General features: G+C 68.8%; 54 protein-coding genes and 3 tRNA genes (1 of these 57 only partly in view). 24 read left to right on the forward strand and 33 right to left on the reverse strand.

The features are described from left to right. A partial coding sequence (locus AC3ENX_RS12115; protein ID WP_434812134.1) for an AfsR/SARP family transcriptional regulator occupies positions 1-1,326 on the reverse strand: 1,326 nt, incomplete at its 3' end. Positions 1,327-1,485: 159 nt separating this feature from the next. Here AC3ENX_RS12115 and AC3ENX_RS12120 point away from each other — a divergent pair. The 9 genes from AC3ENX_RS12120 (at position 1,486) to AC3ENX_RS12160 (ending at position 8,754) form a co-directional block, all read left to right on the forward strand. Then, positions 1,486-2,994, forward strand: coding sequence for an ATP-binding SpoIIE family protein phosphatase (locus tag AC3ENX_RS12120; RefSeq protein ID WP_434812135.1), 1,509 nt, complete (start codon positions 1,486-1,488; stop codon positions 2,992-2,994). After that, on the forward strand, positions 2,991-3,299 hold the full coding sequence (locus AC3ENX_RS12125; RefSeq protein WP_434812136.1) for an STAS domain-containing protein: 309 nt from the start codon (positions 2,991-2,993) through the stop codon (positions 3,297-3,299). Before AC3ENX_RS12120 ends, AC3ENX_RS12125 begins: the two co-directional genes overlap by 4 nt. A gap of 9 nt (positions 3,300-3,308) precedes the next feature. Then, entirely contained in the window at positions 3,309-3,656 is a 348-nt protein-coding gene (locus tag AC3ENX_RS12130) for an STAS domain-containing protein (RefSeq protein WP_312677308.1), read from the forward strand. Between the two features lie 10 nt (positions 3,657-3,666). Next, the gene (locus tag AC3ENX_RS12135) at positions 3,667-4,362 is read left to right on the forward strand and encodes a hypothetical protein (RefSeq protein ID WP_312677310.1); all 696 of its coding nucleotides are present in this window, start codon (positions 3,667-3,669) and stop codon (positions 4,360-4,362) included. After that, positions 4,359-5,489 carry a hypothetical protein gene (locus AC3ENX_RS12140; protein WP_434812137.1) on the forward strand — a complete coding sequence of 377 codons (1,131 nt, stop codon included), beginning with the start codon at positions 4,359-4,361 and terminating at the stop codon, positions 5,487-5,489. Before AC3ENX_RS12135 ends, AC3ENX_RS12140 begins: the two co-directional genes overlap by 4 nt. After that, positions 5,477-6,745, forward strand: a complete 1,269-nt coding sequence (locus AC3ENX_RS12145) for a hypothetical protein (RefSeq protein WP_434812138.1) — start codon at positions 5,477-5,479, stop codon at positions 6,743-6,745. Before AC3ENX_RS12140 ends, AC3ENX_RS12145 begins: the two co-directional genes overlap by 13 nt. Then, entirely contained in the window at positions 6,742-6,927 is a 186-nt protein-coding gene (locus tag AC3ENX_RS12150; protein WP_434812139.1) for a hypothetical protein, read from the forward strand. The genes AC3ENX_RS12145 and AC3ENX_RS12150 overlap by 4 nt, the downstream gene beginning before the upstream one ends. Positions 6,928-7,091: 164 nt before the next feature. Beyond that, positions 7,092-7,337, forward strand: coding sequence for an alpha/beta fold hydrolase (locus tag AC3ENX_RS12155; protein WP_434812140.1), 246 nt, complete (start codon positions 7,092-7,094; stop codon positions 7,335-7,337). Next, on the forward strand, positions 7,330-8,754 hold the full coding sequence (locus AC3ENX_RS12160; RefSeq protein WP_434812141.1) for a phytoene desaturase family protein: 1,425 nt from the start codon (positions 7,330-7,332) through the stop codon (positions 8,752-8,754). The genes AC3ENX_RS12155 and AC3ENX_RS12160 overlap by 8 nt, the downstream gene beginning before the upstream one ends. 88 nt (positions 8,755-8,842) lie before the next feature. Here the strand turns inward: AC3ENX_RS12160 and AC3ENX_RS12165 are convergent. The 10 genes from AC3ENX_RS12165 to rplU all read right to left on the reverse strand — a co-directional run bounded on the left by AC3ENX_RS12165 (position 8,843) and on the right by rplU (position 15,564). Beyond that, positions 8,843-8,918 (reverse strand) — tRNA-Ala (locus AC3ENX_RS12165). 65 nt (positions 8,919-8,983) lie between these two features. Beyond that, positions 8,984-9,355: a ribosome silencing factor gene (rsfS, locus tag AC3ENX_RS12170; protein ID WP_434812142.1), complete on the reverse strand. Its 372-nt coding sequence runs from the start codon at positions 9,353-9,355 to the stop codon at positions 8,984-8,986. Beyond that, complete coding sequence (locus AC3ENX_RS12175; protein WP_434812143.1) at positions 9,355-10,404, reverse strand: hypothetical protein; 1,050 nt, start codon at positions 10,402-10,404, stop codon at positions 9,355-9,357. The genes rsfS and AC3ENX_RS12175 overlap by 1 nt, the downstream gene beginning before the upstream one ends. Next, the gene (gene nadD / locus AC3ENX_RS12180; RefSeq protein WP_434812144.1) at positions 10,401-10,997 is read right to left on the reverse strand and encodes a nicotinate-nucleotide adenylyltransferase; all 597 of its coding nucleotides are present in this window, start codon (positions 10,995-10,997) and stop codon (positions 10,401-10,403) included. Before nadD ends, AC3ENX_RS12175 begins: the two co-directional genes overlap by 4 nt. 10 nt (positions 10,998-11,007) lie before the next feature. After that, complete coding sequence (locus AC3ENX_RS12185) at positions 11,008-11,229, reverse strand: hypothetical protein (RefSeq protein ID WP_434812145.1); 222 nt, start codon at positions 11,227-11,229, stop codon at positions 11,008-11,010. Positions 11,230-11,275: 46 nt separating this feature from the next. After that, entirely contained in the window at positions 11,276-12,541 is a 1,266-nt protein-coding gene (locus AC3ENX_RS12190; protein ID WP_434812146.1) for a glutamate-5-semialdehyde dehydrogenase, read from the reverse strand. A 28-nt stretch (positions 12,542-12,569) separates the two neighbouring features. Next, a complete protein-coding gene (gene proB, locus AC3ENX_RS12195) occupies positions 12,570-13,394 on the reverse strand; it encodes a glutamate 5-kinase (RefSeq protein WP_434812147.1) in 825 nt (274 codons plus the stop codon). Beyond that, positions 13,391-14,899: a GTPase ObgE gene (obgE, locus tag AC3ENX_RS12200; protein WP_434812148.1), complete on the reverse strand. Its 1,509-nt coding sequence runs from the start codon at positions 14,897-14,899 to the stop codon at positions 13,391-13,393. Before obgE ends, proB begins: the two co-directional genes overlap by 4 nt. 81 nt (positions 14,900-14,980) lie before the next feature. Then, a complete protein-coding gene (gene rpmA, locus AC3ENX_RS12205; RefSeq protein WP_434812149.1) occupies positions 14,981-15,238 on the reverse strand; it encodes a 50S ribosomal protein L27 in 258 nt (85 codons plus the stop codon). Positions 15,239-15,255: 17 nt separating this feature from the next. After that, positions 15,256-15,564: a 50S ribosomal protein L21 gene (gene rplU / locus AC3ENX_RS12210; protein WP_434812150.1), complete on the reverse strand. Its 309-nt coding sequence runs from the start codon at positions 15,562-15,564 to the stop codon at positions 15,256-15,258. Between the two features lie 193 nt (positions 15,565-15,757). On the opposite strand from rplU, the gene AC3ENX_RS12215 reads away from it, so the two are divergent. After that, a complete protein-coding gene (locus AC3ENX_RS12215) occupies positions 15,758-16,030 on the forward strand; it encodes a DUF4031 domain-containing protein (protein ID WP_434812151.1) in 273 nt (90 codons plus the stop codon). Positions 16,031-16,035: 5 nt separating this feature from the next. Here AC3ENX_RS12215 and AC3ENX_RS12220 read toward each other — a convergent pair whose 3' ends face one another. After that, the gene (locus tag AC3ENX_RS12220; RefSeq protein WP_434812152.1) at positions 16,036-18,330 is read right to left on the reverse strand and encodes an Rne/Rng family ribonuclease; all 2,295 of its coding nucleotides are present in this window, start codon (positions 18,328-18,330) and stop codon (positions 16,036-16,038) included. A 282-nt stretch (positions 18,331-18,612) separates the two neighbouring features. On the opposite strand from AC3ENX_RS12220, the gene AC3ENX_RS12225 reads away from it, so the two are divergent. Beyond that, on the forward strand, positions 18,613-19,212 hold the full coding sequence (locus AC3ENX_RS12225; RefSeq protein ID WP_434812153.1) for a vitamin K epoxide reductase family protein: 600 nt from the start codon (positions 18,613-18,615) through the stop codon (positions 19,210-19,212). A 249-nt stretch (positions 19,213-19,461) separates the two neighbouring features. Here AC3ENX_RS12225 and AC3ENX_RS12230 read toward each other — a convergent pair whose 3' ends face one another. From AC3ENX_RS12230 to ileS, 5 genes are all read right to left on the reverse strand, one after another. Then, a complete protein-coding gene (locus AC3ENX_RS12230; protein ID WP_434812154.1) occupies positions 19,462-20,877 on the reverse strand; it encodes an HNH endonuclease signature motif containing protein in 1,416 nt (471 codons plus the stop codon). A gap of 227 nt (positions 20,878-21,104) precedes the next feature. Beyond that, positions 21,105-21,518, reverse strand: coding sequence for a nucleoside-diphosphate kinase (gene ndk / locus AC3ENX_RS12235; protein WP_434812155.1), 414 nt, complete (start codon positions 21,516-21,518; stop codon positions 21,105-21,107). A 1-nt stretch (position 21,519) separates the two neighbouring features. Further along, positions 21,520-21,924: a DUF4233 domain-containing protein gene (locus AC3ENX_RS12240; protein ID WP_434812156.1), complete on the reverse strand. Its 405-nt coding sequence runs from the start codon at positions 21,922-21,924 to the stop codon at positions 21,520-21,522. Then, positions 21,912-23,264, reverse strand: coding sequence for a bifunctional folylpolyglutamate synthase/dihydrofolate synthase (locus tag AC3ENX_RS12245; RefSeq protein ID WP_434812157.1), 1,353 nt, complete (start codon positions 23,262-23,264; stop codon positions 21,912-21,914). Before AC3ENX_RS12245 ends, AC3ENX_RS12240 begins: the two co-directional genes overlap by 13 nt. Next, positions 23,261-26,599, reverse strand: a complete 3,339-nt coding sequence (ileS, locus tag AC3ENX_RS12250) for an isoleucine--tRNA ligase (RefSeq protein ID WP_434812158.1) — start codon at positions 26,597-26,599, stop codon at positions 23,261-23,263. The genes AC3ENX_RS12245 and ileS overlap by 4 nt, the downstream gene beginning before the upstream one ends. A gap of 258 nt (positions 26,600-26,857) precedes the next feature. On the opposite strand from ileS, the gene AC3ENX_RS12255 reads away from it, so the two are divergent. The 3 genes from AC3ENX_RS12255 (at position 26,858) to AC3ENX_RS12265 (ending at position 30,394) form a co-directional block, all read left to right on the forward strand. Beyond that, on the forward strand, positions 26,858-27,511 hold the full coding sequence (locus AC3ENX_RS12255) for a hypothetical protein (RefSeq protein ID WP_434812159.1): 654 nt from the start codon (positions 26,858-26,860) through the stop codon (positions 27,509-27,511). Positions 27,512-27,590: 79 nt separating this feature from the next. Next, positions 27,591-30,167, forward strand: coding sequence for a valine--tRNA ligase (valS, locus tag AC3ENX_RS12260; RefSeq protein WP_434812160.1), 2,577 nt, complete (start codon positions 27,591-27,593; stop codon positions 30,165-30,167). After that, positions 30,167-30,394: a hypothetical protein gene (locus AC3ENX_RS12265; RefSeq protein WP_488184914.1), complete on the forward strand. Its 228-nt coding sequence runs from the start codon at positions 30,167-30,169 to the stop codon at positions 30,392-30,394. The genes valS and AC3ENX_RS12265 overlap by 1 nt, the downstream gene beginning before the upstream one ends. A gap of 126 nt (positions 30,395-30,520) precedes the next feature. Here AC3ENX_RS12265 and AC3ENX_RS12270 read toward each other — a convergent pair whose 3' ends face one another. Genes AC3ENX_RS12270 through AC3ENX_RS12280 form a run of 3 tightly spaced genes read right to left on the reverse strand, consistent with a single transcriptional unit; the run spans position 30,521 to position 32,657 of the window. Continuing rightward, positions 30,521-31,831, reverse strand: a complete 1,311-nt coding sequence (locus AC3ENX_RS12270; protein ID WP_434812162.1) for an MFS transporter — start codon at positions 31,829-31,831, stop codon at positions 30,521-30,523. Beyond that, complete coding sequence (locus AC3ENX_RS12275) at positions 31,828-32,028, reverse strand: hypothetical protein (protein ID WP_434812163.1); 201 nt, start codon at positions 32,026-32,028, stop codon at positions 31,828-31,830. The genes AC3ENX_RS12270 and AC3ENX_RS12275 overlap by 4 nt, the downstream gene beginning before the upstream one ends. Further along, positions 32,025-32,657, reverse strand: coding sequence for a helix-turn-helix domain-containing protein (locus AC3ENX_RS12280; protein WP_434812164.1), 633 nt, complete (start codon positions 32,655-32,657; stop codon positions 32,025-32,027). Before AC3ENX_RS12280 ends, AC3ENX_RS12275 begins: the two co-directional genes overlap by 4 nt. 79 nt (positions 32,658-32,736) lie before the next feature. Between AC3ENX_RS12280 and AC3ENX_RS12285 the strand changes: the two genes are divergently transcribed. Next, on the forward strand, positions 32,737-34,788 hold the full coding sequence (locus AC3ENX_RS12285; RefSeq protein WP_434812165.1) for a M3 family metallopeptidase: 2,052 nt from the start codon (positions 32,737-32,739) through the stop codon (positions 34,786-34,788). A 17-nt stretch (positions 34,789-34,805) separates the two neighbouring features. Then, positions 34,806-35,303, forward strand: a complete 498-nt coding sequence (locus tag AC3ENX_RS12290) for a GyrI-like domain-containing protein (protein WP_434812224.1) — start codon at positions 34,806-34,808, stop codon at positions 35,301-35,303. Here AC3ENX_RS12290 and AC3ENX_RS12295 read toward each other — a convergent pair. The 6 genes from AC3ENX_RS12295 to AC3ENX_RS12320 form a co-directional block, all read right to left on the reverse strand. Beyond that, entirely contained in the window at positions 35,284-35,847 is a 564-nt protein-coding gene (locus AC3ENX_RS12295) for a dihydrofolate reductase family protein (RefSeq protein WP_434812166.1), read from the reverse strand. The two genes, AC3ENX_RS12290 and AC3ENX_RS12295, sit on opposite strands and share 20 nt — an antisense overlap. A gap of 38 nt (positions 35,848-35,885) precedes the next feature. After that, positions 35,886-37,154, reverse strand: coding sequence for an ATP-dependent Clp protease ATP-binding subunit ClpX (clpX, locus tag AC3ENX_RS12300; RefSeq protein ID WP_434812167.1), 1,269 nt, complete (start codon positions 37,152-37,154; stop codon positions 35,886-35,888). Between the two features lie 154 nt (positions 37,155-37,308). After that, entirely contained in the window at positions 37,309-37,983 is a 675-nt protein-coding gene (locus AC3ENX_RS12305) for an ATP-dependent Clp protease proteolytic subunit (protein ID WP_434812168.1), read from the reverse strand. Between the two features lie 17 nt (positions 37,984-38,000). Beyond that, the gene (locus AC3ENX_RS12310; protein WP_434812169.1) at positions 38,001-38,585 is read right to left on the reverse strand and encodes an ATP-dependent Clp protease proteolytic subunit; all 585 of its coding nucleotides are present in this window, start codon (positions 38,583-38,585) and stop codon (positions 38,001-38,003) included. 159 nt (positions 38,586-38,744) lie between these two features. After that, complete coding sequence (tig, locus tag AC3ENX_RS12315) at positions 38,745-40,280, reverse strand: trigger factor (protein WP_434812170.1); 1,536 nt, start codon at positions 40,278-40,280, stop codon at positions 38,745-38,747. Between the two features lie 73 nt (positions 40,281-40,353). Further along, a tRNA-Pro gene (locus AC3ENX_RS12320) sits at positions 40,354-40,427 on the reverse strand. Between the two features lie 95 nt (positions 40,428-40,522). Between AC3ENX_RS12320 and AC3ENX_RS12325 the strand changes: the two genes are divergently transcribed. Further along, positions 40,523-40,596: transfer RNA gene (locus tag AC3ENX_RS12325), tRNA-Gly, on the forward strand. 311 nt (positions 40,597-40,907) lie between these two features. Here the strand turns inward: AC3ENX_RS12325 and nhaA are convergent. Beyond that, positions 40,908-42,755 carry a Na+/H+ antiporter NhaA gene (gene nhaA / locus AC3ENX_RS12330; protein ID WP_434812171.1) on the reverse strand — a complete coding sequence of 616 codons (1,848 nt, stop codon included), beginning with the start codon at positions 42,753-42,755 and terminating at the stop codon, positions 40,908-40,910. Further along, positions 42,752-43,288 (reverse strand): gamma carbonic anhydrase family protein, encoded by a 537-nt coding sequence (locus AC3ENX_RS12335; RefSeq protein ID WP_434812172.1) that lies wholly within the window; start codon positions 43,286-43,288, stop codon positions 42,752-42,754. The genes nhaA and AC3ENX_RS12335 overlap by 4 nt, the downstream gene beginning before the upstream one ends. A 132-nt stretch (positions 43,289-43,420) precedes the next feature. Here AC3ENX_RS12335 and AC3ENX_RS12340 point away from each other — a divergent pair, with 132 nt between their 5' ends. After that, on the forward strand, positions 43,421-43,906 hold the full coding sequence (locus AC3ENX_RS12340; RefSeq protein ID WP_434812173.1) for a Dps family protein: 486 nt from the start codon (positions 43,421-43,423) through the stop codon (positions 43,904-43,906). A gap of 54 nt (positions 43,907-43,960) precedes the next feature. Here the strand turns inward: AC3ENX_RS12340 and AC3ENX_RS12345 are convergent, their stop codons facing one another. The 5 genes from AC3ENX_RS12345 to AC3ENX_RS12365 are packed head-to-tail and all read right to left on the reverse strand — an operon-like array spanning position 43,961 to position 48,886. Further along, positions 43,961-45,460: an amidohydrolase gene (locus AC3ENX_RS12345; protein ID WP_434812174.1), complete on the reverse strand. Its 1,500-nt coding sequence runs from the start codon at positions 45,458-45,460 to the stop codon at positions 43,961-43,963. Further along, positions 45,457-46,110, reverse strand: coding sequence for an FMN-binding negative transcriptional regulator (locus AC3ENX_RS12350; RefSeq protein ID WP_434812175.1), 654 nt, complete (start codon positions 46,108-46,110; stop codon positions 45,457-45,459). The genes AC3ENX_RS12345 and AC3ENX_RS12350 overlap by 4 nt, the downstream gene beginning before the upstream one ends. Before the next feature lie 28 nt (positions 46,111-46,138). Continuing rightward, a complete protein-coding gene (locus AC3ENX_RS12355) occupies positions 46,139-47,134 on the reverse strand; it encodes an Fpg/Nei family DNA glycosylase (protein ID WP_434812176.1) in 996 nt (331 codons plus the stop codon). After that, the gene (locus AC3ENX_RS12360; protein ID WP_434812177.1) at positions 47,134-47,631 is read right to left on the reverse strand and encodes a ribose-5-phosphate isomerase; all 498 of its coding nucleotides are present in this window, start codon (positions 47,629-47,631) and stop codon (positions 47,134-47,136) included. The genes AC3ENX_RS12355 and AC3ENX_RS12360 overlap by 1 nt, the downstream gene beginning before the upstream one ends. A 43-nt stretch (positions 47,632-47,674) precedes the next feature. Then, the gene (locus tag AC3ENX_RS12365; RefSeq protein WP_434812178.1) at positions 47,675-48,886 is read right to left on the reverse strand and encodes a ferrochelatase; all 1,212 of its coding nucleotides are present in this window, start codon (positions 48,884-48,886) and stop codon (positions 47,675-47,677) included. A gap of 124 nt (positions 48,887-49,010) precedes the next feature. Between AC3ENX_RS12365 and pepN the strand changes: the two genes are divergently transcribed. The 6 genes from pepN to AC3ENX_RS12395 form a co-directional block, all read left to right on the forward strand. Next, positions 49,011-51,551, forward strand: a complete 2,541-nt coding sequence (gene pepN / locus AC3ENX_RS12370; RefSeq protein ID WP_434812179.1) for an aminopeptidase N — start codon at positions 49,011-49,013, stop codon at positions 51,549-51,551. A gap of 113 nt (positions 51,552-51,664) precedes the next feature. Continuing rightward, entirely contained in the window at positions 51,665-52,576 is a 912-nt protein-coding gene (locus AC3ENX_RS12375) for an ABC transporter ATP-binding protein (protein WP_434812180.1), read from the forward strand. Next, positions 52,573-53,367 (forward strand): ABC transporter permease subunit, encoded by a 795-nt coding sequence (locus tag AC3ENX_RS12380; RefSeq protein WP_434812181.1) that lies wholly within the window; start codon positions 52,573-52,575, stop codon positions 53,365-53,367. Before AC3ENX_RS12375 ends, AC3ENX_RS12380 begins: the two co-directional genes overlap by 4 nt. 64 nt (positions 53,368-53,431) lie before the next feature. Then, entirely contained in the window at positions 53,432-54,505 is a 1,074-nt protein-coding gene (locus AC3ENX_RS12385) for a mechanosensitive ion channel family protein (protein ID WP_434812182.1), read from the forward strand. Continuing rightward, positions 54,502-54,981 (forward strand): globin, encoded by a 480-nt coding sequence (locus tag AC3ENX_RS12390; protein WP_434812183.1) that lies wholly within the window; start codon positions 54,502-54,504, stop codon positions 54,979-54,981. Before AC3ENX_RS12385 ends, AC3ENX_RS12390 begins: the two co-directional genes overlap by 4 nt. Further along, a protein-coding gene (locus AC3ENX_RS12395) for an FAD-binding dehydrogenase (protein WP_434812184.1) crosses the window boundary here: on the forward strand, positions 54,978-55,983 show its 5' portion. The gene runs 668 nt beyond the window's last position; 1,006 of the gene's 1,674 nt are visible here — the first part of the coding sequence; the start codon lies at positions 54,978-54,980; its stop codon lies off the right edge, out of view. Before AC3ENX_RS12390 ends, AC3ENX_RS12395 begins: the two co-directional genes overlap by 4 nt.

Raw genomic sequence — 55,983 nt, forward strand, 5'->3', positions numbered from 1 at the left:
CCCCCCCCCCCCCCCCCCCCCCCCCCCCCCCCCCCCCCCCCCCAGCGCCGTGCCGAGGGCGACGTACACGCTGACGGTGTTGCGGCCGACTGTCTGCGCGCTGCGCAGCGCATCGACGGCTGCGACGTGGTCACCGGCCCGAGCATGCGCTTCTGCGGCGGTGACGAACCAGACTGCCGCGCTGCCATCGTCTCCCGCCGCGGCGAAATGACGGCCGACGCGGTCCGCGGCGGCCGGGCCGATCCCTGACCGACGGGCGAGTGCGTCAGCCGCACGCGCGTGGAGGAGTCTTTCACGGGCGAGCGGAAGGCCTTCTCGGCAGACGTCGGCGACGAGCCGGTGCGCGACCCGCACCTCCGAGGCATCCGTCGCCCCGGCCACAGTGATCAGCCCCACGCCCGTGCCCTCTGCAATCGCCGCGCCGGTCTCGTCGGCGGTGCGCCCAGCGACGTCACGCAGCAGATCGGTGTCCACAGGTGTCGCGAGCACGGCCAGCGCCTCGATGATCTGCCGTGTGGTGTCGCCGACGGCGAGCAGGCGATTGAGCACCCCCGCCGCCGCTCCCTCTACGGCGGCGAGTTCCTCATCCGGTCGCGCGGGCGCGGTCACCGCCGACCGTGCAATCGCGCGATCTGCGCTCTCCGGAGCCTGGAGCGTGCCGGTGCGCACGCGCTCCATGAGCGCCTGGGTGGTCGGCAGCGGTGCGATGCCGAGCTGGGTGTCCAGCACCTCGACGAGAGTCCTGTACGCGGCGAACGCTCCGGGGCGATCACCTTGGGCCGCGAGCAGGTGGATCAGGTCGACGTGCGCCGGTTCGGCGAGAGGATCCACGGCGATCCGCCGCCGGGCGTGGCCGAGCGCATCACCGGGGCGCCCTCCGCGCAGTGCGTGAGTGACGAGCATGCCCAGCACGAGGGACAGGTCATCGCGAAGGCTCGCAGCGATGGTCACCTGCCACTGGTCGAACTCGCGCGCGTCCCGAAGCGAGAATCCGTCGAGGAAGTCGCCGGTGAAGCGCTCTGCCGCTCGGCCCCAATCCGACGAGGCATCGGAAGCTACCAGGCGTCGAAACTCGACGGCATCGCAGCGAACGCGTCCGCCGTCCAGTGAGATCGCATCCCCGTCGACGATGATCTCCGGCACCGCGGCTGCAGCGACCGAGAGCGTGCGGCGCAGTGCGGCGCGCGCATGCGACCGGTCGAGATCGGTCCAGAGGATCTCGCACAGCGCGTCGCGGCCGATGGTCCGTTCTTCGACGCTGAGGTAGGCGAGGAGTGCGACGGCCTTTCGCGTGTCGAAGCGGACGTTCACCGCATCGCGGCGCACACGGGGTGGTCCGAGCCATCGGAAGTCCAGCATGCAGGCGACGGTAGCGCTCAACCGTAACGGCGGGCAATGCTCGAGTGTCCAGCCGTAACGCTCTCGGAACGCCCGCTGTGGCACCTTCGGGGCATGCCGAAGACCAGCCGTGCGGAGAGACGTGTTATGCGCGCCGAGCAGGTCCAGCCCGCCGAGCACATCGAGATCGAGATCGACGAGCAGGATCCGGTGCTGCGCTACCTCGCCACTACCTCGGGCCCCCTCGACATCGCCGCGCTGCCCCATTCCCCTGCGACTGAGCGGATGCGGGAGCAGGGCGTTCAGGTCATCGTGCCACTGGTCACCAGCGGCGAACTGGTCGCCCTCATCGCGCTCGGCCCGCGACGGTCGGAGCGCGGATACGCCCGCAGCGACAGGCGGCTGCTCGATGCGCTCGCGCGTTACGCCGCTCCTGCGCTCCGGCTCGGGCAGATGATGCGCGCTCAGGAGCGCGAGGCGCGCGACCGCGAGCGGATCGAGCAGGAGTTGCATGTCGCTCAGCTGATCCAGCAGCAGTTCCTCCCCACCGAGCTGCCCGAGCTCGGGGGCTGGCATCTCGACGCCTTCTACATGCCGGCGCGCACCGTCGGCGGCGACTTCTACGACGTGATCGATCTCGGCGGTGACCGTGTGCTGGTCGTCGCCGGAGACGTCACCGACAAGGGCGTGCCGGCCGCGCTCGTGATGGCGAGCACACATGCACTGCTGCGCTCGGCCGCTCAGAACTCGGCGCATCCCGGCGAAGTGCTGCAGCGCGTGAACGAACTGCTCGTGACGCAGATTCCCGCCAGCATGTTCGTGACGTGCCTGGCGCTGAGCATCGATCTGACCACCGGTGCGGCGACGTTCGCGAACGCGGGACACAATCTCCCCTACGTGCGCCGTCGAAGCGGCGAGGTCGAGCAACTCTCTGCCCGCGGCATGCCGCTGGGCTTGATGCCGGGCAGTCAGTACGACGAGACCCGCACCACGATCGGGCTCGGCGAACTCCTGCTGCTCTACAGCGACGGGATCACCGAGCAGCACGACGCGCACGGAGAGATGTTCGACTACTCGCGCACCGAGGCGGTCGTTCGGAATGCGACAGGCAGCGCCGACCTGGTCCACCGTGTCACGGCCGTCCTCGCGGAGTTTCAGGGCGACGTCGAGCAGGAGGACGACATCACGCTGGTGGCGCTCCATCGGGGCGCGGCGGGCGCGAGCACCGACACGGTGCGATTCGCGGTCCCCAGTGAGCTCGGCAACGAGCGCGAAGCCATGGATCGTGTCGCGGCCATCGTCGGCGATGCTCTCGCCGCGGAGCGCCTCGACGCGCTCAAGACCGCCGTGAGCGAGATGGCGATGAACGCGATCGAGCACGGCAACCGCGCCGATCCGCGACTGGACTGCGAAGTGACGGTGCGTCGCACGGCCGAGACCGTGGTCGTGGAGATCGCCGACTTCGGCCGTGGCCGCCACGAGATGCCTGACGTCCCCGACCTCGACCTCAAGCTCGCGGGGCTCCAGTCACCCCGTGGATGGGGCCTCTTCCTCGCCCGGAGCCTCGTCGATGACATCGAGGAGTTCAGCGACGGTGACCGACACCTCGTTCGTCTGACCATGCGCGTTCGCGCGGCCGAAGGAGTCAACCGATGAGCATCGACGTCTCCGTGAAGACCCTCGAGGACGAAGCGGTCCTGCTTCTCAGTGGCCGGATCGACCGCGAAGCCGCTGCCGAACTGGAATCGGCATGGATATCGGCACGCGCGACCTCGCCGTCCACTGTCCTGCTCGACTTCAGCAGGATCGACTACATCAACTCCACCGGCATCGCACTCATCGTGGGCTTCATCACGCAGGCGCGCGCCTCCGGCGTCAGCCTCCGAGCGGCCGGGCTCACTGAGCACTACCGCCACATCTTCGATATCACCCGACTCAGCGACTACATCGAGATCGCCTAGGAGCGCAGCATGCCCGCGAATCCAGCCACATTCATCACCACCGACCTCGGATCGGGCGCAGCATCCGTCGCGGTGCATGGCGAAGTCACGAACGCGTGCGAGCAGCCGCTGCTCACCGCGCACGAGCAGGCCACGGATGCCGGCGCCCGGCGCATCGTGCTCGACTTCACGGGCATGGACTACATGAACAGCGGAGGCATCGGCCTGATCGTCACGATGCTGGTGCGTGCTCAGCGCAGGAATCAGTCCGTCGCCGCGGTCGGTCTCACCGAGCACTACCGGCAGATTTTCCAGCTCACCCGTCTCGACGAGGCGATCGGCCTGTACGACGACATCGAGACCGCGACACGGAGTTGAGGTGGCGAAGATGACGAGTTCCGAGCCGGGCCCGCGCAACGAGGGCCACTGGGCGAAGCCGGTCGATCGCCTGCACGTCGAGGGTGCGGCGAGCGAGAAGGCTTTCAACGTCGAGGGCAAGCGGGTCGCCGGCCCGCAGCAGGCATTCGGCTCCCTCTGGGACCGCACCTTCACCATCGCCCTCGGCACCGCGATCGCCGCGGAGGCGCTGGTCGCCGACTGGAAGGCGCACTTCGGCGACTTCTGGCCGAAGAATGCGACCTTCCACGCCACAGGGACGATCAAGGCCGGCGACGTCACTCCGTTGACGACCGGCGGGCTCAGCACCGGAATCCTCGTGATGTACGAGGATGACACCTCGTTCTCGTACATCACGCCGGAAGGTCACATGTTCGGCGCCATGATTACTTTCTCGGCGCGCAGTGAGGATGCCGGAACGGTCGCCGAGATCCGGATGCTGGTGCGCCCCTACGACCCGGTCATCCAGCTCATGTTCCCCATGGTCGCGAAGGTCGAAGCGGACTTCTGGAAGCAGACGCTGCGCAATATCGCCGCCAAGCACGGTGTCGCGGGGGCAGAGCCGACGGAAGTCACCGTGTGCGTGGACCGGCTGTTCATCTGGCGCAACTGGACGAACGTCTTCCACGGCGTGTTGATGAGCAACGTTCGACACCGCCTGGCCGGGCGGCGGGGATCTTCGCAATGACCGTATCCGGGCCGACCGCTCCCATCCTGCGATACGCGCTGCTCTCGCTCGGTGTGGCCGCGTTCATCGTCGTCGGCGTCATCAGCACGGTGGCCGGCTCCCCGACGATGCTCATCTCCTTCACAGGGTTCTCCGTCGTCGGGGCGCTCATCCTGGCTCGGCAGCCCCGCAACGGCGTCGGCTGGCTGCTGTTCGGCCTGGGACTCATCGCGACGGCATCCGGCCTGCTCGAGATCTTCGCCAGACAGACGGGCTCGGTCCACGTGGAAGCCATCCATACAGGCATGGCGTGGCTCGTCTGGGGGACGATGCCACTGATCGGCCTGTTCTTTCCGACAGGCAGGGTGCAGACGCGATTCGGTCAGTGGGTGCTGCGGGCCGCGATCGCGGTGGTGGGTGTGGCAGCGATCGCAGCCCTCTTCGGCGATGAGTTGGAGTCAGGTCGGGCAAACCCGCTGGCGCGCACCGCGTTGGCGGCGCAGATCGATCTGTTCAACTCCGTTCTCATCTATCCGCTGTTCTTCGTGATCGTCATCTGCATCCTCGTCGACGTCGCGGTGCGCTGGGCGCGTGCCGGCAGCGTCGAGCGCCTGCAGTACCGGTGGCTGGTGTTCGGGCTGGCCGTCGTCATCGTCGACATCATCTCCGTAGGAATCCTGTCCGCGATCCTCCCCGACGATTCGCCGTGGTTCGCGGTCTTCGGCGTGCTCGGGGTTGTCGTCAACTTCATTCCTGTGGCGATCTACATCGCCGTCAGCCGCCATGGTCTCTACGACCTCGGCCGGGTCGTCTCCCGAACCATCAGCTACGGCCTCATCCTGATGGTCGTGGTCGGGATCTACGTCGGGGTGGTGATCGGGGTCGGCTCGCTCGTCCCCGCCGACAACCCGATCCCGGTCGCCGTGGCGACCCTCATCGTCGCGTCCGTGTTCCTCCCGCTGCTGCGCTGGCTGCAGCGCGGTCTGGACCGCCGGTTCGATCGCGCGCATTACAACGCCGAAGCCGTCGTCGAGACGTTCGGCAGCCGCCTCCGCTCCGAAGTCGATCCCGACACGATAGCTCCGGAACTGCTCGCGACCGTCGATCGCACGTTCCAGCCGACCACGATCGGCCTGTGGACGAGATGATCCGCCGGACCTGGATCGCCCATGCGCTCGCCCTCTACACCCTGACCGGGTTCGTCGCCTCCTTCTTCGCTCCGGAGGATCCGATCACCGCCGCGCGCCTGGCAGAGGCCGCGGGCAGCTCGAGCGGTGAGGCTCAGTCGTGGAATTCCGTCGTCGGGCTGCTGGCGATCAGCGTGTTCCTGCTCACCACACTTGCCACAGGCTGGCTGATCGCCTGGAAGCGCCCGGGCAACTCGCTCGGCTGGGTGATCCTCGCCATCCCGGTGCTGTTCGCGACCATGCCGATCCTGACCCTCGCCGGCTACTGGCTCATCCCCGTGGATGAGACCGCCGCAGGCTGGCTCCTGCTGATTGCGGGAGCCAACGGCGAGGCGAACATGAGCTGGCTGCCGCCCATCGGACTGCTCATGACCCAGGTGCCGTTGCGATTCCCCACCGGTCGTCTGCCGTCGGCCCGATGGCGCGCGTGGTCGTGGTTCACGATCGTCTGGATCGTGATCGCGACAGCGATCGGGAGCACCGCGCCCGAGGTCGCGGCACTCGGCGTCGGCTACGGAGTCGACAGTCCTCTCGCGTTCATTGCGTGGGGCGATGCGGCCGGCGTCGTCTCCGCGATCATCTTCAGCGTGCTCGGCATCGCCTTCTTCGGATCGCTCACCTCCCTGTTCGTGCGCTATCGCAGTGCGGATGCCCAGGAGCGCACGCAGCTGCGGTGGATGTTCTGGGGGTGCGCGGTCCCGATCACCCTGCTTGTGCTCTCGTGGGCGATCAGCGGTGCGCTGTCGGCAGAGCCGTGGGCCCGCGAGATGGACGTGACGGCGTTCGTTGCGCTGTCGTACTCGTTCATTCCGCTGTCGATCCTCTTCGCCGTCCTTCGCCTCGGGCTCTATGCGATCGACCGGATCATCTCGCGGACGATCTCCTACGCCCTCGTGCTGCTCACGATCGTCGGCATCTACGTCGGGATCGTGATCGGTGTCGGGTCGCTGTTCGACGGCGCCAACCAGGTGCTGGTCGCTCTTGCGACGCTGATCGCCGCGGCGGCGTTCCTCCCCTTGATGCGCTGGCTTCAGCGCGTGCTCGATCGGCGCTTCGATCGAGCACGGTACGACGCGGAGGCCGTCGTCGAGGAGTTCGGCAGCCGCATCCAGACTCAAGTCGACCCGGAGGCCACCGTCCCCGAACTCCGGCGCGCCGTCGAGCGCACACTGCAGCCCGCGACGGTGGGCGTATGGGTGCGCGGAGCCCCGCGATGACCAGGACCGCCGTGCTCTGGCATTCGATGCTGGTCGATGACCGCATGTGGGACAAGGTCGCGCCGGCGTTCGCTCAATCCCGCTACCTGTTGCGCATCAGCGGGCCGGGCCATCTCGGCGGCCCGCCGGCGCCGCGAGGATCATCACTCGACGACTGCGTGTCACTCGCTCGGAGCGGATGATGATGATCGCGCTCCAAAGCTCATTGCGCATCGTCGGCGCAACGCGCCCGATCCGACGAACAATCGCAGCGGGCATGCTCGCCGATCAGTCGAGGAAGCAGCGAACGGCAACCGCGTACCTGGATGACTGTCTGCTTCGCGCCGACAGATCGAGTCTGGCCCGCATGATCGGGGCAGTGTCGATCCGGCGGGCCGATCTCACCCCGCTGAGCGCCGACCTGACGATGCCCACGTTGTTCGTCTCGGGTGAGGAGGACCGCGTCTGGGGGCAGGAAGCCGCCCCCAGCCTGCGCCCCGCGCAACCGCCGCGCACCGTCGTCACCGTTCCGGGAGCGCGCCACCTCACCCCGTTCGAGGCGCCGACTGCCACGATGGATCTCGTGCACGCCTTCTGGAGTCGCGTTGACTGATCTCGATGCGGTCGTGGTCGGCGCGGGGGTCAACGGGCTCGTCGCGGCGGTCGTGCTGGCTGAGGCCGGGATGCGGGTCACGGTGATCGAGGCCGAGTCGCGCCCCGGCGGGGCGCTGCGATCCGAGGAGCTCACACTTCCCGGGTTCGTCCACGACATCGGGGCTACGGTCCTCTCGCTCGGCCTCGCCTCTCCCGCGATGCGCGCGCTGGGGATCACGCCCGCGGGGGTCGAGTTCCTGCACGCTGCGGCCCCACTCGGCCACGCGATCCGGCCGGGCGAGTCGGTGCTTCTCCGCCGGTCCCATCAGGAGACCGCAGCGGGTCTGGGACGAGACGGGCGACGTTGGTCGGCCGTGCTCGGCGGTCTCGCGGACCGATGGGAGGGACTCGCCGAGTCTGTGCTCGATCTCTCCCACCTCCCGCCCCGCGCCCCGCTCACGCTGGCCAAATTCGGTCTCCATGGCGGCTGGCCGGCGTCGACGCCGATCAGGCACGGCTTCCACCAGGAGCCTGCGCGAGCCCTGTTCGCCGGTCTCGCCGCCCACTCGTTCCTGCCGCTCACAGCCCTCGGGTCATCCGCGTTTGGGATCGTGCTCGGGTCCTTCGCGCACGCCGTCGGGTGGCCGGTCGCCGCCGGCGGGTCCGAGCGACTCGTCGACGCACTCGTCGCACGGTTGCGATCGCTCGGCGGCGACGTCGTCACCGGCACTCGGATCACCGACCTCGGCCAGCTGCCGAGCGCTCGGACCGTCGTCCTCGATGTGGATGCGCGGCAGTTTGCTCGCATCGCTGGAGACCGGCTGCCGGCACGCTACCGGCGTCGGCTCGAGCGCTGGCGCTACGGACCCGCGGCCTACAAGATCGACTGGGCGCTGGATGGGCGTATCCCCTGGACCGACGAGGAACTCGCCGCTGTCGGCACCGTTCACATTGGCGGCACCGCGGAAACAGTGATCGCGTCGGAGTCCGCAGTGGCCGCCGGTCGGGTCTCAGACGATCCGTATGTGCTGCTGGTACAGGCCAGCGTCGCCGATCCGTCGCGCGCGCCGATCGGCAAGCAGACGGGCTGGGCCTACATCCACGTGCCGAACGGCTGGCGCGGCGACGCGACCGTGCTTATCGAAGATCGCATCGAACGGTTCGCACCCGGGTTCCGCGAACGCATCCTCGCCCGCCACGTCTGGACGCCGTCCGCTCTCGAAGCGTGGGACGCGAACCTCGTCGGCGGCGACATCGGCGGCGGCGCGAACGATGTCGCGCAGCTGTTCGCCCGGCCGCGCCTGTCGCACGCGCCGTGGCGCACACCGCTCCGCGGCGTCTACCTGGCATCCACTTCGGTTCTGCCTGGCGGCGGTGCGCACGGGATGGCAGGTTGGAACGCCGCCCACGACGCACTGCGCCACCTCATCTCGTGAAGCACGCCGCAGTCCCCTCAAGTGCAGTGCCCGCAAAGGAGATGGAAGCCTGACCCGGAGTGAAGTTTTGGTGCTTTACCGGGAGTTTTGGTGGACCTGAGGGGACTCGAACCCCTGACCCCCTGCATGCCATGCAGGTGCGCTACCAGCTGCGCCACAGGCCCTCTGTCGCCGTCGAGGCAACTCGTCAAGCCTACTACATGCCGAACCGTGCTGAGGACCATGCCCGCTAATCGGCGCGGGCGGGGAGCTCCACAGGAATGACCGGACAGTCCTTCCACAGACGCTCCAGCCCGTAGAAGGTGCGCTCCTCTTCGTGGAAGACGTGGACGACGAGGTCACCGAAGTCCAGAAGCACCCAGCGCGCCTGGTCGCGGCCCTCGCGGCGCAGCCGCTTGAAGCCGTTCTCCAGCATCTTGTCTTCGATCTCGTCGGCGATCGCAGCGACGTTCCGCTCACTGCGTCCACTCACGAGCAGGAAGGCATCCACGAGCGGAAGAGGCTCCGACACGTCGAGCGCGACGAAGTCCTCTCCGCCCTTGCTGTCGGCGGCGGCCGCGGCGACCTGCACCAGTTCGCGGGTCTGTTCGGTGACGGCCATCAGAGCACTCCTGTCGCGATCGCCAGAATGAGCACGCCGGCGAGGGCCAGCGCGAGGACGCCCGCGGTGATCGCGAGGGCCATCATGAGTCGGCTGCCCTTTTCGGGTGCCGGCGGACGGATGATGTCTTCTGCACTCTTGATCGTGCTGATCGCCGAGCTCGCGGCGATCGGTGTCGGGGAGGATGCTGCCGGGATCTCGCCGTCGACGAGGACGGTGTCGACGTCCTTGCCATCGGCGGATCCTGGGACCGAACCGGTCGAGCCGTAGCTGTCGGGCAGTGAGAAGGTGCCGGTGATGATCACTTCGCCCGTGGCGGTGACGGGCGACGTCAGCGACGACGTCTCAGGCGTCTGAGAGAGGATCAGCGCGTTCGTCGACGACGAGGCGCCGTTGCCCTGGCGGGAAAGCAGGCGGTCGAACGACGGCGGCAATTCGACCTCGAGTGCGACGGGAGCCGGTTCTGCGGGTGCTTCCTCGGCAGCGGGCTGGTCCTCGGCCTGTTCAGCTTCGTCCTCGGCCTGTTCAGCCTCGTCCGCCGGTTCGGTCGATTGCTCGTTCGCGTCGGCGATGTCTTCCGAGACGGCGTCCTCGACGGCATCGGATGCCGACTCGTCCGCCTTCCCCGGGGCCTCGACAGCGGCAGTCGTGTCGGTGTCGTCATCGGATGCCGGTTCGACGACGTCCTCGACGACGTCCGCGTCCTCAGCGACATCCGGTTGCGCGGCGGCCCCATCGGCCGACTCCGGCGCGATGACCGGGATCGATGCGGTGCGCAGACGCTCCTGCTGGCGCGCCTGACGCCGCGTCAGCGCAGGGATCGTGAGGTCGACGGTGGCGTCAGCGACCGGTGGCTCTCCGATCATGGGCGGTACAGCGGGGCGAGGCAACGGCGCCTCGACGGGCGCCTCTGTCGCACGGGCCTCGGCCTCCGCATGGGCGGCCGCCTCGACGTCCGGGGTGATGATCGGGGTCGAAGCGGTGTTGCGCAGCTCGCGCAGCTGTCTGCGCGTGAGTGGAGGAGTCTCCGGCTGGTCGGGTTCAGTCATGCCTTGCTCCGGTAAAGGTGATGCTTCGCAATGTATTGGACGACACCGTCCGGAACCAGGTACCACACCGGGTGTCCGGAATGTACGCGCGCCCGGCAGTCGGTCGACGAGATCGCCAGGGCGGGGATCTCGAGCACGCTCACGTCGTCGCTGGGCAAGTCGGCCACGTTCAAGACGTGCCCCGGTCGCGACACGGCCACGAAATGGGCGAGGTCCCAGAGTCCATCATGATCGCGCCAGCTGAGGATCTGCGCAATGGCGTCCGCACCGGTGATGAAGAAGAGCTCGGCGTCGGGCCGCTGCGCCTTCAGATCGCGGAGGGTGTCGATCGTATAGGTCGGGCCGGAGCGGTCGATGTCGACCCGGCTCACCGTGAACTGCGGATTCGACGCGGTCGCGATGACCGTCATCAGATAGCGGTGCTCGCTCTCGGTGACATCGTCCTTCTGCCACGGCTCCCCCGTGGGCACGAACACGACCTCATCGAGACCGAACGACTGTGCGACCTCACTGGCCGCCACGAGGTGCCCATGATGGATGGGGTCGAACGTGCCACCCATGACCCCGATGCGGGGTCTGCGCGCGGAAGCCATCCGACCGGCCTCAGTGGTGGCCGTGCCCCGCCTGCAGTTCGGCGGCGTGCGACTTCGCGTAGGCCTCGGCCTTCTGCGAGTGGCGGTTCGCCACGTTGCGGAACGAGATGGTGACCAGCCCGAGCGCCAAGAAGATGACGAGGGCGATGATGCCGAAACCGACGTTGTCGAACAAGCCGACGTGGTGCTCCCCCTCGGCAGCGGCGAGGACGGCGGTTGTGGCGAAGGTCATTCCGGCTCCGATCGTGGTGGCGACGTGCGCTGTTCAGTCTATGCGTTCACGGGCGGATCTGCCCGTCGCCGCGCGCCAGCCACTTCGTGCTGGTGAGCTCTGGCAGGCCCATCGGGCCACGGGCGTGGAGCTTCTGCGTCGAGATGCCGACCTCTGCGCCGAATCCGAACTCGCCCCCATCGGTGAAGCGGGTCGACGCATTGGCCATCACCACGGCCGCGTCGACCTCTGCGAGGAATCGCTCGGCGCGTGCTGTGTCGTCCGTGATGATCGACTCGGTGTGCTGTGTGGAGTAAGTACGAATGTGCTCGAGCGCCGCATCCAGATCATCCACGACCCGCATCGAGAGGTCGAGGCTCATGTGCTCGGTGGCCCAATCGGCGTCTGTCGCGGGAACGGCAGACGGCACGAGCGCACGCACTGCCTCGTCTCCGTGGATCGTCACACCGGCGTCGATGAGTCCGGCGGCGACGGCGGGGACGAGGCGATCGGCCGCGTCGGCGAGCACGAGCACCGTCTCGACCGCGTTGCACACACTCGGGCGCTGGGCTTTCGCATTCACGACGATCTCACGCGCCCGCTCGGTCGGCGCCGTGCTGTCGAGCACGATGTGCACGACGCCCGCGCCGGTCTCGATGACCGGGACCGACGACTCGGTCACGACCGTCTCGATCAGTGCCGCGCTCCCCCGCGGAACCAGCACATCGACCAGCCCGCGCGCCTGCATGAGCGCCCGGGCGCCGTCGCGACCGAAGTCGTCGACGGTCTGGATGGCCTCGGGGTCGACACCGGCATCCGCCAGCGCGCTGCGCATCGTGGTGACGAGCGCCTGATTCGTGTGCAACGCGGCGGTGCCGCCGCGGAGGACGACCGCGTTGCCGGAGCGCAGCGCGAGTGCCGCGATGTCGACGGTGACGTTCGGTCGAGCCTCGTAGATCGAACCGACCACGCCGAACGGCACGGACACCTTTTGCAGGTGCAGCCCGTTGGGCAGCGTGCGCTCGTCGAGCACGCGCCCCACCGGGTCGGGCAGCGTGGCGACGGCGCGCACGGCGTCGGCGAGGGCCTGCACGCGGCCGGCATCCAGGGTCAGTCGGTCGAGCAGCCCCGTCGAGATGCCGTCCGTGCGACCGCGTTCCAGGTCGACGGCGTTGGCTGCGACGATCTCGCTGCTGTCGCGTTCGATGGCCGACGCGATGCCGTCGAGCAGTGCGGTCTTCGCCGCGTCGTCCAGCAGTGCGACGCGGCGGGAGGCGGCGCGCGCGAGCTCCATGCGCTCCTGGGCGGAGCGGGCGGCGATGGTCGTCGTCATGTCGCCAGTCTATCGGCGGCCCGCGTGCTCAGACGGTGCGCACCGAGCCCGTCCCAGACACCTGGGGCGCGTCGAGGGCCGGCGCGAACCAGGTGCCCACCGCGGCACCGTCCAGCGCTTCGGCGATGAGGTCGGCGCTCGTGACCAGCGTGCCCACACCCGCGTGCGCGGCCAGGCGAGCGGCCGTCGCCTTCGTCGCAGCACCGCCGGTGCCGACGCTGTTGACGACCACCGAGCCGAACTCGTACCCGGAGAGATCGTCGTCGGCATCCACCCGGTCGATCGGCCGCGCCCCCGGTTCACCGGGCGGGCGCGTGTACAGGCTCTCGATGTCGCTCAGCAGAATCAGCGCGTCCGCACCGATCAGCTGCGCGACGAGCGCCGCGAGCCGGTCGTTGTCGCCGAAGCGGATCTCGTGGGTCGCGACGGTGTCGTTCTCATTGACGATCGGCAGGATTCGAAGTCCCAGCAGACGGTCGAGCGCGCGACGCGCGTTGGAACGGTGTGTCGGGTTCTCGAGGTCGCCCGCCGTCAACAGGACCTGACCGGCGAGGATGCGAAACCGGTCCAGGGAGGTCTGATAGCGCCACATGAGCACGTTCTGCCCGACGGCGGCAGCGGCCTGCTGCGTCGCGAGATCGTTGGGGCGCCCGCCCAGATCGAGGAACGGGATCGCCGTGGCGATCGCACCGGACGAGACGAGCACCACCTCGGTGCCGCGACCGTGCACCGTCGAAATCGCCTCGACGAGAGGATCGATGCGAAAGGCCGCGTCGCCACTGATGGACGACGAGCCGACCTTGACGACGACACGACGAGCTGCGGGGATATCCGCGCGCTCGAGCACGGTCATTCGTCGTCCTCGTCGTCCCAGGTCGCGCCGGCGACGCGTTCGCGCTCGAGCTCCGCGCGTGCCTCGGCCTTCGCATCCATGCGGTCGTGGTACCGCTCGCGACGCTGCGACGTGGTGCGCCGCGGGTTGAGATCCAGACGCGGATCGGTGCCACGCGGCGCCGTCATGAGCTCCGCGGCAGAACTGAGCGACGGATGCCAGTCGAACACGATGCCGTCGCCGGGGCCGATGACGACCGTGGAACCGGCCTGTGCGCCTACGCGGAACAGCTCGTCCTCGACGCCGAGCTTCTCGAGCCGGTCCGCCAGGAAGCCGACAGCCTCCTCGTTCTGGAAGTCGGTCTGCTGCACCCAGCGCACCGGCTTTGCGCCGAGGATGCGATAGATGTTGCCGTACGTGCCGCCCTCGACGCGGATCTCGAACTCGCGTTCGGCGCCCTTGGGGCGGATCACGACACGCTCCGGCGGCACGTCCACGGCCTGCGCGGTGCGGTGCTGCGAGATGATGTCGCCGAGCGCGAACGAGAGCTGCCGCAAGCCTTCGTGGCTGACGGTCGAGATCTCGAACACCCGGTAGCCGCGCGCTTCGAGGTCGGGCCGGACGAGATCGGCAAGATCCTTCGCCTCGGGCACGTCGACCTTGTTGAGCGCGATGAGCTGCGGGCGTTCGAGCAGCGGCACCTGTCCTTCGGGCACGGGATAGTTCTCGAGTTCGCGCAGGATGACGTCGAGATCGCTCAGCGGGTCTCGCCCGGGTTCGAGGGTCGCGCAGTCGAGCACGTGGACGAGCGCGGTGCACCGCTCGACGTGCCGCAGGAACTCGAGCCCGAGGCCGCGGCCCTCGCTGGCTCCCTCGATGAGGCCGGGGACGTCGGCGACGGTGAAGCGGACGTCGCCGGCCTGGACGACACCGAGGTTCGGGTGCAGCGTCGTGAACGGGTAGTCGGCGATCTTCGGTCGCGCTGCTGAGACGGCCGCGATGAGACTGGACTTGCCCGCGGAGGGGAATCCGACGAGTGCAACGTCGGCGACGGTCTTCAGTTCGAGCTGGACATCGCCCTCCCAGCCCGGCGTGCCGAGCAGCGCGAAGCCGGGTGCCTTGCGCTTGGGTGAGGCCAGCGCCGCATTACCCAGCCCACCCTGCCCGCCGGGAGCGACGACGAAGCGCATCCCGGGGGTGACGAGGTCGGCGAGCACGTCGCCGTCTTCGGTCTTGACGACGGTGCCCACCGGCACCGACAGGTCGAGGTGCTCGCCCGCGGCGCCGGAGCGGTTGTCACCCATGCCGAACCCACCGTTGCCCGCCGAGCGGTGCGGCGAGTGGTGGTACGACAGCAACGTGGTGACCTGGGGGTCCGCGACGAGGACGACGTCACCGCCGTTGCCGCCGTTGCCGCCGTCGGGGCCGGCCAGCGGCTTGAACTTCTCGCGGCGCACCGAGACGCAGCCGTTTCCGCCCTTGCCTGCGCGCAAGTGCAGCGTGACGCGGTCGACGAAGGTCACCATGCCTGTCTCCCTCGGTCGATGTCAGGTGGATACAGGTGAGGGGCGAGCCGAAGCCCGCCCCTCACCGAGAAATCGTGTGGCTTACTCGGCCGCTGCGACGATGTTGACGACCTTGCGGCCGCCCTTCGCGCCGAACTCGACCGCACCTGCGGCCAGTGCGAACAGCGTGTCGTCGCCACCGCGGCCGACGTTGGCGCCGGGGTGGAAGTGGGTGCCGCGCTGACGGACGAGGATCTCGCCGGCGTTGACGGTCTGGCCGCCGAAACGCTTCACGCCGAGGCGCTGTGCGTTGGAGTCACGACCGTTGCGGGTGGAGCTTGCGCCCTTCTTGTGTGCCATGTCTGTGTCTCCCTGGCTTACTTGATGCCGGTGATCTTGACGCGCGTGAGGTCCTGACGGTGGCCCTGGCGCTTCTTGTAACCGGTCTTGTTCTTGAACTTCTGGATGATGATCTTCGGGCCGCGCTCCTCGCCGAGGACCTCAGCGGTGACCTTGACCTTCGCGAGCTTGTCGGCGTCGGTCGTCACGGCGTCGCCGTCGACGAAGAGGACGGCGGGAAGCTCGATCTTGTCGCCGACCTTCGCCTGCTGGCGGTCGAGCACGACGATGGTGCCGACTTCGACCTTCTCCTGACGGCCGCCGGCGCGCACAACTGCGTAAACCACTTCACACCTTGTTTCTTCTGTTGGAGCGCACGGCTCCGGTTTGTCCTGTGAGACTGGGAAGTCCTGGTGCGGAAGCTGAGCTCGGTCGCCATAGGCCTGCGACACGTGACGCACCAAGGGTCGAGTTTACCGGATGCGGAACGTGAGAGCAAAAGCGCGCCGCAGCGTGTTGCTCGCGGCTTACGATCACGGGATGACCATCCTCGTCGACGACCCACGCTGGCCCGCACACGGGCGGCTGTGGGCGCACCTGGTCAGCGACAGCGACCTCGACGAACTGCATGTTTTCGCGGCGGCGAACGGCATCCCGCGTCGCGCATTCGACCTCGACCACTACGACGTTCCGGACGACGCAGTCGGGCGGCTGGTCGCGGCCGGCGCCGTACCCGTGTCAGGGCACGAACTCGTGCGGCGGTTGATCGCCTCGGGTCTGCGCGTCACCGCCCGCGAACGTCGGGGGCGGTGACCCACTCACTCCACGTCGGGCGTCGCTGACACCGGCGTGCCGCTGAGTGCGGCAGTCGTGACCCGGCGACGACCGCGGCCCTGGCCCGGTGCTTTCGGCTCGGGGAGGGCGTTCAGCACCGAGTCGAGCAGCATGTCGGTCTCGGTCTTGGGAGCGCCGGCATCCGCCTTCTTGCGACGCGGCTTCTTCGGCCGTTCGACGGGGGCTTCTTCTTCGACGACGGGCGCGGCATCCGGCACCGGATGGATCGTGGATGCCGCGATCTGCGCGAGCGCCGACTTCGCACCCTCGGTGATCACGTGCGTCCCGCCGTTCGATGCGGGCGGCGTCGAGCCGCCACCGTTGGAGGCGTTCGAACCGTTCGAGCCGCGCGAGCGACGCTGGCCGCCGTTCTGCTGCGGTGAGCGGTGCTTGACGACGGGATCGTGGTGCACGATGACGCCGCGGCCGGCGCACACTTCGCAGGCCTCGCTGAAGGTCTCGAGCAGCCCGAGACCGAGCTTCTTGCGCGTCATCTGGACGAGGCCGAGCGAGGTCACCTCGGCGACCTGGTGCTTCGTGCGGTCACGGCTCAGGCATTCGACGAGTCGCCGCAGCACAAGGTCGCGGTTCGACTCGAGCACCATGTCGATGAAGTCGACGACGATGATGCCGCCGATGTCGCGCAGGCGCAGCTGGCGGACGATCTCCTCGGCCGCCTCGAGGTTGTTCTTGGTGACCGTCTCTTCGAGGTTGCCGCCCGATCCGACGAACTTGCCGGTGTTGACGTCGACGACGGTCATCGCCTCGGTGCGGTCGATCACGAGCGAACCGCCGGAGGGCAGCCAGACCTTGCGGTCGAGCGCCTTCTCGATCTGCTCGGTGACGCGGTGGGCGTCGAAGGGATCCTGTTCGTCTTCGTACTTCTCGACCCGCTCGAGCAGATCGGGCGCCACGCCCTTGAGGTACGAGGTGATGGTCGACATCGCCTCGTCGCCCTGGATGAGCATCTTCGAGAAGTCCTCGTTGAACACATCGCGCACGATCTTGACCAACAGGTCGGGCTCAGAGTGCAGCAGCGACGGCGCCTGCCCCGACTCGGACTGCGTGCTGATGTGCTCCCACTGGGACGTCAGGCGCTGCACGTCGCGGGTGAGCTGCTCCTCGGTGGCTCCCTCGGCTGCGGTGCGCACGATGACACCGGAGGACTCGGGCAGCACCTCCTTGAGGATCTTCTTCAAGCGCGCGCGCTCGGTGTCGGGGAGCTTCCGCGAGATGCCGTTCATGGCGCCGCCGGGCACATACACGAGGTAACGGCCGGGCAGTGAGATCTGGCTGGTCAGACGGGCGCCCTTGTGGCCGACCGGGTCCTTCGTGACCTGAACGAGCACCTTGTCGCCAGACTTCAGCGCCAGTTCGATGCGTCGCGGCTGGTTGCCGGTCTCGACGGCGTCCCAGTCCACCTCGCCTGAGTAGAGCACGGCGTTGCGGCCGCGCCCGATGTCGACGAAGGCGGCCTCCATGCTCGGCAGGACGTTCTGCACGCGACCGAGGTAGACGTTGCCGATGAGCGATGCGTCCTGGTTGCGGGCCACGTAGTGCTCGACGAGCACGTTGTCTTCGAGGACCGCGATCTGCACGCGACCGTTCTTGGAGCGGACGATCATGACGCGGTCGACCGCTTCGCGACGTGCGAGGAACTCGGCCTCGGTGACGACCGCGCGACGGCGACCGGCCTCACGGCCGTCACGACGGCGCTGCTTCTTCGCCTCGAGACGAGTCGATCCCTTGATGCGCTGCGGTTCGGTGACGACCTCGACGGCGCGACGGCGCGGTGATCCGCCGCCGCTGTCGGCGCTGGATCCGGAGTCGTCGCCGCCTCCCCCACCGCGACGCCGGCGTCGACGCGAAGATCCGCCAGATGCCGCCTGGTCGTCTCCGTCGGATTCGTCTTCGGGTCGGGCCGGGAGCGGCACGATCGCCGGTGCATAGAACATCAGCTGGGTCGAGACCGCCGAGACGAAGTTCTCGGGCAGGAGTCCGAGCGAGACCGCGGTCACGGGTGTCTCCGCCTCGGGCTCGGCTGCTTCCGCCTCGGGCTCGGCTGCTTCCGCCTCGGGCTCGGCTGCTTCCGCCTCGGGCTCGGCTGCTTCCGCCTCGGGCTCGGCCGCGTCAGGCTCGGCCGCGTCAGGCTCGGCCGCTGCGGGCGCTTCGTCGGTGGCCGGCGCCTCAGCGGTCGTGGCCTCCTCCGGGAAGGTCAGCGTCGGCGCCTCAACGTCGGTCGCATCGGAGTCGGGTGTCGTGTTGTTCTCGTCGGCCATCACTGGCGTACTCCTCGCGGGAGGCCGTGCCGTCCCGCTCATGTATCTGGCGGCGCCGCTGCGGTGAGCTGGTGCCGCGAATGCCATCGGTCTGCAGGCGGCGCGAGGCGCGTCCTGCGTGGGCGCTGTGGGCCCGAAGTCTTCTGCGACGCGGTCCGCGGGCGTTCCCGCGGGGGTGGTCGAGGACCATTATCGCACTAAGACGCGCGGCGCGTGGGATTGGCCTCGGCCGAACGCTTCGTCACGGCGGCCCGCCGCCGGCCCGATGGGATAATCGGGGCCATGCCGACGCGCCTCTCCCACACCCGCCCGCGAGTTCTCGCGATCTGGTTGATCGTCGCCGGTGTGGTCGGCTGGATCGCAGCCTTCGTGCTGACCATCGAGAAGCTGCACGCCGCCGAGAATCCCGGCACCGCGGCCTCCTGCGACTTCAGCATCGTCGTGCAGTGCACCGAGAATCTCGGCTCCTGGCAGGGGGCCGTCTTCGGATTCCCGAACCCCCTGATCGGCCTCACGGCGTGGATGGCGCCCGTCGTCGTCGGGGCGGCGATTCTCGCCGGGGCGCGCTTCGCCCGTTGGTTCTGGCTACTGTTCTGGGCGGGGATGACATTCGCCGTCGGATTCGTGATCTGGCTGATCGGGCAGTCGGTGTACGACCTGCACACGCTCTGCCCGTGGTGCATGGTCACCTGGGCGGTCACGTTCCCGTCGTTCTATGCCGTCACACTGCACGTGCTCCGCTCGGGCGTTGTCCCGCTCCCCGCGAAGGCGCGCGCAACCGCAGACACCCTCATGGGGTGGATGCCGCTGTTGACGGTCGTGACCTATGCGGTCATCGCGCTGATCGCCCAGCTCGAGCTCGACTGGATCTCGTACCTCTAGCCGAACGCCCCGGAGTCGTTCGCGACGGCACTCCCTTTCGCCTCGCTGCGCTCGCCCAACCACCGGGGTGCGCCGGTGTTGGCCGTTGCGCGAGGAGCGCAGCGACGAGACGAAACGCATGGGCGCGATGGCGGACGGCGTTCTGGGCTCGCCGCGCTCGCTCAATGACCGGGAGCACCGTGCGGGGCGGACCGTTTCGTTTCGCTGTGCTCGCTCAACGACCCGGGATGGCGGGTGGGGTGCGTGTCGTCAGAAGGGTGGTGGATCGTCGGGCGACCGTGGCCTGGGTGGGTGGTTGGTTTCGGGTGTGAAGTGGACGCCGAGGACGGGTGGCTTGTCGATGTAGACCCTGCCGAGGGGGCTGGTCCATTCCAGGATCCCGCCGCCGTGTTGTCGGACTTTCCAGGCGGTGAACTGCTTCATCGAATGATGCCGTTGACACAAGTGCTCGAGGTTGCAGACCTCAGTGGGCCCGTCGTGGGCGTGGTCGATGGTGTGGTCCTGTTCGCACCTGACGGCGGGCTGCCGGCACCCGGGGAACCGGCAGTGCCGGTCACGGGCGCGGAGGAACCGGTCGATCGCTGCGGTCCGGTGGTAGGTGTCACAGTGGAGCACGGCCCCGGTGACCGGGTGGGTGATGACCCGTTCCCACGGCCCTTCCATGACGGTGGCGAGTTCGCGGGCGGTGGCGGGGTCGATGGGTGCGTGTCCGACGAGGTCTGCCGGTGCCCGGTCGTCGCCGAGGAGGGTGAGCGCGGGGACCAGGATCTGCACTCTGCCTCGGAGCGCACCCAGCACCCCGGGGCCGTCGTCGGTGCGAGTCGGATCCGCGCCGGGTGCGCCGGTCAGCAGCAGGTCCGTGAACACGTCCGCCCGGAGCTGATCCATCGTCCTCGTATCAGGCCCCAGGCGCAGGTCAGCGTCGCCGGTGTCGGTGTCTGTGTCGGTGGTGCCGGCCCCGTCCGTGTGGGCGCGGGTGCGACCGAACGCGTCCACCAGTTGGGGGTGTTTCGCGGCGTCTTTCACCGCGCGGGCTTGCTGGGTGAGGCGGTCGTAGATCCCATCGGCCAGCACCGACGGGACGATCGAAGTGACTTCCGACATCCCATCCCCGATCGGGGTGACACACACCCGCCGGGCCTCCCTCGCGTCGACATGCCGTTCCTGCAGGGTGCGGGGATGGAGGCGTTCTGCGAGGAGCCGGAGCTCATCGCGGATCCGGCCGGGTGTGTCGTCGACAGCGCGTTGCACCGCGTGCGTTTCGAACGCTGCGCGTTCCCCGGGTGGGATGATCGCACCGGTCTCCGCGATCACCCGCACATGCCCCTGCGTGATCGTGCCCTGCTCCCACGCGATCATCGTGACCGGGAACTGCTCCACCAGGTCGAGGGCCTGCCCGATCCTGGCTTGCACGGTCCGGTCCGTGACCCGCAACACCCCGGCCACCTCCGCCGCGATTCCGCGGAGCGCCATGTCATGATCCCGCACCGCCTGCGGCGACCCCGCAGCCTGCTTCCGCGCCAGGTCACCGGCAGCGGCCAGCGCCCGGGTCTGCCGGGACAGCACCTCGGTCAGGATCGCCTGGGTCTTCTCGATCTCCGCGACGATCTCGGCCAGGACGGCGGTCTCCCCGTCGCTGAACCCGATCACCCCGTTCGAAGACATGTTCGAATCATGTCACGGACCTCCGACACTCACGCCACGCTATCCACAAGGGATCTCGATACACCGCGGCTGCGCCGCGGCACTCGATCACCGGGAGTGCCGGCTGCGCCACGGCACTCGATCACCGGGAGTTTCCGGATCCGCCGGGGCGGGCGATCACGGGGTCGGCGGGGCGTTTCGACTCGCTACGCTCGCGGGGCGACAGGGTCTACGGCATGGGCCGGACGTCAGAACCAGATCGCGAGTTCGCGCGCCGCCGACTCCGGGCTGTCGCTGCCGTGCACGAGGTTCTGCTGCACCTTCAGTCCCCAGTCGCGGCCGAAGTCACCGCGGATGGTGCCAGGGGCGGCGGTGGTCGGGTCGGTGGTCCCGGCAAGTGAGCGGAATCCTTCGATGACGCGGTTGCCGGCGAGGCGGATCGCGACGGACGGTCCCGACATCATGAACTCGAGCAGCGGCTCGTAGAACGGCTTGCCGGCGTGCTCGGCGTAGTGCTGCTCGAGCACGTCGCGGTCCGGTTCGACCAGGCGGATGTCGACGAGCGCATAGCCCTTCGCCTCGATGCGGGCGAGGATCGCGCCGGTCAGGCCCCGAGCCACGCCGTCCGGCTTGACGAGGACGAGGGTCTGTTCGAGGGTCATGTCAGTCTCCGTTCGTGTCGGTCGCCGCCCGCGTCGCATTCGCGCGATCGAGGGCTGCGCCCTTGATCGTCGCATACGCGTACATGGCACCGAAAATCAGGGCGACCACCGCGAGTGCGGGCACGAGGAACGCGCCGGCGCCGACGACCAGTTGCCAGAACCATCCGAGCGCGATCCCCCAGCGGTACCGCACGAAGCGGCCGCTGACGATCATCAGCACCGCCAACACGCTGCCTGCGACGATCCCCCACCAGTCGGGGATCGGGTCGGGCAGCGCTGAGGTGCCATAGATCACGAGGCCCGCGAGGAACGCGACGATCGCCTCGAAGCCGAGCACGATCGACGTGAGGGACTCCTCGGCGCCCCGGCGACGGCGTGGGCGTGGGACGCGAGTCAACGACCCCACCCGCTCTTCCATTCCTCCGACTCGGCAAGAGTGACCGCTTCGCCGGCGAGTACGACGCTGCCGGCGATGATGACGGCGCGACGCTCTGACGACGAGGCCCACTCCCGGGCGGCGTCGGCGGCGTCTGCGAGACCCGGGTGCACGGTGACCGGCAGGCCGGCGGCCTCGACGAGGTCGGCGAGCGTGTCGGGGTCGGCCGCCCGCTCTGAGTCGGGGCCGGTGGCGAACACGTGCGTCGCGACGGGGGCGAGTGCGGCGAGGATGCCGTCGGCATCCTTGTCGCCGAGCACGCCGAGCACGACGCCCCATTCGTCGAAGTCGAACGAGGTGCGCAGTGCCTCCGCGAGGGCCCGCGCGCCGTGCGGGTTGTGCGCGCTGTCGGCGAGCACGGTCGGGGCGACACCCACCAGCTGCAGGCGACCGGGCGAGGTCACCTCGGCGAGGCCCTCGGTGAGCACGTCAGCGGCGAGCGGCTGGGTGCCACCGCCGATGAGCGATTCGACCGCGGCGATCGCCAGGGCGGCATTCTGCCCCTGGTGCGCGCCGTACAGCGGCAGGTACAGGTCGTCGTAGGTGCCGGCCAGGCCGCGCACCGACAGCTGCTGTCCGCCGACGGCCAGGTGCTGGGCGGTCACGCCGAAGTCGGTCGGAGCGACGGCGAGGGTCGCCTCCTGTACCGTCGCGGCGGCACGCAGCACGGACTCGGCCTCGGGCACCTGCGGCGCTGAGACGGCGGCCGCGCCGCGCTTGATGATCCCCGACTTCACTGTCGCGATCTCACCGATCGTGTCGCCGAGCCGGTCGGCGTGGTCGATGTCGATCGGCGCGAACACGGAGACGTCGCCGTCGGCCGTGTTCGTCGAGTCCCATGCGCCGCCCATGCCGACCTCGATCACCGCGACATCGACGGGCGCGTCGGCGAACGCGACGAAGGCGAGTACGGTCAGCAGTTCGAAGAAGGTCAGCGGTGCATCACCGGTGGCCGACAGTTCCTTGTCGACGAGGTCGACGAGCGGGGCGATCTCGTCCCACGCGTCGGCGACCGCGGCGTCGGCGATCGGCTCACCGTCGATCATGATGCGCTCGGTGAACCGCGCCAGGTGCGGGCTGGTGAACAGGCCGGTGCGCAGGCCGTGCGCGCGCACGAGGCTCTCGACGATGCGACTGGTCGAGGTCTTGCCGTTGGTGCCCGTGACGTGCACGACGCGGTAGGTGCGCTGCGGGTCGTCGAGCAGTTCGAGCACACGGCGGGTGCGCTCGACGCGCGGCTGCACCCATTGCTCCCCCTGGCGGGTCAGCAGGGCCGCGTACACGGCGTCGGCGCGAGCTTCGTCTTTCATCGGTTCTCCTCCTGCAGACGGGTGACGGTGACCGTCACGGCGCCGCGGTTCGCGTAGGTGCCGGCATCGACGACCGCCTCGTGCTCGACGGTGTCGGGCAGCTCGCCGGCAGACGCGAGCGTGCCGGACTCGGCGCGAACCACGTACGCGAGCGCAAGCGTCTCCCCCGCCACGTCGGCCGCCTCGAACCCTGCGGTCACGGACTCGGCGTCGGTGGTGTCGGCGAACTGCAGCCCGAGGGCGATGCGGTCACTCACGTCGAAGCCGGCGGCCTTGCGGGTGTCCTGCACGGCGCGCACGATGTCGCGCGCGAGCCCCTCGGCTTCGAGGTCGGGCGTCGTCGCCGTGTCGAGCAGCACGAAGCCGCCGTCGCTCAGCAGCGCGATCGCGGTGCCTTCTGCGACACCGCCGGCCTCCAGGGCGAGCTCGTACTCGCTCGGCTCAAGGCGGATGCCGTCGACGACGACGCCGTCGGCATCCTCGGTCCATAGCCCCGCCTTCGCGCCGGCGATGACGTGCTGCACCTGTTTGCCGAGACGCGGACCAGCCGCGCGCGCGTTGACGGTGAGCCTGCGGGTGATGCCGTACGACTCGGCGACGGATTCGTCGAGTTCGACGAGGTCGACCGACTTCACGTTCAGCTCGTCGCGCAGGATCTCGTCGAACTGCCCGAGCGCCGCCGCATCGGCGACCGCGACCGTGAGACGCGGCAGCGGCAGGCGGACTCGCTTGCCCTCGCGCTTGCGGAGCGCGTTGGCGACGGAGGACACCTCACGCACGGCATCCATCGCCGCGCGGATGTCGCCCGCGTGGGCGAACTCGGCGGCATCCGGCCAGTCCTCCAGGTGCACGCTGCGGCCACCGGTGAGGCCCTGCCACACGCGCTCGGTGATCAGCGGCAGCAGCGGCGCGGCGACGCGGGTGAGCGTCTCGAGCACGGTGTAGAGCGTGTCGAACGCCTCGGTGGATGCCGGGTCGTCGGTCACGCCGACCCAGAACCGGTCGCGGGAGCGGCGGATGTACCAGTTGGTCAGCGCCTCGGTGAACTCGCGCAGCTTCGCGGCGGCCATCGTGGAGTCGAGGGCTTGGAGGTCGGCCGCGACGTCGCGCACCAGGTCGCCGGTGAGCGCCAGGATGTACCGGTCGAGCACGTTCGTCGAGTCGGTGCGCCGGCGCGCGCGGTAGCCGCCGGAGGCGTTCGCGTACGTCGCGAAGAAGTACCACGCGTTCCACAGCGGCAACTGGAACTCGCGGACGCCCGCCCGGATGCCCTCTTCGGTGACGACGAGGTTGCCGCCGCGCAGCACCGACGAGCTCATGAGGAACCAGCGCATCGCGTCGGAACCGTCGCGGTCGAACACCTCGGAGACGTCCGGGTAGTTGCGCAGAGACTTCGACATCTTCTGTCCGTCGCTGCCCAGCACGATGCCGTGGCAGGCGACGCCGCTGAACGCGGGCCGGTCGAACAGCGCGGTCGACAGCACGTGCATGACGTAGAACCAGCCGCGCGTCTGCCCGATGTACTCGACGATGAAGTCGGCCGGCGCATGCGTGTCGAACCATTCGCGGTTGTCGAACGGGTAGTGCACCTGCGCGAACGGCATTGAGCCCGAGTCGAACCAGACGTCGAACACGTCCTCGATGCGGCGCATCGTGGACTGACCGGTCGGGTCGTCGGGGTTCGGTCTGGTCAGCTCGTCGATGTAGGGACGGTGCAGGTCGACCTCGCCTTGCTCGTTGCGCGGCAGCGCGCCGAAGTCACGCTCGAGGTCAGCCAGTGAACCGTACACGTCGACGCGCGGGTGCTCGGGGTCATCGCTCTTCCACACCGGGATCGGCGAACCCCAGAAGCGGTTGCGGCTGATCGACCAGTCGCGCGCACCCTCGAGCCACTTGCCGAACTGGCCGTGCTTGACATTCTCGGGCGCCCAGGTGATCTGGTCATTGTGCGCCAGCATCCGGTCCTTGATCTCGGTCACGCGCACGAACCAGCTCGAGACGGCCTTGTAGATGAGGGGGTTGCGGCACCGCCAGCAGTGCGGGTACGAGTGCTCGTAGCTCGCCTCGCGCAGCAGGCGTCCCTCCGTTTTCAGCAGGCGGATGAGGGGCCGGTTGGCGTCGAGCCACAGTTCGCCGGCGACGTCGGTGACGGGCGAGAGGAACCGTCCGCCGTCGTCGAGGCTCATGATGAGCGGGATGCCGGCGGCTGCCGTGACCCGCTGGTCGTCCTCACCGTAGGCGGGTGCCTGGTGCACGATGCCGGTGCCGTCGCCGGTGGTGACGTAGTCGTCGACCAGGATGCGCCAGGCGCGCTCGGTGCCCCACGTCTCGGCGTCGGCGTAGTAGTCGAACAGCGCGTCGTAGTGGACGTCTTCGAGGTCGGCGCCGCGCACTGTCTGCTCGACGGCGGCGTGCGCTGCCTCGGCATCCGGGTAGCCCAGGTCCTTCGCGTATCCGCCCAGCAGCGGCTCTGCCAACAGGTACCGGTGCGACTCCCCCTCGGCGCGGTCTGCGTGCACATCGGCGGCACCGGACGGTCCGCCGGGGACGACGACGTAGTCGATATCGGGGCCGACGGCGAGCGCGAGGTTTGTCGGCAGCGTCCACGGCGTCGTCGTCCAGGCGAGGGCACGCACACCGGTCAGGCCCAGCGTCTCCGCCTTCGCGCCGACGAGCGGGAAGGTGACGGTGACGGACGGGTCCTGGCGCATCTTGTAGACGTCGTCGTCCATGCGCAGCTCGTGGTTGCTGAGCGGCGTCTCGTCGCGCCAGCAGTACGGCAGCACGCGGTGCCCCTCGTAGGCGAGGTCCTTGTCGTAGAGCTCCTTGAAGGCCCAGAGCACCGACTCCATGAAGTTGGTGTCGAGCGTTTTGTAGCCGCGCTCGAAGTCGACCCAACGCGCCTGGCGGGTGACGTAGTCCTCCCACTCGCGGGTGTACTCCAGTACCGAAGACTTCGCCTTCGCGTTGAACGCGCCGATGCCCATCGCCTCGATCTCGCTCTTCTCGGTGATGCCGAGCTGCTTCATCGCCTCGAGCTCCGCCGGCAGGCCGTGCGTGTCCCAACCGAAGACCCGGTCGACCTTCTTGCCGCACATCGTCTGGAAGCGCGGGAAGAGGTCCTTCGCGTAGCCGGTGAGCAGGTGCCCGTAGTGCGGCAGCCCGTTGGCGAACGGTGGGCCGTCGTAGAAGACCCACTCGTCTGCGCCTTCGCGCTGCTCGATGGAGGCGCGGAAGGTGTCGTCGCGCTGCCAGAAGGCGAGGATGTCGCGCTCGACGTCGGGGAAGCGGGGGCTCGGGACGACGGGCTCGTCGGCGTTCAGCGGGTAGGTCATCGTTCTCTCGCAGGTCTCGTGTGCTCCTGCGAGGACGATCCTTCGACCGCGGTACCACCTCGCTTGCGTCCGGGGACGCCCCTCTCCGACGGCTGTGACGGGCCTGCCCCGCGCGGTTCTAATAGCGCCGGTGGTCGAGTGCCGCTGGAGGCGGTGTATCGAGACAGGCGCGTTCTTCCGCGAGCTCCCCGGTGATGGCCGGATCGGTGCTGATCGCTCCATCATACGCGTCGTGGGGGTGCCGCGTAGGGTCGTGGCATGGCACGTCGAGACGAACCAGCACCGCCGCGCGATTGCACCCCGGACCTGCCCGACGAACTCGACGAGGTCGCCTTCCTCGCTCCGCGGGAGGAGGTGTTCGCAGCCCGCGTCGCGGGACTGGAAGGTGCGGTGCGCGCCGCGCATGCCAGGCTCATCGAGACCGAGCTCGTGCAGCCGCAGGTCGAGGTGTTCGACCTCGTCGGTGCGACGCTCACTGACGTGCGTGTCGACGGCATCCGGGCGGTCTCGCTGACCTCCCGCGAGGGACGCTGGCACAACGTGGCGATCACGGGCGGGCGCATGGGCACGCTCGACCTCGGGCACGCCGAGATCGACGGCCTCACCCTCACCGGGCTGCGCCTGGACTACTGCTCGTTCGCCGGCGCCAAGGTCGCAGACCTCACGCTGCGCGACTGCACGATCGGTACGTGGGATCTCCCCCAGGCGACGCTGCGCCGCGCGCTCGTGGCCGACACCCGCGTCGACGAGGTCGACACCCGCGGACTGGATGCCGACGACACCGATCTGCGCGGCCTCGACGCCGCCGTGTTCACCGATCCGCGCGGCCTGCGCGGCGCGACCCTCACCTCGATGCAGGCGGCGCTGCACGCCGAGTCGTTCGCCGCGGTCCTCGGCATCCGCCTGGCCTGACCGCCCGGTAGACTCGGCGTCACAATCCACATTCAGGCACGCTCACACAGTGCCGCACATATCGCTCGAGGAGACACCCATGACCGATGCGCAGATTCCCGACAAGCCGGCTCTCGAAGGCCTCGAGCAGAAGTGGGATGCCGCGTGGGCGGCGCAGGGCACGTACCTGTTCGACCGCGACGCAGCGAAGGCAGGGGGCCGCGCCGGTGTCTTCTCCGTCGACACGCCTCCCCCGACCGCGTCGGGTTCGCTGCACATCGGCCACGTGTTCAGCTACACGCACACCGACGTGAAGGTGCGTTTCGAGCGCATGCGCGGCAAGACCGTGTTCTATCCGATGGGCTGGGACGACAACGGCCTGCCCACCGAGCGTCGCGTGCAGAACTACTACGGCGTGCGCTGCGACCCCTCGCTCCCCTACGACGCCGACTTCACCCCACCGTTCAACGGTGACGCGAAGAGCCTGAAGCCCGCCGACCAGGTGCCGATCAGCCGTCGCAACTTCATCGAGCTGTGCGAAGCGCTCACCGAAGAGGACGAGCAGCACTTCGAGAACCTGTTCCGCCAGCTCGGCCTGTCGGTCGACTGGACCCAGACATATCGCACGATCTCCGACGACACGATCCGCACGAGCCAGCTGGCGTTCCTGCGCAACGTCGAGCGCGGTGAGGCTTACCAGGCGCTCGCGCCGACGCTGTGGGACATCGATTTCCGTTCCGCGATCGCGCAGGCAGAGCTTGAAGACCGCGACCAGCAGGCTTCGTACCACCGCATCGCGTTCCACAAGAGCGATGGCTCCGGCGACATCCACATCGAATCGACCCGCCCCGAGTTGCTCGCCGCATGTGTCGCCCTCGTGGCCAACCCAGACGACGAGCGCTACCGCGGCCTGTTCGGCACGACGGTGCGCACGCCCCTGTTCGACGTCGAGGTGCCGATCCTCGCCCACCCCCTCGCCCAGCAGGACAAGGGCTCCGGCATCGCGATGGTCTGCACCTTCGGTGATGTGACCGACATCATCTGGTGGCGAGAGCTCGACCTGCCCAACCGCACGATCCTCGGCAAGGACGGCCGCGTGCTGGCCGAGATGCCCGAGGCGATCGTGTCGGATGCCGGTCGTGCGGCCTATGCGGAGCTCGTCGGCAAGACGGTGTTCACCGCGCGAAAGACGGTCGTGGAGCAGCTGCAGGGATCGGGCGAACTGCTCGAGGTCTCCAAGCCCTTCAGCCACCCGGTGAAGTTCTACGAGAAGGGCGACCGCCCCCTCGAGATCGTCTCGACCCGGCAGTGGTACGTGCGCAACGGCGCCCGCGACGAAGACCTGCGCGACACGCTCATCTCGCTCGGCAAGGGCATGGACTGGCACCCCGACTTCATGCGCGTGCGGTACGAGAACTGGGTCGGCGGTCTCACCGGCGACTGGCTCGTGTCGCGCCAGCGCTTCTTCGGCGTGCCGATCCCGGTCTGGTACGGCCTCGACGAGCACGGTGAGCGCGACTACGACCGCGTGCTGACCCCCGACCACGCGAGCCTGCCGATCGATCCGACCATCGACGTGCCTGCCGGTTACACGGCGGACCAGCGCGGTGTGCCGGGCGGGTTCGACGCCGAGCAGGACATCTTCGACACGTGGGCGACGTCGTCGCTGACCCCGCAGCTGGCGGGCGGCTGGCAGCGTGACGACGAGCTCTGGAACCTCGTCGCACCCTTCGACGTGCGCCCGCAGGGCCAGGACATCATCCGCACCTGGCTGTTCTCGACGATGCTGCGCTCGGCGCTCGAAGACGGCCGTGCGCCGTGGACGGATGCCGCGATCTCGGGCTTCATCGTCGACCCCGACCGCAAGAAGATGTCGAAGTCGAAGGGCAACGTCGTCACCCCCGCCGACATCCTCGCGGGGCACGGTACGGATGCGGTGCGCTATTGGTCGGCCTCCAGCCGCCTCGGCGCAGACGCCGCCTTCGACCCGCAGAACCCGACGCAGGTCAAGATCGGCCGGCGCCTGGCGATCAAGGTGCTCAACGCGGCCAAGTTCGTGCTGTCGTTCCCGGTGCCGGAGGGCGCGCAGATCACGCACGCGCTCGACGCGTCGATGCTCGCGACGCTCGACCAGGTCGTCCGCGACGCGACGAAGGCGTTCGAGGCGTACGACCACGCCCGGGCGCTGGAGCTGACCGAAGCGTTCTTCTGGACCTTCTGCGACGACTACCTCGAGCTCGTCAAGGAGCGCGCCTACAACCAGACTGACGCGGGCCAGGCCTCCGCCGCCCTGGCGCTGCGCCTCGCGCTGTCGACGCTGCTGCGCCTGCTCGCCCCCGTGCTCGCGTTCGCGGCTGAAGAGGCGTGGTCGTGGTTCGAGGAGGGGTCGGTGCACACCTCCGCGTGGCCGACCCCGCTCGAGATCGAGGGCGACCCGGCGGTGCTGACTGCCGTGAGCGCCGCGCTCATCGGCATCCGTCGTGCCAAGACCGAGGCGAAGGCGTCGCAGAAGACCCCGGTGGACACGCTCACGGTCGCCGCGCCGGCCGCAGTGCTGGATGCCGTGCGCTCGGCCGAGGGCGACCTCAAGGCGGTCGGGCGCATCGCCGATATCGCATACGCCGACGCCGACACGCTCACCGTCAGCGACGTCGTGCTGGCGCCGCAGGAGGCATGATGCAGCTCGGCACGCGGTGGAGCATCGGCGCGGACATCCCGCGCGCGGTGCCCGCCGCGCTGCATCCGCACATCCGCGCCGTCGAGGCCGAGTGCGATGACCCACAGGCGCGCTGGACGCTCACCTTCCTCGAGGGGCGCGCAATCGCCGACCTCGATGTCGGTGTGCTCGTCGAGCAGCAGGCCGACGGGACGGTCACGGTGCGCGAGGACCTCGACGAGTTCTAGGTCCAGTCGAAGGTCAGCACCGCGAGCCGGCGAATCGTCACCTGCCCGATCGGACCGGTGTCCGCCGACGTCGGCACGTATGACACCGAGGAGAGACTGTCGCCGGCGATACCCACGCGGCTGAGCCTAGTCGTCGTGATCGGGCACCGCGTCGGCGCCCGCCTCACGCGTCCCGACGACGAGCAGTCGCGAGGCGATGAGCGCAGCGATCACCGCGATCGCGCCCCCGATGACGAACGGCGCGCGCAGGTCCCAGCGGCCGACGAGCCCGCCCAGCACGGTGGCGACGGGAAAGAGCCCCCACGTGAGCGTCCGGATGACGCCGAGGACCCGTCCGAAGATCTCCGGTGGCACGATCTGCTGGCGCAGGCTCCCCCACGGCACGTTCCACACCGATACGGCAGCGGCCGACACCGAGAACGCGGCGACCGCGAGCCACACGTTGGGAGCGAGGCCGGTGACGGCCATGGCGGTGCCCGAGACGAGGATCGCCGACAGCATGATGCGACCGCGGCCGAAGCGGGCGACCAGTCGGGAGGCGACGAGGGATCCGCCCAGTGCGCCGAGCCCGATGGCGGCGGTGAGGAAGCCGATCGCCGCGACCGGCACATCCATCGTCTCCAGGAAGAACAGGATGATGACCGCTTGCGCGAACGACAGGCAGGAACCGATCACCGAGGTGAACAGGACCATGGCGCGCAGGTAGCGGTGTCGCCAGAGGTAGCGAAGGGCCTCGCGGACGGGAATGCGCGCCGCGGCGACCGCAACCGGCTGCGCGGTCGCACCGACGGCGATGTCCGGGGCATTCGATGCGACCGCGCGCGCCGGATGCGGTAGATGCCGGGCCGCGGCGGCAGGCAGCAGCAGCGCGAGCACGATCGGGGCGATGTACCCGACGGCGCCGCACCACAGCGGTAGGCCCAGCGAGACCGCGAACAGCACGCCGGCGATGGGGGTCGCGACGAAGCTGTCGATCGTGATCTGGGCCGCCTGCATCCACCCGTTCGCACGGTCGAGCTGGCTGCGGCGCACGACGCCCGGGATGACGGCGTTCGTCGCGTTGTCGAAGAGCGTCTCGCCGAGCCCGAAGACGAGCGTGGCGGCGAACAGCGCCGTCAGCGAAAGGTCGCCGCCGACGGCGAGGATCGCCAGCCACAGGGCGACGCCGCCGCGGATCGTGTTGGCGAGGGCCATGAGCACCCGGCGGTCGAACCGGTCGACGAGCATTCCGGCGGGGAGGCCGAACAGCAGCCATGGGACGAATGCGAGCGCGCCGATGACGGAGATCGCCAGCGGATCTGTGGTCAGGGTGGTCGCCGCGAGCGGTACGGCGGTGCGGCCGAGCCCGTCGGCGAGGTTGCTGAAGGCGGCCGCGGTCCAGAGCTTGCCGAAGTCGCGCCCGAGCGGGGTCTTCGCGCGCGTCACGGTGGTCGTCATCGCGGCAGGATGCCGCTGCGATGCGCGGCGCCGCGCGTCTGCAATGCGTCGTCACCGTCGTCGCGACGACGACCGGAACGCCGGGCGATGCGCCGTTCGACAAGCGCTTCCGACGCGGCCGCTGCGCGCAGCAGCACGCTCTCGAAGACGGTCGGCGCCGGGCGGCACGCGGCGGTGGCGAGGGTTGCGGTGGTCATTGGGGGTCTCCTTCGTGCACGTCTTCCGCGTCTTCGGCGGGCTCAAGCGGGAACATGTCCGCGCGCACGGTGATCGGCCGCACGTCCGGCCCGGTCTGGTCGCGGTACGTTGTGGCCGCCTCGTCGAGCAGCGCCGAGAACTTGAGGGCGAGTTCGCGCAGCTGCGGTGCGGTCATGCGCACCGTGGTCGTGGAGAGCATCGCTGCCTCCTGCCACTCTTCCGGCTCCACGTCGTAGGCGTGTGCGAGGTAGTCCGCGAGCTGCCGGTGCCGGCGATCGAAGTAGGACGACATGACCACCTGGCTGGCGGCGCGACCGGCGGGGGTCTTCATCGCCTCGGGGTTGGCGAACGAAACGCTGCCCCGCGGACGCTCCCACCACCGTTCTCGGGCGGTGCCGCGACCCTCGACCTCTTGGATGAGGTCGTGTTTGGCGAGCGCGCGCAGGTGGTAGCTCGTGACACCGGACGACTCGCCCAGCCGGGCGGCGAGCGAACTGGCCGTCTGCGGACCGAGCTGCGACAGGATGTCGTAGATCTCGACGCGGATCGGATGCGCCAGCGCCTTCAACGCGCCCGGGTCGAGGATGCGCACATGGGCGAACGGGTCGCGGGGTTCGTCGGTCGTCATGTTCCAAAGATATCTTTGCAAAGACACATATGCAAGCATTTCTTTGCATCGGTCGACGCCTGGGCTCTAGGCTGGCGTGATGACGGATGCTTCGAACCCGCTGCTCAGCCCGACCACCCTCCCCTACGGACTCCCCGACTACCGTCTCATCCGTCCCGAGCACTACCTACCGGCATTCGAGGAGGCCTTCGCGCAGCACCGTGCCGAGATCGGCGCGATTACGCGGGTGCGATCGGCGCCGACATTCGAGAACACGCTCGTGGCGTGGGAGGAGTCGGGCGCGTTGCTGAACCAGGTCGCCCGCACCTTCTACACGGTGTCCTCCGCCGACGCGACCGACGAGATCCAGCAGATCGAAGAGACGCTCGCGCCGCTCATGTCGGCCCACCAGGACGCCATCCAACTCGACAGCGCCCTCTACGCACGCGTGCGCACCGTCTACGAAGCGCGCGACACGCTCGGGCTGAAGGGCGAGGACCGGCACCTCGTCGAACGACGCCACACCGAGATGACCCACGCGGGTGCCGCCCTCGACGACGCGCAGAAGGCGCGGCTGACCGAGCTCAATCAGCGTCTGTCGGTGCTGACGACGACGTTCGAGAAGCACCTGCTCGCCGACACCAACGATCTGGCCGTCGTCTTCGAGGACGCCGCGGAACTCGCGGGACTGACTGAGGGCGAGCTGTCCGCGGCGGCGGCAGCGGCCCGCTCCCGCGGCGTCGACGGCTACGTCGTCTCGCTGACGCTGTTCACAGGGCATCCCCACCTGTCGTCGCTGACCTCGCGCGAGAGCCGCCGTCGACTGCTCGACGCGTCGCGCAGTCGCGGGTCGCGCGGCAACGCGAACGACAACCGTGAGGTGCTGCTCGAGATCGTGCGGCTGCGGGCCGAACGGGCAGAGCTGCTCGGGTACGCCTCGCACGCCGCCTACATCACGAGCGACGAAACGGCCGGCTCCCCCGAAGCCGTCCACGCGCTGCTGCGCCGCCTCGCCGCCCCCGCTGCGGCGAACGCGCGACGCGAGCAGGCGGCGCTGCAGGCGATCATCGACGCCGGCGCCGAGCCGTTCCCGCTCGAGGCGCACGACTGGGCGTTTTACACCGAGAAGGTGCGCCAGGCCGAGTACGACCTCGATCGCACGGCGCTTCGCCCCTGGTTCGAAGCCGAGCGCGTGCTGCAGGACGGCGTCTTCCGCGCGGCGAGCGAGCTGTACGGCGTGACGTTCTCCGAGCGCGACGACCTGCCCGGATACCACCCCGATACCCGGGTGTTCGAGCTGCACAACCCTGACGGCAGCGAGCTCGGCCTGTACGTGCTCGACCTCTACACTCGCGACACCAAGCGCGGCGGTGCGTGGATGAACTCGATCGTCGACCAGAACGCGTTGCGTGGCACGCGACCGGTCGTCGTGAACAACCTGAATGTGCCGCAGCCGTCGCCGGGCAGCCCCACGCTGCTCACCCTCGATGAGGTGACGACGCTGTTCCACGAGTTCGGCCACGCGCTGCACGGCCTGTTCGCGACGGTCACCTACCCGCACTTCGCTGGTACGGCGGTGTTCCGCGACTTCGTCGAGTTCCCCAGCCAGGTCAACGAGATGTGGATCTACTGGCCCGAGATCCTCACCGCCTACGCGCGCCACATCGACACCGACGAGCCCCTGCCGGCAGCGGTCGTGGAGAAGCTGCGCGCATCCGAGGTGTTCAATCAGGGATTCGCCACCAGCGAGTACCTCGCGGCCGCGTGGCTCGATCAGGCGTGGCACTCCTTGTCCGCCGCGGAGGCGGCCGCGGTGACCGACGTCGCCGCGTTCGAAGCGGCGGCCCTCGCCGACATCGGCCTGGACAACCCCGTCGTGCCGACGCGCTACTCGTCGACTTACTTCGCGCACGTGTTCAGCGGCGGATACAGCGCGGGGTACTACTCGTACATCTGGAGCGAGGTGCTCGACGCCGACACTGTGGAGTGGTTCCATGAGAACGGCGGGCTGACGCGCGCAGGCGGCGACCGGTTCCGGGAACGGCTGCTGGGCGTGGGCGGATCGAAGGATCCGCTCGAGGCCTACCGCGACTTCCGGGGGCGCGATGCCGACATCGCGCCGCTGCTGGCCCGCCGCGGACTCGATTCCTGACCAGAACGGACGTGACCATGCTCGCCGACACCCCCTATGGTCCCGCGGACGACTTGGACCTCGCTCCCCTGCCGCTGGCGGCGGTGCGCCACGACGGTGTCACGATCGCCGACCTGACGCGCCTGTTCGATGCGGGCTTCGGGGCTCTGGGTGCTGCGGCCGCAGGCGGCGTCGTCACCCCGATCGGACCGGCCGTCGCGATCTATCACGGTGACCCGATGGCGACGTTCGACCTCGAGATCGCGTTCCCTGTCGCGACGCCGCTGACCGATCCCCTGCCCGGTGAGGGCGGCGTGCTCATCACGCCGTCATCCCTGCCCGCCGGCGCCGCGGTCGCGACGACGCACATCGGCTCCTACGACGGGCTGGGCAGCGGATGGGGCGGTCTCGTGGATCGCGCAGCGCAGCGCGGGATCCATCCCGCCGGCACTTGGATCGAGGTCTATGTGTCGGACCCGACAGACACACCGGCCGACGAACTGCGCACCGACCTCATCATGCCGACGGCGGTGTGACCGCGTAGACGACGCGGGCGAACTGCCCGACCGCCTTCGCCGAGACCAGTCGCAACCGGTCGGATTCGACGCGACGCGGCAGCAGTGGCGCCCCGCCGGTGAGCAGCACCGGGGCGATCGAGACGGCGATCTCGTCGAGCGCACCGGCGTCGACGAATTGGCCCGCGAGGTCTCCCCCGCCGACCACCCAGATGTCCTTCTCTCCCGCCGCCGCGCGCAGCTGCGGCAAAGCGTCTGCGACGTTGCCGCGGAGGAAGGTCACATCGGCTCCGTCGGGTACCGGGAGGTCGCGGTTGGTGAACACGAATGTCGGCCGATCGCCGTGGAAGTCATGCCACTTCTCAGGATGGTTCAGGATGTCGGATTCGGCGAGCACCCACTCGTAGGTCGTGGAGCCCTCGACCAGCACGCCCGCGTTGGTCGGCAGCACTTCGTCGTCCGGCGTCGTGCCGCCGTCGACGGCGAACAACCACGCGAGGGAGTTCTGCTCGTCGGCGATCCAGCCGTTGATCGTCGTCGCAGTGTCGAAGATGATGCGTCCCATGCCGGCCACCCTATGCGGGGGTTCGGACAGGGAACGGCTCAGGCGCTCTTGCGCTTCTGGCGGAGGACGAGCGTCGGTGCCGCACCGTCAGTGACCGATGCCCGGGTGACGATCACCTTGTCGACGTCTTCGGTCGACGGGATCTCGAACATGATCGGCCCGAGCACTTCTTCGAGGATGGCGCGCAGTCCGCGAGCGCCCGTCTTGCGCTCCATGGCGAGGTCGGCGATCGCACGGAGCGCATCGTCTTCGAACTCGAGCTCCACGCCGTCGAGCTGGAACATGCGCTGGTACTGCTTGACGAACGCGTTCTTCGGCCCGGTGAGGATCTGGATGAGCGCATCCTGCCCGAGCGGTGAGACCGCAGTGACGACCGGCAGACGGCCGATGAACTCGGGGATCAGACCGAACTTGTGCAGGTCTTCGGGCTGCACCTCGCTGAAGAGTTCGAGATCCTGACCCTTGTCGTGCAGCGGGGCGCCGAAGCCGACGCCGTGCTTGCCCACGCGCGACGAGATGATCTCTTCAAGGCCTGCGAAGGCACCGGCGACGATGAACAAGACGTTCGTCGTGTCGATCTGGATGAACTCCTGGTGCGGGTGCTTGCGCCCGCCCTGCGGCGGCACCGAGGCGACGGTGCCCTCGAGGATCTTCAGGAGCGCCTGCTGCACGCCCTCCCCCGACACGTCGCGGGTGATGGAGGGGTTCTCCGCCTTGCGGGCGATCTTGTCGACCTCGTCGATGTAGATGATGCCCGTCTCTGCCCGCTTCACATCGAAGTCGGCTGCCTGCAGGAGCTTCAAGAGGATGTTCTCGACATCCTCACCCACGTAGCCAGCCTCGGTGAGGGCGGTGGCGTCGGCGACGGCGAACGGCACGTTGAGGCGCTTTGCGAGCGTCTGCGCGAGGTAGGTCTTGCCGCAACCGGTCGGCCCGAGCAGCAGGATGTTGCTCTTCGCGATCTCGACCTCTTCGGCGCGCTGCTCTGCGGGCTGGATGACGGTGTGCGCACGCACGCGCTTGTAGTGGTTGTAGACGGCGACGGAGAGGGCGCGCTTGGCGGCATCCTGCCCGACGACGTACTCCTCGAGGAACGAGAAGATCTCGCGCGGCTTCGGGAGGTCGAATTCGGCGACGGCGCCGTCGGCCGATTCGGCCATGCGCTCTTCGATGATCTCGTTGCACAGCTCAACGCACTCGTCGCAGATGTAGACGCCGGGGCCCGCGATCAACTGCTGGACCTGCTTCTGGCTCTTTCCACAGAAGGAGCATTTGAACAGGTCGGCGCTCTCACCGATGCGAGCCATGCACTCCTCCTTGGTGTTCCGACGTTCGCCGGTCGTGCGGTGCACCTCCGAGCCTAACCTCAGACACCGACACTTCTGTGGATTGTGGCCGGTTCGCCGCACTCCGCACACGCGAACGCCCCCACCGGATGGCGGGGGCGTTTGCGTGTGCGGATCAGGAAGCGATCGAGGCCTGCTGCCGCTTGCGCGACGTGAGCACCTGGTCGACGATGCCGTACTCGAGCGCGTCGTTCGCCGACAGGATCTTGTCGCGGTCGATGTCCTTGTGGACCTCCTCCTGCGACTTCTTCGTGTGACGCGCCATGGTCTCCTCCAGCCACGTGCGCATGCGCAGGATCTCGGCAGCCTGGATCTCGATGTCGGATGCCTGACCGTGCCCGGCCTCACCGACGGCGGGCTGGTGCATGAGGATCCGGGCATTCGGCAGCGCGAGGCGCTTGCCGGGAGCGCCGGCCGCGAGCAGCACCGACGCAGCGGAGGCCGCCTGTCCGAGCACGACCGTCTGGATCTGCGGCGAGACGTATTGCATCGTGTCGTAGATCGCCGTCATGGCGGTGAAGGAGCCACCGGGCGAATTGATGTACATGACGATGTCTCGGTCGGGGTCCTGGCTCTCGAGCACGAGCAGCTGCGCCATGACGTCATCGGCCGAGGCGTCGTCGACCTGCACGCCCAAGAAGATCACGCGGTCCTCGAACAGCTTGTTGTACGGGTCCTGGCGCTTGTAGCCGTATGCCGTGCGCTCTTCGAACTGCGGCAGGATGTAGCGGCTCGAGGGCAGCTGCACGCCACCTGCGGCTCCGGGCATCGCGAAGGATGGGGTGTTCATCGTGAGGGTCCTCCGGTTCAGTTCTCGGTGCCGCCGCCACCGATGACATCGGTGGCGGATTCGCGGATGTGGTCGACGAAGCCGTACTCGAGGGCTTCGTCGGCGGTGAACCAGCGGTCGCGGTCACCGTCGGCGTTGACCTGCTCGACGGACTTGCCGGTCTGGGCCGCGGTGATCTCGGCCAGACGCTTCTTCATGTCGAGGATGAGCTGCGCCTGCGTCTGGATGTCGCTCGCGGTGCCACCGAACCCGCCGTGCGGCTGGTGCAGCAGGACGCGGGCGTTCGGCGTGATGTACCGCTTGCCCTTGGTGCCGCTCGTCAGCAGCAGCTGGCCCATGGAGGCCGCCATGCCGATGCCGACGGTGACGATGTCGTTCGGCACGAACTGCATCGTGTCGTAGATCGCCATACCCGCCGTGATCGAGCCGCCGGGCGAATTGATGTAGAGGTAGATGTCCTTCTCGGAGTCCTCGGCGGCGAGCAGGAGGATCTTCGCGCAGATCTCGTTCGCGTTCTCGTCGCGCACCTCCGACCCGAGCCAGATGATGCGGTCCTTGAGCAGTCTGTCGAAGACGCTCTGAGCCATGAGGGGTTCAGCCATGGGTGCTCCCGTTCCGATGTGTCGTTCACCGACGAATCTACCGACGCGGCGACGAGCCACCGGCCGTGTTCGCCGTCGGCGGAGTGCGTGGCGCGGCCGGGCGGATGGTGGGAACGACGAAGGGCGGATGCCGCAGCATCCGCCCTTCGTTCGATGGGATCACTCCGCGTCGGCAGCCTTCTTCGCGGGAGCCTTCTTGGCGGCCGGATTCTTGGCCGGAGCCTTCTTCTCGGCCGGTGCGTCGGCGTCGTCGGCCTTCTTGGCCGGGGCCTTCTTGGCGGCGGGCTTCTTCGCGGGAGCCTTCTTCTCGGCCGGTGCGTCGGCGTCGTCGGCCTTCTTGGCGGGGGCCTTCTTCGCAGCGGGCTTCTTCGCGGGCTTCTCGGCGGGCGCCTCCTCGGCGCCCTCTTCAGCCTCGTCCTCGACGGCGACGAAGCCGGTCAGGTCGACGGGCTTGCCGGCGGTGTCGACGACGGTGACCTTGCCCAGCGCAACGGCGATCGCCTTGTTGCGCGCGACCTCGCCGATCATGAGCGGCAGCTGGCCACCCTGCTGCAGCGCATCGACGAACTCCTGCGGAGCCATGCCGTACTGCTGCGAGGACTGGATGAGGTACTGGGTGAGCTCGTCCTGCGAGACCTGCACCTTGTGTGCCTCGGCGATCTTGTCGAGGATCATCTGCGTGCGGAACTGCTTCTCGCTCGCCTCGGTGACCTCGGCGCGGTGCTCGTCGTCCTCGAGACGGCCTTCGCCCTCGAGGTGGGCGTGCACCTCGTCCTCGACCAGCTGCGCCGGCACGGGGATGTCGGTCTGCTCGATGAAGGCCTCGATGAGCTTGTCGCGCGCGGCGTTGCCCTGCGCGAACACGCCCTGCTGCGAGACGCGCTCGACGAGGCTCTCGCGCAGCTCCGCGATGGTGTCGAACTCGCTCGCGATCTGCGCGAAGTCGTCGTCGGCCTCGGGCAGCTCGCGCTCCTTGACGGCCTTGACGGTGACCGAGACTTCGGCCTCTTCACCGGCGTGGTCGCCGCCGACGAGCTTCGAGCGGAAGGTGGTGTCCTCGCCGGCGGTCAGCGAGTCGATGGCCTCGTCGATGCCCTCGAGCAGTTCGCCCGAGCCGACCTCGTACGAGACGCCCTCGGCACGGTCGATCTCGTTGCCGTCGATCGTGGCGACGAGGTCGAGCTCCACGAAGTCGCCGGTGGCGGCCGGGCGGTCGACGGTCACGAGGGTGCCGAAGCGCCCGCGCAGGCGGTCGAGCTCCTCATCCACGGCGGCGTCGTCGGTCTCGACAGCGTCGACGGTGAGGGTGATCTTGTCGTAGGAGGGCAGTTCGAACTCGGGTCGGACGTCGACCTCGACCTCGACCTTGAGGTCGCCCGAGAAGTCCTTCTCGTTGGGCCACTCGACGACCTCGGCCGACGGGCGGCCGACGATGCGAACCTCGTTGGCCTGGACGGCTTCACGATAGAAGGTGTCGAGGCCTTCGCTGACGGCGTGCTCGATGACGGCGCCGCGACCGATGCGCTGGTCGATGATCGGAGCGGGGACCTTGCCCTTGCGGAAGCCGGGGATCTGCACGTCCTTCGCGATGTGCTCGTACGCGTGGGCGATGCTGGGCTTCAGCTCGTCCGGGGTGACCGTGATGTGCAGCTTGACCCGGGTGGGGCTGAGCGTCTCGACGGTGCTCGTGACCATGCTCTTGGTTCTCCTTGTGGATGCGTCCGCGCGCGAGCGCGCACGGTCGGTCTTCGGTCTTGGGGGGTCGTTGTCGGGGCGACAGGATTTGAACCTGCGGCCTCCCGCTCCCAAAGCGGGCGCTCTACCAAGCTGAGCTACGCCCCGGGCGCGCACGAGGCGAGCGCCGAAAAACGGCCATTGGTCAGTCTAGCCGACAACGCCCTGTAGACTCGTCAGGATGCCGCAGCGCATGCTGCTGCGGGGGTGTAGCTCAATGGTAGAGTCTCAGTCTTCCAAACTGATTGCGCGGGTTCGATTCCCGTCACCCCCTCCAATGTCCCGATGTGCACCCGCAGGGTGTGCAGCGGGACATTCGTGTTGATGCGAATCGAACCCTTGGGTGGGCCCACGCCGCCCGAGGCTCCGCGCGCCGCGCAGCGGCGTGTGGAGTGGCGGTGGGGACGATTCCCGTCACCCCCTCCAATGTCCTCACGTTCGGCAGCAGGCCGGGCGGGAGGACTTTCGTGTGGGGGAACGAGGGATTGACCACGGCTGCGAGTCCCTGATTCCAGCGTGAGTCGGACGTTCACCGCGGTGGGACTCATCGCGGAATGCCGGACTCACCGCCCGGCGACCATCGCGGGATCAGCCGAGCAGCGACGGCCGCTCCCCTGGTCGTCCCTCGATCGCGCGGATGAGCGTGTCGGAGTCGAACGGGCCCTTGTGCCGCTTGCCGTTGACGAAGAACGTCGGTGTGCCGCTGATGTCCATGATCTCGGCATCGAGCCGGTCGTCCTCGATGCGGTGGGCGACTTCGGGCGAGTCGAAGTCCTCAGCGAATCGGTCCATGTCGAGCCCGAGATGTGAGGCGTGGTCGAAGAGATCCTCGCGCCCGAGCCGATCCTGGTTGTTGAACAGGCAGGTGTACATCTCGGGGAACCTGCCCTGGCGGGCTGCCGCCTCGACGGCCTGCGCCGCCTGCTGCGCGTGCGGGTGCGGCCCGTCGAGCGGCAGATGCCGCCATGCGATGCGGATGTCGTCGCCGAAATGCGCGAAGACGGCATCCACAGACCCTGTCGCGCGGCTGCAGAACGGGCACTCGAAGTCGCCGTACTCCACCAGCGAGTACTTCGCGTCGGCGGGTCCGCGCACGTGGTCGCGTTCCATGTCGATCGGGCGTGCGAGCACGGCGCCGACCGGACGCGGCGGGCGGATGCGGTCGCCGATCGTGATGACGACCCAGCCCAGCACGAAGGCGATGACGGATGCCGCGAGCACGGCGATGCGGGCGATGTCCTGCGTGTCGTGGTCTTCGATGGCGATCGGCACGATGAACAGCGAGATCGTGAAGCCGATGCCCGACAGGGCCGCTCCCCCGGCGACGCGGTTGAGGCCGAGCCCGGGCGCGAGCGTGCCCTTGCGCAGCGCCACCATCGCCGCGGTCACTCCGGTAATGCCGATGAACTTGCCCAGGACGAGGCCGACGATGATCGCCCATGCCAACGGTGAGGCGACCGCTGCGGCGAGCGTGTCGCCGGTGATGCGCACGCCGGCGTTGGCGAGGGCGAACAGCGGGAGCACGAGGAAGGACACGTACGGTCGCCAGCTCTCGTCGATCCGTTCGTTCAGCGAGAGCGATTGCCGGAGGCTGCGCGTCACCGCCCGCGCGTACCCGGGACTCGGCGACTCGCGGAACGCCCGGGTCAGATCGGCGGTTCGCTCCACCTGGGCGCGACGCGGGGCGAAGACCGGAATGATGAGCGCGACGGCGACGCCGGCGAGTGTCGCGTGGATCCCCGACATGTCGACCGCTGCCCACAGTGCGACACCGATCACGAGGTACGCCGCACCCTGACCTGCGGGCAGGTAGCGCACGGCGACCAGCGCAGCCATCAAGAGCACCGCGACGACGAGTGGCCAGACGGCGAGGCCCGAGCTGTAGAAGACGCCGATGACGAGCAGCGCGCCGACATCGTCGATGACCGCGAGGGTGAGCAGGAACACCCGCAACCGCGCCGGGAAGCGCGGCGAGATGATCGCGAGCGCACCCAGCAGGAACGCGGTGTCGGTCGAGATCACGATGCCCCAGGCGTCGGCCTCGTCGGTGCGGCCGGCGATCAGCACGAAGAGCAGTGCGGGCACGACCAGCCCGGCCACGGCCGCCGCGATCGGCACGATGGCACGGGAGCGGTCGGTCAGCTCACCCAACAGGAGCTCGCGTTTGACCTCGAGCCCGATGAGGAAGAAGAACAGCGTCATCAACAGGTCGTTCACGAGCTCGTGCAACGTGAAGTGCAGCTGGAAGTCACCAGCCACCAGTTCGATGGGGAGCTCCCAGAACTCCTCATAGGCGTGCAACGGCCCGACGTTCGCCCACAGCAGTGCGATCGCGACGCCGACGAGCATGAGCGCCGCCGAGACCTGATCGTTCGACAGATTCTTCTTCTTCGCGTGGATGCGTGCTTGGAGCGTCGGCTGCACCTCGCCGCTCACGCGTCGGCCGCCCCGGCGTGCGCCGACGAGTGCTCACGGTAGATCTGCGCGTTGCGAAGGATGCCGGCACGTTCGTCGTCGGTGAGCGCCCGGCGTACCTTGGCCGGCACGCCCGCGACGAGCGAGCCGTCGGGAATCTCCGCGCCCTCGAGGACGACGGCACCGCCGGCGATGAGGCACCCCGCGCCGATGCGTGCGCCGGAGAGGACGACGCTCCCCATGCCGATGAGCGACCCGTCGCCGATGACGCACCCGTGCACGACGGCGTTGTGGCCGACGGAGACATCGCGGCCGATGACGACGGGATGGCCGGCATCCACGTGCACCGACACGTTGTCCTGCAGGTTGCTGCCTCGTCCGAGCGTGATGGGGGCGCTGTCGCCGCGGACGACCGCGTTGTACCAGACGCTGGATCCCTCTTCCAGGGTGACCTCGCCGACCAGGCGCGCACCCGACGCGACGAAGCTCGTCTCGTGCAGGTGTGGCGTCTTCCCGCCGACGGTGAGGATGCGGGCGTCGTCGGCGATCGTCATGAGCTGAGCCTAACCTTGCCGGGCGGAAAAGGCCCGGTAAGCCGAGCCTTTGCTTGCTTGCGGAATGTTCTCGCGCGAGTAGCGTTGGAGTCAACAGCGGGGCACGACCCCGCCGAACGGAGGCGAGAAGACATGACGAAGACCCACACCATCCCCATGACCGCTGCCGACCCCGAGGTCGCCGCGGGAACAGCCCAGTTCCTCACCCCCGTCGTTCTCGGGTTGCAGGCCCTCGCCGTCAACGGCAAGCAGGCCCACTGGAACGTCCGCGGCGCGAACTTCATCGCGATCCACGAGCTGCTCGACACGGTGGTCGCCAATGCGCAGAACGCCGCCGACCAGGCCGCTGAGCGCATCGTCGCCCTCGGCCTGCCGATCGACGCCCGCGTGAGCACGGTCGCAGACAAGGTGAAGGCGACCACCGTGCCCGCAGGCTTCGCGCAGTGGCAGGACGAGATCGTCGCGATCGTCGGCGACATCGACGCGGTGCTCGCAGATGTGCAGGCCGCGATCGACGGACTCGACGAGATCGACCTGACGAGCCAGGACATCGTCATCGGCATCAAGGCGGCGCTCGAGAAGGACCGCTGGTTCCTCTCGGCGCACCTCGCCAGCTGAACCGAACGAGACAACGCGCCCCGGACCTGAACGGTTCGGGGCGCGTTGTCTCGTTCAGGACAGGTGCGTCAGTCGACCGCCGAGCAGGGTCGCCGCGGTGCCCGTCGCGCGCAGCGAGGGCTCGTCGGCGCTGAGTGGATCGCGGTCGATCACCGCGAGGTCGGCGACGTCGCCCGCGTTCACCGTCGACCCCGTGACTGAGCCTCCACTGGTGGATGCCGCGAGGGCAGTCGCAGCATCCAATGCCTGATCGGGTCGCCAGGCGGGCCGTCCCCCGCGCGTGCGGAAGACCGCGGCGGCCATCGCCGCCCAGGGGTCCAGTGGTGCGACCGGCGCATCGGAGCCGAACAGCAGGTTCGCTCCGGCATCGGCCAAGGCGCGCAGCGGATACGGCAGCGCCGTCTGCTCAGCCCAGATCGTGTCGGTGAGGTCGCGGTCGTCCACCGCATGCTCGGGCTGCACGCTGGCACCGACACCGAGGCGCGCGAAGCGGGCGATGTCGGCGTGGGCCACCAGCTGCGCGTGCTCGATCGTGCCCTGCGCCCCCGTTGCGGCGAACGCGTCGAGGGCGTGCGTGTTGGCGAGGTCGCCGATCGCGTGAACCGCGACCTCGAGCCCCGCACCGGTCGCGCGGGTGAGGAGCTCGCCGAGGATGTCCGGCGCGATCGTCAGCAGCCCTCGGTTGCCCGGATCGCCCGGGTAGTGGTGCGAACACGCCGCCGTGCGGGTGCCGAGGGAGCCGTCGGTGATGAGCTTGAGCGGCCCCATCCGGACGAGCCCCGCGGGGTCGAGAGCGTCACCGGTGGCGAGCCCCTCGGAGATGGCGCGCTCGAGCAGCGCCGGGTAGACACCGAACCGGATACGCGTCGAATCGAACCCCTGCGCGAGGCGCCGTGTCCACGCTTCCGCGTTCCACGCCATGTCGAGGTCGACGATTCCCACGATCCCCAGCGCAGCGGCGCGGGCGAGGGCCTCGGTGACGAAGCGGTCCCCCACCGCTGGATCGACGGCGTTGAGCCGCCGCGAGATCTCGAACGCGGGCTCCTCGCGAAGCATCCCATCCTCGGTCGCGGCGAGCTGTTCGCGGGCGAACGCAGCGGTGTTCAGCCAGACGCTGTGCACGTCGGCGTTGATGAGATACGTCGGCACGTCCGCAGTGACGGCATCGAGCATTGCGCGCGTCGGGCGGTCCGGCCACAGGGCATCACGGAAGCCGGTGCCGACACGTCGACCGTCGTCGAGCGCGGGTGCGCCGCCCATCCGCGCCGCGGCGTCAGCGGCGGAGGTCGCGTCGCCGAGCGGCACCCGCTGAGCGACGAGGGCCCACTGCACGGTGTGCACGTGATGATCCCAAAGCCCGGGGATCAGCCAGCCACCGGCACCATCGAGGACAACGCCTGCGCGCGGGAGCGCGCCCGCCGGTGCGATGTCGATGACGCGACCGTCACGCAGGTGCACGTCGACGACGTCGTCACCGAACGGGTCCAGCCTGTCGGAGCCCGTCAATCGCACGTCGGCGACGACGTCGACCTGCGAACCGTGTTCGGCGGTCACGACTGCGCCCGCGCGGCGCGCATCGACTCGTGCGCGCGGCGCATCTCGCCCGCAAGTCGCGGGTCGGCATACGGCGACGCCCCGGATTCCAGCGCCGCGATGACCTGATCTACGCTGACGTCGCTCTTGTTCTGACTGAGTTTGCGTTTGGCGACGACCTTGGTGGGCGTCAGACGGAATCCGACGGTGCCACGCTCCATCCTTCGCACGTAGTCCTCGTCGTTCGGCGGCTCCCACATGAGGTGCGGCTGCGCCATCCCGGACTCGAAGCGCATGACGAGTCGGTCGAGCACCCGCAGGTTCTCCTCCGCTGCGAGCACTTCGGGCACGCCCGACAGGTGCACCGTCACAAAGTTCCATGTGGGAACGTTCGGGCCCGGCTCGTACCAGCCCGGTGAGATGTAGCCGTGGGGGCCTTGCGCGATGACCAGCAGTTCGGCGCCGGTGCCGAGCCCCAGCAACAGATCGTCGGGCCGGCCGACGTGTCCGACGATGGTGAGATCGTCGCGTGCCTCGTCGAGCAGCACCGCGTAGTGCGACGCGACCAGACCCTCGGCGCCCGTCGCGACGAGGGTCATCCAGGGGTTCTCTTCGATGACGCGGCGCAGTTCGCGGACGTCGGTCATCGCGAAACTGGGGTTCTGCCTCATGCCGTCGCTCCTTCTGTCCCCCCGACGCTCAACGTTGGCAGCTCGGGCACCAGTACAGCTTCCTCGTCGCCATCTCCTCGAGCACGATGGCGGTTCCGCACACCCGGCAGGGCAGCCCGGTGCGGTGGTAGACCCAATGGCGATCGTCGCGGCTCGCCATCGCCCGCCGATACGCCTCGGCATCCAGATCGTCCATCGTCATCATCTGGCCGGTCTCGACGCCGATGGCGAGCAGACGGACCCAGTCGCGCCACAGTCCGCGGACGGTCTCCTCGGGTACATCGCGACCGGGCGTGTGGGGATCGAGGCCGGCGCGGAAGAGCAGTTCGGCGCGGTAGACGTTGCCGATGCCGCTGACGACGCTCTGGTCCATCAGCAGCAGACCGATCGGTGTGGGCTTGCGACGCACGGTGGCGGTGAAGCGTTCCTCTCCGGCGTCGACGTCGTCGACGAGCGGGTCGGGGCCGAGCTTGGCGATGGTCGCCGCGACCTCGTCGGGGCTCTGCAGTTCGCACGCGGTCGGTCCGCGCAGGTCGGCGCACGTGACGTCGGTGAGCAGACGCAGCCGCACCTGACCGACGACCGCCGGCGGCCAGAGGTCGCCGTCGTCCGCGAGCCCCGTGGTCTGTTCGCTCATCCGCACGTGGACGCGAGTGCGACGGGGCGCGCCGATCGACGTCAGCGAATTCTCTCCGGCGTCGTCGAAGACCTGGTCGAGGTCGGTCCCCCGCTGATTGGTCTGCCCCATCCGCCCGTTCGCAGACGCGATCGTCGGGTCGACGAGGATCTCGCCTGCGAAATCCCACGCGCCGTACATACCCAGGTGTACGCGGAGCCACACATCATCCTCGAACCCGAGGAACATCTGCTTGCCGACCGCACGGACCTCGGTCGCTTCCCGTCCGGCGAGCACGGCCGCGCCCTCGGCGAACCTGCCCTGCGGGCTGGAGGCCTGGACCGTGCGCCCGACGATGTTGCGGTCGAACTGGCGCGCGATGCGGTGGACGGAATGCCCCTCGGGCATCAGTGGACCTGCGGGGCGCGGGGGTCCGGCTCGAGCGAGCCGTCGGTCTCGTACGCCGCGAGCTGACCGATGCGCCGCACGTGGCGCTCCTCGCCCGGGAACGGCGTCGCGATGAAGCGGTCGATGAACGACACGGCCTCGTCGAAGGTGTGCTGGCGCGCACCGATCGCGATGACGTTCGCGTCGTTGTGCTCGCGCGCGAGTTCCGCCGTCGAGAGGTTCCAGACCAACGCGGCGCGGATGCCGCGGACCTTGTTCGCCGCGATCTGCTCGCCGTTGCCCGACCCGCCGAAGACCACCCCGAGCGCCTGCGCACCGGCGGCCTGGTCCTCGACGACCGCCTGCGCTGCGCGAATGCAGAACGAGGGATAGTCATCGAGCGGGTCGTACGAAACCGGACCGTGGTCGATCACGTCGTGGCCCTGCGCGGCCAGGTGCTGCTGCAGCTGCGTGGAGAACTCGAGTCCGGCGTGGTCGGTGGCGATGTGGATCCGCATGCTCACAATCCTAGGGAGAAGGTCCGACCGCGGCGTCCGTGCGTCACGGCGCGAGCCCGGCCGCCGCGGGTTTGAATCCGGCGCGAACGTTCTCGCAGCATCCGGGGCGGCACACGTCGAACCACGGCCCGAGTGCCGTGCGGGCCGGGCGGTCGGATGCCGGGGTGCCCTGCACGCGCTCCATGACCAGATCGACGAGCCCGGCGACGTACGCGGGATCGATGCCGGGGGTCGGCGTGCGCACCGCGCGCAGTCCGGCGCCCGCCGCCGCTTCGATCGCCTCGGTATCGAGGTCCCACAGCACTTCCATGTGGTCGCTCACGAAGCCCAGCGGCACGATCACGACGGCCGCGAATCCGGCATCCGGCAGCGTTTCGATGACGTCGCAGATGTCGGGTTCGAGCCACGGCTGGCTCGGCGGTCCCGATCGCGACTGGTAGACGAGATCCCACGCAATGCCGGCGGCATCCGACCGGGCCTCGGCGAGCTCATCCATGATCACCTCTGCGACGGCGCGATGCTGCGCGGCGTACGCACCACCCTCGCCCCAGTCGACGTCGCGCGGCCCGGAGCGTTCAGCGTCGGCGAGCGGGATGCTGTGCGTCGAGAACAGCACCCGGATCGTGTCGGCGTCCACGCCGTCGTCGAGCATCCCGGCGACGGCATCACGCACGCCGGCACTCACCGGCGCGACGAAACCTGGGTGGTCGAAGAACTGTCGCACCTTGTCGATGGTGACCCGGTCGGAGACGCCGGCGGCATCGGCGACCCGGGCGAAGTCCTCGCGATACTGGCGACAGCTCGAGAACGAGCTGTACGCGCTCGTGGCCAGGGCGATCAACCGGGTGTGACCCGCATCGACGGCATCGGTGACGGCCTGCTCGAGGTAGGGCTCCCAATTGCGGTTGCCCCAGTACACCGGCAGGTCGATGCCCCGTCGGGCGAGTTCGTCCTCGAGGGCGGCCTTCAGCGCGCGGTTCTGCGCATTGATGGGGCTCACACCGCCGAAATGCCGGTAGTGGTGTGCCACCTCTTCGAGCCGCTCGTCGGGGATGCCGCGACCCCGTGTCACGTTCCGCAGGAACGGGATGACGTCGTCCTGGCCTTCTGGCCCGCCGAAACCGGCGAGCAGAATCCCGTCGTACGCGACGGGCTCTTCGACGTGTGCCGGGCCGGTCGCCGCGGCCGGTGAGGCCAGCAGCACGGGGGTGGGAACAGAGACGGTCGGAAGCGCAGATTCGGGGTCGGAACTCACACCACCATCCTCGCACCCGCGCGCGTCGGCTCGGCACGGCATAGGCTGTGTGCGGTGCCCGGCCGACCACGCCGGACGCCGCAGACCTGCCCGAACACCCCACGGAACCCCAGGGAGCAACGACGTGCCCGGAGAGAACCTCACCCGCATCGAGGCGCAGGAGCGCCGCGCGATCGTCGACACGCAGTCGTACGAGATCGCCCTCGACTTGACGAAGGGCGCCGAGGTCTTCGGGTCGCGCACCATCGTGCGCTTCACCGCGACACCCGGCGCGTCCACCTTCATCGACCTGATCGCACGCGACGTGCGAACGATCACGCTCAACGGCGCGCCCGTCGACGCTGCGGCGTTCGCCGATTCGCGGATCGCGCTGTCGGGCCTTGCCGCTGAGAACGAACTGATCGTCGACGCGGACTGCCTCTACACCAACACCGGTGAGGGCCTGCACCGGTTCGTCGACCCGGTCGACGGCGAGGTCTACCTCTACTCGCAGTTCGAGGTGCCCGACTCCCGCCGCGTCTTCGCCGTGTTCGAGCAGCCCGACCTGAAGGCGACGTTCCAGTTCACCGTGACCGCGCCGGCCGCGTGGAAGGTCGTCTCCAACTCCCCCACCCCCGAGCCCGTCGTCGACGGCGAGTCTGGCACGTGGTCGTTCGCCCCCACCCCGCGCATCTCGTCGTACATCACGGCGCTCGTCGCGGGCCCGTACGAGGCGACCTTCTCCGAGCTGACCAGCGCCTCGGGCCGGGTCGTGCCCCTCGGCGTGTACGGACGCAAGAGCCTGTGGCAGCACCTCGACGCCGACTACATCTTCGAGAAGACCCGGCAGGGCTTCGAGTACTTCGAAGCGAAGTTCGGCGTGCCCTACCCGTTCGAGAAGTACGACCAGCTGTTCGTCCCCGAGTTCAACGCGGGTGCCATGGAGAACGCCGGCGCGGTCACTTTCACCGAGACCTACGTCTTCCGCAGCAAGGTGACCGACGCCGTCAAGGAGCGTCGGGTCGTCACGATCCTGCACGAGCTCGCGCACATGTGGTTCGGTGACCTCGTCACCATGAAGTGGTGGAACGATCTGTGGCTCAACGAGTCGTTCGCCGAGTGGGCGTCGACGATCGCGACAGCCGAGGCCACCGAATGGACCGAAGCGTGGACGACGTTCAACGCCATGGAGAAGACCTGGGCCTACCGCCAGGATCAGCTCCCCTCGACGCACCCGGTCGTCGCCGAGATCAACGACCTCGAAGACGTGCAGGTGAACTTCGACGGCATCACGTACGCCAAGGGCGGTTCGGTGCTGAAGCAGCTGGCGGCCTGGGTCGGCATCGACGAGTTCTTCGCGGGTGTGTCGGCGTACTTCCAGAAGCACGCCTGGTCGAACACCGAGCTGAGCGACCTGCTCACCGAGCTCGAGACCACGAGCGGCCGGGAACTCGGCACGTGGTCGAAGAAGTGGCTCGAGACGGCGGGCGTCAACACGCTCGCACCTGAGCTCACGACCTCGGAGGACGGCACGATCACGCGTTTTGCGATCGTGCAGACCGCCCCGGCGGACTACCCGACGATCCGTCCGCACCGGCTCGGCGTCGGCTTCTACAGCCTGCAGGACGGCTCGCTCGAGCGCGTGCACTACGCCGAACTCGACGTCGACGGCGACCTCACCGAGGTGCCGGAGCTGAAGGGCCTGGCGCGCCCCGACCTCGTGCTCCTCAACGACCACGACCTCGCCTACGCGAAGATCCGACTCGACGAGCGGTCGCTCCAGACCGCGATCGAGCACCTCTCGGCGATCGGCGACCCGCTCGCACGTTCGCTGGTCTGGGGCGCCGCGTGGGACCAGACCCGCGACGCAGAGTCTTCGGCATCCGACTACGTCGATCTCGTGCTGCGCAACATCGGCAGCGAGACCGAGTCGACCACCGTTCGGACGACGCTGGCGCAGCTGCTGCTGGCCGCCAGTGCCTATGTCGCGCCCGAACGTCGCGCGGCGACGCGTGCGAAGGTCGCCGACGGCCTGTGGCAGCTGGCTCAGGATGCCGAAGCCGGCAGCGACAGCCAACTGCAGTTCGTCACGGCCTTCGCGGGAGCAGCCTCGACGGCCGCCCACTGGGAGACCGTGCGGACGCTGCGCGATGGCGCGATCGCACTCCCCGGGCTCGAGATCGACGCCGACCTGTCGTGGATCCTGCTCGTCTCGCTCGCCGCAGGCGGTGTCGTGGACGCGTCGGTCATTGATGAAGCGCGTGCTGCCGACAACACCGCGAAGGGCGGGGAATTCGCCGCTCAGGCCGCTGCGGCGCTACCGGCCGAAGCAGACAAGCGCGTCGCGTGGGCCTCGCTGGTCGACAGCGCCGACCTGCCGAACACCGTCGTCCGCGCGGCCGCCCTCGGCTTCGTGCACCCGGCCGGCGTCGAATCACTCGGCGCCTTCATCGACGACTACTTCGCCATGCTGCTGCCCGTGTGGAACCAGCGCACGTATCAGATCGCGAACTACCTGATCACCGGGCTCTACCCGGCGCCGCTGGCGAACACCACGCTGCGCGACGCGACACGTCGCTGGCTGAACGAGCACAGCGAGGCTCCCGCCGCCCTGCGTCGCCTGGTCGCGGAGAACCTGGCCGGCGTCGAGCGGGCGCTTGCCGTGCAGGCACGCGACGCCGAATAGTCCGACGACACGACGGCCTCTCCCGAGAATCATCCTCTCGGGGGAGGCCGTCCGCGTCGGAACACGACCATGGGCGGATGCCGACGCGACGCGCGAGCCCGTAGCGTCGAAGCATGATCGTCGCTGAACATCTCACCAAGCGCTTCGGCGCGAAGACCGCGGTCTCTGATGTGTCCTTCTCGGTGCAACCGGGCAAGGTCACCGGATTCCTCGGTCCGAACGGCGCCGGCAAGTCGACCACCATGCGCATGATCGTCGGACTTGACCGTCCGACATCGGGTCGCGTGAGCATCGACGGCCGCGACTACCGCTCGTTGCGCTCGCCCCTCACCGAAGTCGGCATCCTGCTCGACGCGAAGGCCGTGCACACGGGGCGGAGCGCCCGCAACCATCTGCGCGCGATGGCGGCGACCCACGGCATCCCGCGCAGTCGCGTCGACGAGGTGATCGAGCTCACGGGTCTGCAGAACGTCGGCGGCAAGCGTGCCGGCGGCTTCTCACTCGGCATGGGACAGCGCCTCGGGATCGCCTCGGCACTGCTCGGCGACCCCCGCACGCTCGTGCTCGACGAGCCGGTCAACGGGCTCGACCCCGAGGGCGTGCGCTGGGTTCGACAGTTCGTGCGGGCTCTGGCCGCCGAGGGGCGCACGGTGCTCCTCTCGAGCCACCTCATGAGCGAGATGGCCCAGACCGCAGACCACGTGATCGTGCTCGGCCGGGGCCAGGTCCTCGCCGACGCGCCGCTATCGGACCTCGTGCGGGCGTGGACGACGCCCGCCGTGACGGTCCGCTCCCCTCGGGCGAGCGACCTCGTCGCCGCGATCGATGCGCCCGACGTCGGCATCACGACGACCGAACCGGGCCTGCTGCATGTCACCGGCGTGACGGCAGCGCGCATCGGCGACGTCGCCGCCGAAGCCAGCATCCCCCTGCACGAATTGACGCCCGCCAGCGGTTCGCTGGAAGAGGCGTACATGGCCCTCACCGAGCAGGCCGTCGAGTACAAGAGCAAGGAACTGTCATGACCGCCGTCGCCGTCGAAACCGCCGCTCCCCGGACCGAGTCGCCGTACCGGCTCGGCTTCCTCCGCGTGCTGCGCGGTGAGGTCATCAAACTGCTGACCCTGCGGTCGACGTGGTGGTCGCTTTCGATCACCGTCGCGCTCGCGCTCGCGATCTCGACCCTCGTCGCCTTCGCGACACGGGACTTCCCGGGCTCCCCTGCGGTGCTCGGCATTGTCGCGCCCATCCAGTTCACGATGCTCGTCGCGGGCATTCTCGGCGCCATCAGCGTGACCGGCGAGTACTCGACCGGCATGATCCGGTCGAGCCTCGCTGCTGAGCCGCGCCGTGGGGTGGTGCTGCTCGCGAAGTCTCTCGCCGTCGCTGCGTTGCTCGCGGCGACCGCTGTCGTGACGACGGCACTGTCCGTCGTCGCCACATCGCTGGTCGGCGGAGCCGAGCTCGACTGGGCCGATCCCGTCGCGACCTGGATCCCGCTGGCGTGGGGCGTGATCGCGATGGCCGTCTTCGCGCTCATCGGTGTCGGCTTCGGGTTCCTCATCCGCAACGGTGGCGGCGCGATCTCAGCCACCGTCGGTGTGCTCTTCGTGCTCCCCATCGTGTTCAGCCTGTTCACGATCGGCGGGGAGTCGTGGCAGTGGCTGGTCGACGCCTCACGGTTCCTGCCGAGCAGCGCCGCAATGGCGCTGACGATGCCCGAGGGCGTCGAGTGGGAGCCGGTCATCACGCTCCTGGCGTGGCCCGCAGTGCTGCTGCTCGGCGGGTGGGCGGTCCTGCGCACGCGCGACGCGTGAGCGTCGGGTGATCGCGCGGGTGCGCTCCCGCGCGATCACCGCTGCGCTCGTTAGGATCGGATCGATGAATACCGCATGGATGACGGGCCTCTGGCCGACGATCCTCGCGTGGCTGCTCGATGCCGGCGGCACGCTGTTGACGGTCGCCGGCATCATCGTCGGCGCCATCGTGTTGGCGTGGGTGCTGCGCTTCGTGATCAGGCGCGTCGTGGACCGCATCGTCTCGGGCGCCAAATCGCGCGCCAACGTCGACGACACCCAAGCGCTCGAACGCTCCCCACTGGCGGCGATGCGGCTCGTGCAGCGAACTCGCACGCTCGGCTCGATCCTGCAGAACATCGTCAACGTCGCGATCGTGATCGTCGCGGTGCTGTTGATCGTGCACGTTCTCGCCCCCAGCGCACTCGGTTCTTTCGCGCTGCTGTCGGCTGCGATCGGCGCGGGCCTCGGCTTCGGCGCCCAGAACATCGTGAAGGACGTGCTCAACGGCATCTTCATCGTCGCCGAAGACCAGGTCGGCATCGGCGACGTCGTCGATCTCGGCCTCGCATCCGGCGTCGTCGAATACGTCAGCGTGCGCATCACCCACGTCAGGGACGTCAACGGCACCCTCTGGTACGTGCGCAACGGAGAGATCACGCGCATCGGCAACATGTCGCAGGGCTGGTCCCGCGTCATCATCGACCTCGCCGTGCCGGTGGATGCCGATGTCGACGAGGTCGAAGACACCTTGCTCGCGGCAGCGAAAGAACTCGCCGCGACCCCGAAGTGGCGTACTCGCATCATCGAAGAACCCGAGGTCTGGGGCCTCGAGTCGATCAGCGGCGATGCCCTCGTCATCCGCCTCGTTATGAAGACGCGGGCCAACGCGAAGGACGATGTCGCCCGTGAGCTGCGCATGCGACTCAAGCACGCGATCGATGAGATGGGACTCACCCTCCCACAGTTGAACACCATCACGCTGTCGGGCCAGGAGGCGGCGCAGCGGGTGCGCGGGGCGAACCCGCCGTTGACCCGTCCGACCCCGGTGCCGCCCGCCAAGGGCGTGTGGAAGGCGAAGAAGCGCGCCGACGCGCCCGTCGTGCCTGACGTCACGAAGCCCACAGCCGACACCGACGACGAGGAGGACCCGGCGTGAGCGACCTGCCGAGCTTCTACGACGAGATCGGCGGCCACGACACGTTCGTGCGGCTCGTCGACGCGTTCTATCGCGGCGTCGCCCAAGACGAGGTGCTGCGACCGATGTATCCCGAAGCCGACCTCGGGCCGGCGGCGGAGCGACTCACCCTCTTCCTCGAGCAGTACTGGGGTGGGCCGTCGACCTATAGCCAGCAGCGCGGGCATCCGCGTCTGCGCATGCGTCACGCACCGTTCCACGTGAACCCGGACGCTCGCGATCGCTGGCTGCAGCACATGCGGGCCGCCGTGGATGAGCTGGCCCTCCCGCCCATCCATGAAGCCACCCTCTGGGACTACCTGCACCGGGCCGCGTATGCGATGGTGAACACGTTCGAGCCGACCGGGATCGGCCCGACCCGCGGTGCACAGTCGACCGCCTTCCCGCTGCATCCGCAGACGCCGCCGACCGACACGACGAAGGAGTCGTCCGAATGAATGCTGCCGCCTCCTCGCAGACCACCACCGATGTGCTCGTGGTCGGGTGGGGGCTGGCGGGGCTCGTCGCCGCTTCGGAGGCGCTCGAGGCCGGTCGACACGTGACGATCCTCGACCAGGAGCCGCGCACGAACATCGGCGGCCAGGCGCACTGGTCGTTCGGGGGGCTGCTGTTCATCGACTCCCCCGAACAGCGGCGAATGGGCATCCGCGACTCGCTCGACCTCGCACGGCACGACTGGTTCGACACGGCGGGGTTCGACCGCGACGACGATGCCTGGCCCAAGCGGTGGGCGGAGGCGTATCTGCAGTTCGCGCACCAGGAGAAGCGGGCGTGGCTGCGCGAGAAGGGCGTCGGCTTCTTCCCCGTCGTCGGGTGGGCCGAGCGCGGCGGGTACACGGCGACCGGGCCCGGCAATTCAGTCCCCCGATTCCACATCACCTGGGGCACCGGGCCGGGGCTGGTCGAACCGTTCCTCCGCGCCGTCGAATCGGCTGAGGCCGCCGGGCGGCTCAGCATCCTCCCCCGCCACCGCGTCACACGGCTCGAGGTCGCAGACGGCGTCGTCGTCGGCGCGGCAGGCGACGTGCTCGCGCCGTCCGGTGCGGCGCGAGGCATCGCGACCACTCGCGAGGTGGTGGGCGAGTTCCGCATCGAGGCGGGGGCGGTCATCGTCTCCTCAGGCGGTATCGGCGGCAACCACGACCTCGTGCGTGCCGCGTGGCCCGACCGTCTCGGCACGCCCCCGAGCAGCATGCTCACGGGCGTGCCCGCCTACGTCGATGGGTCGATGCACCAGGTATGCGCGGACGCAGGGGCGCGCTTGATCAACGGTGATCGGATGTGGCACTACGTCGAGGGCATCCGCAACTGGGATCCGGTGTGGCCGCAACACGGCATCCGCATTCTTCCCGGCCCGTCCTCGGTGTGGCTCGATGCCACCGGTGCACGCCTGCCCGTTCCCCTCTTTCCCGGGTTCGACACGCTCGGAACCCTCGAAC

The organism is Microbacterium sp. bgisy189 (assembly GCF_057707225.1).

Coding starts and splice junctions, on each gene's coding strand:
- AC3ENX_RS12140 (WP_434812137.1), top strand. CDS start 4,359: ATGACCGTATCCGGGCCGACCGCTCCCATCCTGCGATACGCGCTGCTC.
- AC3ENX_RS12225 (WP_434812153.1), top strand. CDS start 18,613: ATGCCGACGCGCCTCTCCCACACCCGCCCGCGAGTTCTCGCGATCTGG.
- AC3ENX_RS12335 (WP_434812172.1), bottom strand. CDS start 43,288: ATGACGATCGCCGACGACGCCCGCATCCTCACCGTCGGCGGGAAGACG.
- AC3ENX_RS12220 (WP_434812152.1), bottom strand. CDS start 18,330: ATGGCCGACGAGAACAACACGACACCCGACTCCGATGCGACCGACGTT.
- AC3ENX_RS12385 (WP_434812182.1), top strand. CDS start 53,432: ATGAATACCGCATGGATGACGGGCCTCTGGCCGACGATCCTCGCGTGG.
- AC3ENX_RS12375 (WP_434812180.1), top strand. CDS start 51,665: ATGATCGTCGCTGAACATCTCACCAAGCGCTTCGGCGCGAAGACCGCG.
- AC3ENX_RS12305 (WP_434812168.1), bottom strand. CDS start 37,983: ATGAACACCCCATCCTTCGCGATGCCCGGAGCCGCAGGTGGCGTGCAG.
- AC3ENX_RS12355 (WP_434812176.1), bottom strand. CDS start 47,134: ATGCCCGAGGGGCATTCCGTCCACCGCATCGCGCGCCAGTTCGACCGC.
- AC3ENX_RS12125 (WP_434812136.1), top strand. CDS start 2,991: ATGAGCATCGACGTCTCCGTGAAGACCCTCGAGGACGAAGCGGTCCTG.
- AC3ENX_RS12130 (WP_312677308.1), top strand. CDS start 3,309: ATGCCCGCGAATCCAGCCACATTCATCACCACCGACCTCGGATCGGGC.
- ileS (WP_434812158.1), bottom strand. CDS start 26,599: ATGACCTACCCGCTGAACGCCGACGAGCCCGTCGTCCCGAGCCCCCGC.
- AC3ENX_RS12270 (WP_434812162.1), bottom strand. CDS start 31,831: ATGACGACCACCGTGACGCGCGCGAAGACCCCGCTCGGGCGCGACTTC.
- AC3ENX_RS12190 (WP_434812146.1), bottom strand. CDS start 12,541: ATGACGACGACCATCGCCGCCCGCTCCGCCCAGGAGCGCATGGAGCTC.
- clpX (WP_434812167.1), bottom strand. CDS start 37,154: ATGGCTCGCATCGGTGAGAGCGCCGACCTGTTCAAATGCTCCTTCTGT.
- AC3ENX_RS12285 (WP_434812165.1), top strand. CDS start 32,737: ATGACGGATGCTTCGAACCCGCTGCTCAGCCCGACCACCCTCCCCTAC.
- AC3ENX_RS12135 (WP_312677310.1), top strand. CDS start 3,667: ATGACGAGTTCCGAGCCGGGCCCGCGCAACGAGGGCCACTGGGCGAAG.
- proB (WP_434812147.1), bottom strand. CDS start 13,394: ATGACCGTGCTCGAGCGCGCGGATATCCCCGCAGCTCGTCGTGTCGTC.
- AC3ENX_RS12120 (WP_434812135.1), top strand. CDS start 1,486: ATGCGCGCCGAGCAGGTCCAGCCCGCCGAGCACATCGAGATCGAGATC.
- AC3ENX_RS12275 (WP_434812163.1), bottom strand. CDS start 32,028: ATGACCACCGCAACCCTCGCCACCGCCGCGTGCCGCCCGGCGCCGACC.
- rsfS (WP_434812142.1), bottom strand. CDS start 9,355: ATGGCCGTCACCGAACAGACCCGCGAACTGGTGCAGGTCGCCGCGGCC.
- obgE (WP_434812148.1), bottom strand. CDS start 14,899: ATGGTGACCTTCGTCGACCGCGTCACGCTGCACTTGCGCGCAGGCAAG.
- AC3ENX_RS12295 (WP_434812166.1), bottom strand. CDS start 35,847: ATGGGACGCATCATCTTCGACACTGCGACGACGATCAACGGCTGGATC.
- AC3ENX_RS12255 (WP_434812159.1), top strand. CDS start 26,858: ATGGCACGTCGAGACGAACCAGCACCGCCGCGCGATTGCACCCCGGAC.
- AC3ENX_RS12215 (WP_434812151.1), top strand. CDS start 15,758: ATGACCATCCTCGTCGACGACCCACGCTGGCCCGCACACGGGCGGCTG.
- ndk (WP_434812155.1), bottom strand. CDS start 21,518: ATGACCCTCGAACAGACCCTCGTCCTCGTCAAGCCGGACGGCGTGGCT.
- AC3ENX_RS12340 (WP_434812173.1), top strand. CDS start 43,421: ATGACGAAGACCCACACCATCCCCATGACCGCTGCCGACCCCGAGGTC.
- AC3ENX_RS12310 (WP_434812169.1), bottom strand. CDS start 38,585: ATGGCTGAACCCCTCATGGCTCAGAGCGTCTTCGACAGACTGCTCAAG.
- AC3ENX_RS12265 (WP_488184914.1), top strand. CDS start 30,167: ATGCAGCTCGGCACGCGGTGGAGCATCGGCGCGGACATCCCGCGCGCG.
- AC3ENX_RS12150 (WP_434812139.1), top strand. CDS start 6,742: ATGACCAGGACCGCCGTGCTCTGGCATTCGATGCTGGTCGATGACCGC.
- AC3ENX_RS12245 (WP_434812157.1), bottom strand. CDS start 23,264: ATGAAAGACGAAGCTCGCGCCGACGCCGTGTACGCGGCCCTGCTGACC.
- AC3ENX_RS12350 (WP_434812175.1), bottom strand. CDS start 46,110: ATGAGGCAGAACCCCAGTTTCGCGATGACCGACGTCCGCGAACTGCGC.
- nadD (WP_434812144.1), bottom strand. CDS start 10,997: ATGGCTTCCGCGCGCAGACCCCGCATCGGGGTCATGGGTGGCACGTTC.
- valS (WP_434812160.1), top strand. CDS start 27,591: ATGACCGATGCGCAGATTCCCGACAAGCCGGCTCTCGAAGGCCTCGAG.
- AC3ENX_RS12290 (WP_434812224.1), top strand. CDS start 34,806: ATGCTCGCCGACACCCCCTATGGTCCCGCGGACGACTTGGACCTCGCT.
- AC3ENX_RS12175 (WP_434812143.1), bottom strand. CDS start 10,404: ATGACTGAACCCGACCAGCCGGAGACTCCTCCACTCACGCGCAGACAG.
- AC3ENX_RS12230 (WP_434812154.1), bottom strand. CDS start 20,877: ATGTCTTCGAACGGGGTGATCGGGTTCAGCGACGGGGAGACCGCCGTC.
- AC3ENX_RS12380 (WP_434812181.1), top strand. CDS start 52,573: ATGACCGCCGTCGCCGTCGAAACCGCCGCTCCCCGGACCGAGTCGCCG.
- AC3ENX_RS12155 (WP_434812140.1), top strand. CDS start 7,092: ATGATCGGGGCAGTGTCGATCCGGCGGGCCGATCTCACCCCGCTGAGC.
- rpmA (WP_434812149.1), bottom strand. CDS start 15,238: ATGGCACACAAGAAGGGCGCAAGCTCCACCCGCAACGGTCGTGACTCC.
- tig (WP_434812170.1), bottom strand. CDS start 40,280: ATGGTCACGAGCACCGTCGAGACGCTCAGCCCCACCCGGGTCAAGCTG.
- AC3ENX_RS12360 (WP_434812177.1), bottom strand. CDS start 47,631: ATGCGGATCCACATCGCCACCGACCACGCCGGACTCGAGTTCTCCACG.
- AC3ENX_RS12280 (WP_434812164.1), bottom strand. CDS start 32,657: ATGACGACCGACGAACCCCGCGACCCGTTCGCCCATGTGCGCATCCTC.
- AC3ENX_RS12185 (WP_434812145.1), bottom strand. CDS start 11,229: ATGACCTTCGCCACAACCGCCGTCCTCGCCGCTGCCGAGGGGGAGCAC.